Source organism: Trinickia mobilis (assembly GCF_017315705.1).
In the GTDB taxonomy this organism is placed as follows: Bacteria; Pseudomonadota; Gammaproteobacteria; order Burkholderiales; family Burkholderiaceae; genus Trinickia_A; species Trinickia_A mobilis.
In genome coordinates, this window is the sequence record NZ_JAFLRF010000001.1 from 328,394 (window position 1) to 386,064 (window position 57,671).

Annotated in this window: 40 protein-coding genes and 1 pseudogene (1 of these 41 cut by a window edge); 22 read left to right on the top strand and 19 right to left on the bottom strand. The window is 64.0% G+C overall.

Annotation, left to right across the window (positions count from 1 at the left end; translation table 11 throughout):
- Window positions 1–149 precede the first annotated feature (149 nt).
- Complete coding sequence (locus J3489_RS01550; protein ID WP_206995474.1) at window positions 150–1,400, bottom strand: iron-containing alcohol dehydrogenase; 1,251 nt, start codon at window positions 1,398–1,400, stop codon at window positions 150–152.
- Between the two features lie 12 nt (window positions 1,401–1,412).
- Window positions 1,413–2,114, bottom strand: coding sequence for an alpha/beta fold hydrolase (locus J3489_RS01555; RefSeq protein WP_206995476.1), 702 nt, complete (start codon window positions 2,112–2,114; stop codon window positions 1,413–1,415).
- Between the two features lie 252 nt (window positions 2,115–2,366).
- Between J3489_RS01555 and J3489_RS38705 the strand changes: the two genes are divergently transcribed.
- Window positions 2,367–2,675 (top strand): FUSC family protein, encoded by a 309-nt coding sequence (locus tag J3489_RS38705; protein ID WP_374193415.1) that lies wholly within the window; start codon window positions 2,367–2,369, stop codon window positions 2,673–2,675.
- A 513-nt stretch (window positions 2,676–3,188) separates the two neighbouring features.
- On the opposite strand, the gene J3489_RS01565 is transcribed toward J3489_RS38705, so the two are convergent.
- From J3489_RS01565 to J3489_RS01575, 3 genes are all read right to left on the bottom strand, one after another.
- The gene (locus J3489_RS01565) at window positions 3,189–4,388 is read right to left on the bottom strand and encodes a porin (protein WP_206995478.1); all 1,200 of its coding nucleotides are present in this window, start codon (window positions 4,386–4,388) and stop codon (window positions 3,189–3,191) included.
- A 314-nt stretch (window positions 4,389–4,702) separates the two neighbouring features.
- Entirely contained in the window at window positions 4,703–6,094 is a 1,392-nt protein-coding gene (locus J3489_RS01570) for an ATP-binding protein (RefSeq protein WP_206995480.1), read from the bottom strand.
- Complete coding sequence (locus J3489_RS01575) at window positions 6,091–7,752, bottom strand: FAD-dependent oxidoreductase (protein WP_206995481.1); 1,662 nt, start codon at window positions 7,750–7,752, stop codon at window positions 6,091–6,093. Before J3489_RS01575 ends, J3489_RS01570 begins: the two co-directional genes overlap by 4 nt.
- Before the next feature lie 371 nt (window positions 7,753–8,123).
- Between J3489_RS01575 and J3489_RS01580 the strand changes: the two genes are divergently transcribed.
- Window positions 8,124–8,432, top strand: coding sequence for a DUF4148 domain-containing protein (locus J3489_RS01580; RefSeq protein WP_206995482.1), 309 nt, complete (start codon window positions 8,124–8,126; stop codon window positions 8,430–8,432).
- Window positions 8,433–8,728: 296 nt separating this feature from the next.
- Window positions 8,729–9,457: a response regulator transcription factor gene (locus J3489_RS01585; RefSeq protein ID WP_206995483.1), complete on the top strand. Its 729-nt coding sequence runs from the start codon at window positions 8,729–8,731 to the stop codon at window positions 9,455–9,457.
- Here J3489_RS01585 and J3489_RS01590 read toward each other — a convergent pair.
- The gene (locus J3489_RS01590; protein ID WP_206995484.1) at window positions 9,423–11,312 is read right to left on the bottom strand and encodes an ATP-binding response regulator; all 1,890 of its coding nucleotides are present in this window, start codon (window positions 11,310–11,312) and stop codon (window positions 9,423–9,425) included. The genes J3489_RS01585 and J3489_RS01590 overlap by 35 nt on opposite strands.
- Window positions 11,313–11,583: 271 nt before the next feature.
- Between J3489_RS01590 and J3489_RS01595 the strand changes: the two genes are divergently transcribed.
- The 4 genes from J3489_RS01595 (at window position 11,584) to flhC (ending at window position 17,283) form a co-directional block, all read left to right on the top strand.
- Entirely contained in the window at window positions 11,584–12,372 is a 789-nt protein-coding gene (locus J3489_RS01595) for a hypothetical protein (RefSeq protein WP_206995486.1), read from the top strand.
- A gap of 86 nt (window positions 12,373–12,458) precedes the next feature.
- Entirely contained in the window at window positions 12,459–15,869 is a 3,411-nt protein-coding gene (locus J3489_RS01600) for an alpha/beta fold hydrolase (protein ID WP_206995488.1), read from the top strand.
- A gap of 420 nt (window positions 15,870–16,289) precedes the next feature.
- Entirely contained in the window at window positions 16,290–16,610 is a 321-nt protein-coding gene (flhD, locus tag J3489_RS01605; RefSeq protein WP_206995490.1) for a flagellar transcriptional regulator FlhD, read from the top strand.
- 10 nt (window positions 16,611–16,620) lie between these two features.
- Window positions 16,621–17,283, top strand: coding sequence for a flagellar transcriptional regulator FlhC (gene flhC / locus J3489_RS01610; protein WP_309491312.1), 663 nt, complete (start codon window positions 16,621–16,623; stop codon window positions 17,281–17,283).
- An 85-nt stretch (window positions 17,284–17,368) separates the two neighbouring features.
- On the opposite strand, the gene J3489_RS01615 is transcribed toward flhC, so the two are convergent.
- The 4 genes from J3489_RS01615 to J3489_RS01630 all read right to left on the bottom strand — a co-directional run bounded on the left by J3489_RS01615 (window position 17,369) and on the right by J3489_RS01630 (window position 24,410).
- Window positions 17,369–18,904 carry an efflux transporter outer membrane subunit gene (locus J3489_RS01615; RefSeq protein WP_206995492.1) on the bottom strand — a complete coding sequence of 512 codons (1,536 nt, stop codon included), beginning with the start codon at window positions 18,902–18,904 and terminating at the stop codon, window positions 17,369–17,371.
- Window positions 18,905–18,913: 9 nt separating this feature from the next.
- Window positions 18,914–22,096: an efflux RND transporter permease subunit gene (locus J3489_RS01620; protein WP_206995494.1), complete on the bottom strand. Its 3,183-nt coding sequence runs from the start codon at window positions 22,094–22,096 to the stop codon at window positions 18,914–18,916.
- Window positions 22,097–22,274: 178 nt separating this feature from the next.
- The gene (locus J3489_RS01625; RefSeq protein ID WP_242539692.1) at window positions 22,275–23,528 is read right to left on the bottom strand and encodes an efflux RND transporter periplasmic adaptor subunit; all 1,254 of its coding nucleotides are present in this window, start codon (window positions 23,526–23,528) and stop codon (window positions 22,275–22,277) included.
- A 39-nt stretch (window positions 23,529–23,567) separates the two neighbouring features.
- Window positions 23,568–24,410, bottom strand: coding sequence for an alpha/beta hydrolase (locus tag J3489_RS01630; protein ID WP_206995496.1), 843 nt, complete (start codon window positions 24,408–24,410; stop codon window positions 23,568–23,570).
- 170 nt (window positions 24,411–24,580) lie between these two features.
- On the opposite strand from J3489_RS01630, the gene J3489_RS01635 reads away from it, so the two are divergent.
- A complete protein-coding gene (locus J3489_RS01635; RefSeq protein ID WP_206995497.1) occupies window positions 24,581–25,585 on the top strand; it encodes a LysR family transcriptional regulator in 1,005 nt (334 codons plus the stop codon).
- A 247-nt stretch (window positions 25,586–25,832) separates the two neighbouring features.
- Window positions 25,833–26,132, top strand: a complete 300-nt coding sequence (locus J3489_RS01640; protein WP_206995499.1) for a DUF4148 domain-containing protein — start codon at window positions 25,833–25,835, stop codon at window positions 26,130–26,132.
- A 131-nt stretch (window positions 26,133–26,263) separates the two neighbouring features.
- On the opposite strand, the gene J3489_RS01645 is transcribed toward J3489_RS01640, so the two are convergent.
- From J3489_RS01645 to J3489_RS01655, 3 genes are all read right to left on the bottom strand, one after another.
- Window positions 26,264–27,322, bottom strand: coding sequence for a purine-nucleoside phosphorylase (locus J3489_RS01645; protein ID WP_206995500.1), 1,059 nt, complete (start codon window positions 27,320–27,322; stop codon window positions 26,264–26,266).
- Between the two features lie 123 nt (window positions 27,323–27,445).
- Complete coding sequence (locus tag J3489_RS01650; protein WP_206995502.1) at window positions 27,446–29,938, bottom strand: mechanosensitive ion channel family protein; 2,493 nt, start codon at window positions 29,936–29,938, stop codon at window positions 27,446–27,448.
- 249 nt (window positions 29,939–30,187) lie between these two features.
- A complete protein-coding gene (locus J3489_RS01655) occupies window positions 30,188–35,047 on the bottom strand; it encodes an NAD-glutamate dehydrogenase (RefSeq protein ID WP_206995504.1) in 4,860 nt (1,619 codons plus the stop codon).
- Between the two features lie 502 nt (window positions 35,048–35,549).
- Here J3489_RS01655 and pqqA point away from each other — a divergent pair.
- From pqqA to J3489_RS01690, 7 genes and pseudogenes are all read left to right on the top strand, one after another.
- Window positions 35,550–35,624, top strand: coding sequence for a pyrroloquinoline quinone precursor peptide PqqA (gene pqqA / locus J3489_RS38455; protein ID WP_091012800.1), 75 nt, complete (start codon window positions 35,550–35,552; stop codon window positions 35,622–35,624).
- Window positions 35,625–35,871: 247 nt separating this feature from the next.
- Window positions 35,872–36,792: a pyrroloquinoline quinone biosynthesis protein PqqB gene (gene pqqB / locus J3489_RS01665; RefSeq protein ID WP_206995506.1), complete on the top strand. Its 921-nt coding sequence runs from the start codon at window positions 35,872–35,874 to the stop codon at window positions 36,790–36,792.
- Window positions 36,789–37,496 carry a pyrroloquinoline-quinone synthase PqqC gene (gene pqqC, locus J3489_RS01670; protein WP_206995508.1) on the top strand — a complete coding sequence of 236 codons (708 nt, stop codon included), beginning with the start codon at window positions 36,789–36,791 and terminating at the stop codon, window positions 37,494–37,496. Before pqqB ends, pqqC begins: the two co-directional genes overlap by 4 nt.
- Window positions 37,493–37,789, top strand: a complete 297-nt coding sequence (gene pqqD, locus J3489_RS01675; protein WP_206995510.1) for a pyrroloquinoline quinone biosynthesis peptide chaperone PqqD — start codon at window positions 37,493–37,495, stop codon at window positions 37,787–37,789. Before pqqC ends, pqqD begins: the two co-directional genes overlap by 4 nt.
- Window positions 37,786–38,979: a pyrroloquinoline quinone biosynthesis protein PqqE gene (pqqE, locus tag J3489_RS01680; protein ID WP_206995513.1), complete on the top strand. Its 1,194-nt coding sequence runs from the start codon at window positions 37,786–37,788 to the stop codon at window positions 38,977–38,979. Before pqqD ends, pqqE begins: the two co-directional genes overlap by 4 nt.
- Window positions 38,980–39,019: 40 nt before the next feature.
- A complete protein-coding gene (locus J3489_RS01685; RefSeq protein ID WP_206995515.1) occupies window positions 39,020–41,371 on the top strand; it encodes a TonB-dependent receptor in 2,352 nt (783 codons plus the stop codon).
- A gap of 473 nt (window positions 41,372–41,844) precedes the next feature.
- A pseudogene (locus tag J3489_RS01690) lies at window positions 41,845–42,111 on the top strand (DUF6402 family protein); the annotation flags it as partial.
- Between the two features lie 530 nt (window positions 42,112–42,641).
- On the opposite strand, the gene J3489_RS01695 reads toward J3489_RS01690, so the two are convergent.
- The 4 genes from J3489_RS01695 to pdxR all read right to left on the bottom strand — a co-directional run bounded on the left by J3489_RS01695 (window position 42,642) and on the right by pdxR (window position 47,533).
- A complete protein-coding gene (locus J3489_RS01695; protein ID WP_242539694.1) occupies window positions 42,642–43,736 on the bottom strand; it encodes a YVTN family beta-propeller repeat protein in 1,095 nt (364 codons plus the stop codon).
- A gap of 78 nt (window positions 43,737–43,814) precedes the next feature.
- Window positions 43,815–44,594, bottom strand: coding sequence for an alpha/beta fold hydrolase (locus tag J3489_RS01700; protein ID WP_206995519.1), 780 nt, complete (start codon window positions 44,592–44,594; stop codon window positions 43,815–43,817).
- Window positions 44,591–45,631, bottom strand: a complete 1,041-nt coding sequence (locus J3489_RS01705; protein WP_206995521.1) for a M14 family zinc carboxypeptidase — start codon at window positions 45,629–45,631, stop codon at window positions 44,591–44,593. The genes J3489_RS01700 and J3489_RS01705 overlap by 4 nt, the downstream gene beginning before the upstream one ends.
- A 363-nt stretch (window positions 45,632–45,994) precedes the next feature.
- Window positions 45,995–47,533, bottom strand: coding sequence for a MocR-like pyridoxine biosynthesis transcription factor PdxR (gene pdxR / locus J3489_RS01710; protein WP_206995523.1), 1,539 nt, complete (start codon window positions 47,531–47,533; stop codon window positions 45,995–45,997).
- Between the two features lie 128 nt (window positions 47,534–47,661).
- On the opposite strand from pdxR, the gene J3489_RS01715 reads away from it, so the two are divergent.
- On the top strand, window positions 47,662–48,948 hold the full coding sequence (locus J3489_RS01715; protein WP_206995525.1) for a 4-aminobutyrate--2-oxoglutarate transaminase: 1,287 nt from the start codon (window positions 47,662–47,664) through the stop codon (window positions 48,946–48,948).
- Window positions 48,949–48,965: 17 nt separating this feature from the next.
- Window positions 48,966–50,432 (top strand): NADP-dependent succinate-semialdehyde dehydrogenase, encoded by a 1,467-nt coding sequence (gabD, locus tag J3489_RS01720; protein WP_206995527.1) that lies wholly within the window; start codon window positions 48,966–48,968, stop codon window positions 50,430–50,432.
- Between the two features lie 64 nt (window positions 50,433–50,496).
- On the opposite strand, the gene J3489_RS01725 is transcribed toward gabD, so the two are convergent.
- On the bottom strand, window positions 50,497–51,576 hold the full coding sequence (locus J3489_RS01725; RefSeq protein ID WP_206995529.1) for a Rieske 2Fe-2S domain-containing protein: 1,080 nt from the start codon (window positions 51,574–51,576) through the stop codon (window positions 50,497–50,499).
- 344 nt (window positions 51,577–51,920) lie between these two features.
- Between J3489_RS01725 and J3489_RS01730 the strand changes: the two genes are divergently transcribed.
- Entirely contained in the window at window positions 51,921–52,568 is a 648-nt protein-coding gene (locus tag J3489_RS01730) for an outer membrane lipoprotein (protein WP_206995531.1), read from the top strand.
- A gap of 79 nt (window positions 52,569–52,647) precedes the next feature.
- On the opposite strand, the gene pcaF is transcribed toward J3489_RS01730, so the two are convergent.
- On the bottom strand, window positions 52,648–53,850 hold the full coding sequence (gene pcaF, locus J3489_RS01735; RefSeq protein WP_206995533.1) for a 3-oxoadipyl-CoA thiolase: 1,203 nt from the start codon (window positions 53,848–53,850) through the stop codon (window positions 52,648–52,650).
- 392 nt (window positions 53,851–54,242) lie between these two features.
- Between pcaF and J3489_RS01740 the strand changes: the two genes are divergently transcribed.
- The 3 genes from J3489_RS01740 to J3489_RS01750 form a co-directional block, all read left to right on the top strand.
- Window positions 54,243–55,067: an IclR family transcriptional regulator gene (locus J3489_RS01740; protein ID WP_206995535.1), complete on the top strand. Its 825-nt coding sequence runs from the start codon at window positions 54,243–54,245 to the stop codon at window positions 55,065–55,067.
- Between the two features lie 253 nt (window positions 55,068–55,320).
- Entirely contained in the window at window positions 55,321–57,036 is a 1,716-nt protein-coding gene (locus tag J3489_RS01745) for an ATP-binding cassette domain-containing protein (protein ID WP_206995537.1), read from the top strand.
- A gap of 51 nt (window positions 57,037–57,087) precedes the next feature.
- A protein-coding gene (locus J3489_RS01750) for a DUF3658 domain-containing protein (protein ID WP_206995539.1) crosses the window boundary here: on the top strand, window positions 57,088–57,671 show its 5' portion. The gene runs 232 nt beyond the window's last position; only the first 584 of its 816 coding nucleotides appear in the window; it begins with the start codon at window positions 57,088–57,090; its stop codon lies off the right edge, out of view.

Here is a 57,671-nt window from a genome sequence, read left to right on the forward strand (position 1 = left end):
ATTCTTTGCCGCTCGGTCATTCGCCCGTCGTAGAGCGGACTCTCGCGGAACCTGCTTTGCGTTTCTGCCGTCATGATACGTCTCCTTCATTCACAATATATATCTGATATATTAGTTGATCACCAAGAATATGCAATACCTTGACGCACTTACACCGCTAGGGATTTCCCCAACTCGCCTTCGAACGCGTTATGCAGGATCCGCGCGTACGCTGCCTTCACGTCCGGCACGGGAAATGCTCTGGCAAGCCTCGTGACGCCCAGTGCGTCCTCGAGGAGAGACGGAAGAGAGGCCTTCTCGATGCCGATCTTCTTCAACGTCGTCGGAATACCGACGGCCCCGATCAAGGAGCGGATCTGCCCGCAGAGCTCACCAATGGCATGGCCAGGATCGGAGGAGTCGATGCCGAAAATCCGGGCGACATCCAGGAGTTCCTCTGCTCGCGTTCCAGCCAGCTCCGCCAGCACATAAGGCAACATCACGGCATTCGTTGTCCCATGAGAGCGATGCGTCGCGCCGGCAACGGCGTAGGCAATGCCATGGACGGCATTCAGGCCCGCGCTGCCGTATGAAAGCGCCGCGTAGAGGCTCGCGTAGCACATGCCGGTACGCGCCTCGATGTCGGCACCATCGTCATAGGCTCTCTTCAGGTATCTGGCACACAGGGAAATCGCTTCGCGCGCGAATATCATGGTGAGCGATGAGCGCCCGCTGTAGCCGGGGTCCGCACTCCCGGCACGGTCAAATTTCGAAGAATCGAGCGTCAGGTAAGACTCGATCGCATGGGTAAAGGCGTCAATCCCTGCATCGGCTGTTACCTTGGGCGGGCAGCAATACGTAAATTCCGGATCGATAAGCGCGACCTGCGGACGCAACGAATTGTCCATTACCGCGACCTTCGTAGCGTTCTCCGGATCGACCAGAATGGCGCCAGGTGTTGCCTCGGAGCCCGTTCCGGCAGTCGTTGGCAATGCAACGAAAGGTATCGGGCGATCCGACGGACTGAGTCCTTTCACAAAATCATGAGTCGGGCGACCCGTTGGCAGTGTTATGCAAAGAACCTTGGCCAGATCGATGTTGCTCCCCCCTCCGAGCGCAATGACATGGTCAGGCACATGGCCGTCGAGCGCTGCGCGTATCGCTGCCGTGGCCTGGTCGCAGAGCGTGGTGGTAGGGTCCGGCGCCCCGCCATCGAATACCAGCGTCTCGATTCCGAGCGCACGCGCCGCCGACACATACTCTTCCACCCAGGGGGTGTGTCCGGAAAAGAATGTATCCGTCACGAGTACCCCTTGCCGATACCCCAACCGCGCAACGAGAGCCGGAAGCTGCGCCCGACTCCCCGCACCGATGATCAACCGTCCCGGGGGACAGAAATGAACCCTATCGTCTACTCTCATGTTGTCTCCGCATCAAACTTGCCGGGACAGAACGTCTCGAAGCAACGTCGATATCGCGCTAGCGTGCGTCACCGGCAGGCTATGACCGCCCCCCAGAATTTTCACCGTTGACCCACGGATGGCGCTCGCAAGCATGTGGGCGCACTCGAGCGGACATTGATCGTCCGCAGCGCCATGCACGACATGGGTGGGAATCGCGATCGATGGAAGGATCGCCGTTTGGTCCGTGTCCCGGATCGCCTCCCACGTCCACGCGACCGCATCGTGATCTGCCGCTTCGCCGAGCTTCAGCTTGCGTTCACGCGCGCCGATCTCGTCCATCAGCGCGGCCCTCCCGGTTGCCTGGAACCAGGCCACATTGCGCACGGCGGGTGTACCCGAGGCCAGAATCACTCCACTCGGCTGATGCGCGCCCGCACGCGACAGGTACTCCAGCGACACCGACACGCCCATGCTCCACCCTGCCAGCCAGTACTCCCGCCCAGCGACGCACGAATCGATGACTTCGCCTAGATCGTCCGCAAAACACCTCAGTTGGTAATCGGCTACGCAGGCACCACGGGGCGCGCCGCCCCGTCCTCGTAGATTCGGGAGGACGAACGTCGCTTCGCCGTCCAGCCGCCCGGCGACGGGCTCCCATACCTTTCGCGTACCCTGGATTCCATGCACGGCAACAACGAGCGCCGGCCCTCTCCCGCATATCTTTACGTCCACACCTTCCTCCGCATATACGTATTGCATATGTGTAATATGTTAGTCGAACATTACGGATATGTGAAGATGGGATTGCCACAAAGATGACTTGCGGAATGCGATAGAACCGGTGGCGGATGATTCCCTCGAAAACGAGACTGTTGCGCAACTTGTGAGGCTGGTTCTTCGAAAAGGGAGCTTATTCCGCTCTGCGTTCCTCAATAGAATCCGCGACTGACCAAGTAGCAGCACTCATTCATAGCAAGGCAACGCGTGCACGCAGTCGCGAATGCGCTGCTGCTCCAGGCGCGAATCGTCATGAAACACATCAGACAATACTTCGTCCTGCCGGCGCTCAACCGCCGGCTATCGTCCATTCTCGACTTCGTGTATTTGGACAGGCGGATGCTCGTTCACGTCGTGAAAACGGTGATCGCGGCCTGTATGGCGGCGGGACTCGCGATGCTGCTCGAACTCCCGCAGCCGCGAACCGCGATGACGACATCCGACCAGACTAAGGCGAATTCTTTGCTGTCTGCATTTTCTACGATTCGTTTTGCAGGACAGCGACTCTCCGCTTAACACCTGACGTTTCCAAATATTCGTCCAATAACCGTGACGGTCCCTTGAGACGGACGTTGTTAATTCCGCGTATTGGGTGGGATAGGCTTAACGCCTTCCTTCCATTCAATAAGGTCAACCGATGAACATTTCAAAGATCACGGTGCTTTGCGCTTTTACGATCCTGTTATTCGGCGGATGCGCGTCAGAAGTCGGCACAGCTGGCATAGCCCGGCCGGATACCGATCAACATGTCAGCGCCGAGGACCCTGCGCATTCGACAGCCGCTACGCAGCCTGCGAGTCCCAGTAGCGAAGAATGTGTGGGTCCAGTGAGCTTCTGCAACATCTTCTTCGGCAGCTAACTTGCTTGACCATCCGGACCGCTATCCGCAGCGGCAACGGTCGTATAAGACCGCAGTTGCGATCGGGTGGCGCAGACACCGCGCCACCCGATTTCTTACGATACTCGAAAATCAGCTTCGTGACGCCTCGAAAGCGAGGGCGTCCTGACCTGACGCCGGCAACGCGTCGGCTAGAACCGGTGCTTGAGACCGACAGCCACGACCACCTGCTGGTTGCTCGTAGCCGGGGTCAGCGTATAGACACCCGCGTCGAACGCCGAGATGCCGTTGCCCCCGCCAACACGCTGGTAGACACCTTCGAGGTACACATCAGTGCGCGACGAGAACAGATAGTCGGCCTGCGCCATCACCTGATTCCAGTGCGGATGGGCATTGCCGGTCGACGACTCGAACGAGGCCATCGTGTACGTGTAAGACGCACCGAGGCTTAAGTTGGGACGTACGAAGTAGCGGCCGTTGACCTCGAAGTTGTCGAATTTGAGGTAGTTGCCGGCGCCGTTCGACGGACCGGGCAGCGCGCCGTTGCTCGTGCTGCCGCCGAACCAGAGGTTCGAAATGCTCTCGGTCGACGTATGCGTCCAGAGCAGGCCGACGGACGACTTGCCGAACATGTACTGCGCGCCCAAGCCGAACATCCGCTGCAAACCGCCCGTCGTCAAAGCATCGCCGTCGCCCGTGCTGACCGCGCCGCTCGCATTCTGTGCATTCGGGTTGCGGTTGATCTGCAGATAAGCAGCCGCCAAGTTGATCGGGCCGACCCCGTAGCTGATGCCCGCGCTGTATGCATTGTTGTTGGAGACTTGGCCGGCCTCGTTCGAGAACGCGTACATCGCGCCGACCTTCAGCCCATCGAACGAGGCGCTGCTGAACTTCACCGAATTGTTCAGGCGCAGGTCGTTGTTCAGGTTGTCGTTGTCGTACGGGTGCTCGGCAAGGTTGCCGCCAAAACCCGAACCCGTCGCGCTCAACGGCGCGAGATAGCTGACCATGAAGTCATATTGACGGCCCAGTGTCAGCGTGCCGTACTGGCTCGAGCTCAGACCCACCCACGCTTGGCGACCAAAGAGGTCGCCGCCATTCTTCAACGTGCCATTAGTCGAATTGAAACCGTTTTCCAACCAGAATACGGCGCTCAGTCCACCGCCGAGATCCTCAGTGCCACGCAGGCCCCAGCGCGGCGTATAAACGTTTCCTGCAAACTCCTGCCACTGAGTGCCGCCACCTGCCGCCGGATTCGCTGCGTTGACGCGCGCGTTGCTGCTATAGACGATGCCCGTGTCGATCAAGCCGAATAGCGTCACACTGCTCTGAGCATGCGCGGCGCTGGCGACCAGCATCGATGTTGCGACGGCGATATGCCGGTATTTCATGAAATCTCTCCTTGGTCCAATTAGATTCCGCTGCACTCAACGATTACTGCGATTGGTGAAGGGGCTGAGTATAGGAAGGAGCGGCGAGACGAAATACTTCGGAGATTGAAAGAGTGTGGTCAGCGTTGCGGGCAGAATAGGTCACAAAAGATTCACGTCCTGGGAAGCACGCGCATTGGGGCTCCGAGTCTTGCAACGTGGTGCGGGCAGCTACAAACGTTGCACAAGCGGCACGTTTTCATCTTCACTTGCGTTGTCCTGATACAACAACACATGCTCGATAGAGTGGCGTGTTCTGCCGTGCCGCTGCAATGTCATGCGGGGGCAGCGAGAGGCAGACGCACCTGGAATTTCGTCTCGCCGCCATGCGAAACAACGCTGATGGTGCCGTTGTGGCGCTGTACGACGGTCCGGTACGCGAGGTGAAGACCCAGACCGCTGCCCTTGCCTAGCGGCTTGGTGGTGAAGAAAGGCTCGAAGAGTCGAGGGACGATGTCGGCCGGGATGCCCGGTCCCGTATCCGCAATTTCGATCACCGCGAAGCCGCCGTCCCGACGCGAGTGAATGGTGAGCTGGCCATTGCCCTCCATCGCGTCGACCGCATTGTCGATCAGGTTGGTCCAAACCTGATTGAGTTCGCTGCCATAAGCCGGCACGAGCGGCAAGGTGCGGTCGTAGTCGCGCTTGACGATGACGCCCTGCTTCAGTTTGTGTCGCATGATCGTCAGCGTATCCTCGATGCCGTCGTGTATATCGACCTCCTGCAACGGGGCCTGGTCCATGTACGAATAGTCCTTCATGGCCTTCACGATCTCGGAGATACGGCCCGCGCCGATCCACGCCTGATTTGCCAGCGCGCGCAAATCCAGTGTCGCCGCCAGCCAGCGGATGCCCGCGCCAAACTGCTCGTGCGTCACGCTTTCAGCAACGGGCGCGAGATCGGCCGGAGCGAACCCGGCCGCCACCAGTTGCGGCGCGATAAGCCAAGGCTTCGCGATACCGGTTGCGGCGAGCCAATCGGCGAGCAGGTTCTCCGCCTCGCTTTGCCGCAACGCACCTTGAGGCGCCGCATCCACCGCAGGTGCGGCTCGGCTTGCCCAGCCATCCAGCCTGTCTACAACTTCCGCAGGCATCGCGCTCCGGCACAGTACGCGGGTCGTCTGGCGCAGACTGTCGAGCGCTTCGCGCATCCCGTCCGCGGCACGCGCGACGCCGGCGGCGGGATTGTTCAGTTCATGCGCAAGCCCGGCAGATAAGCGTCCGAGCGCTGCCAGCTTCTCCCCGTTGAGGACGAACATATCGTAGGCGCTGATGCGCGCGTACATCGAACGGAAAACATTCCTCCTGTAGGACTCGCACTCGTGTAGGAGGGTGCGCACCACTGCCGCGGAAAGCGCGACCAGATAGCAATCTGTCGCGGCGGAGAAGGTCAAGGGCACCGGCATTTCTGCAAGTAGCGACGTCTCGGCAACCAACGTCGGCGGGATGCGCCGGTCGTCGAACATTTGCCGTCCGCCGACCTGCTTTTCGGTCATGAGTTCACCCTCGAGCAGAATGAATTGATGCGTGACGAGCTGCCCTTCCCGCATCAGGATTTCCCCCCTTGCGAGGCGGCGTTCGCTCACCTTTGTGCTCAGCCATTGTCTTCGCTCCTCGGACAAGCCCGCGAAGTGCGGCATCGTGAACAGCGTGGACAGGTCGCTCATAGATTCGCCAGGTACTGGTGGATGAAATGCACCGCAATCGAACCCTCCCCAACGGCAGCGGCAACACGCTTGACGGAGTCCGCACGCACGTCGCCCGCCGCGAAGACGCCGGGAACACTCGCTTCGAGAAGGAACGGGTCACGTTCCAGTTGCCACCCCGATGGCTTTGTGCCCGTCTTGAGCCCGCTGCGCCCAGTCAACAGGAAGCCGTGCTCGTCCCGCTCGACGACCCCGCGCAGCCACTCCGTGCAGGGCGCAGCGCCGATGAAAACGAACAGACCGCCTGCAGTCACGGTATCCGAGCGCCCGGTCTGCAGGTCACGCAATGTGATCTCCGAGAGATGTCCCTGGCCGCCTACGCTCTCGACCTCGGTATTGGGCCGCACATGAATGTTCTCCGTTTTGTGTATCTGCTCGACCAGATAGTGCGACATGCCGGCGTTCAACGAGGGGCCGCGGCACAGGAGCGTCACCGACCTCGCGTACTTGGACAGGAACATGGCGCCTTGTCCTGCGGAATTGGCGCCGCCCACGATGTACACATCCTGGTTGGCACAGGCGAGCGCCTCCACCGTCGCCGCACCGTAGTAGACCCCAACTCCGGTAAGCTTCTGGACTCCGCGCGCTTCCAGCTTGCGATAGGACACGCCGCTCGCGACCATCAGAGCGAGACAGCTGACCTCCGATCCGTCGGATAGCTTGACGAACTTATAAGGCGCCTCGACACGCAAACCGACGGCGTGTTGAGTCAGGATCATTTCCGCGCCGAAACGCCTTGCCTGCATCAACGCGCGCCTCGACAATTCCGCGCCGCTTACACCCGCCGGGAAGCCGAGATAGTTGTCGATATGCGAACTGGTGCCGGCCTGCCCGCCGGGCGCGTCGCATTCGATGATCGCGACATGCAGTCCTTCCGATGCGCCATACACTGCCGCAGCCAGGCCGGCCGGTCCGCCGCCGACGATCACCAGGTCGTAGAACGGCGTAGTCGAGCGCGTGCGCAGCCCCACCTTCTCTGCGATCTGTCCGGTTGTCGGTTGTGCCATTGCCGTTCCGTCCTCGAACACGACGACGGGCAGTTGACGGAGCGCCGGACTCAGCGAGTTCAATAGCGGATCGGTCTCTTCGTGCCGTTCTACATCGAGCCAGCGATACGGGATGTGATTGCGCGCCAAGAAGTCGCGCAGCTGATGCCCTTGTGGCGACCAGCGGTGATCGAGCAGCCGGATGCCTTGAAATGCAGGCCGGAACGAGGCCTGCCAGTCCGCAAGCAGATCATCGAGCGCCGGATAGAAGTTCTGCTCGGGCGGATGCCAGGGCTTGAGCAGATACTGATCGAGATGCACCTTATTGATCGCCCGGATCGCGGCGTCCGTATCTGCGTAAGCGGTGAGCAGCACGCGCTTGGCTTCGGGAAATAGATCGATTGCCTGTTCGAGGAACTCGACACCGCTCATTTGCGGCATGCGCTGATCCGCAATGAAGAGCGCGACCGAGCGATTTTGCCGGCGCAGTTGCCGCGCCCCTTCGAGCGCGGCCTGACCCGACTCCATGCGCACGATCTGAAAATGCTCGCCATAGGCAGTCTGCAGGTCACGCGCGACTGCGCCGGCCACGATCGGGTCGTCGTCGACGGCGAGGATAACGGGCTTTTCCATGACTTGTCGGCCGCACAGATCGCCTGTTCGCGCGAGCGAAAGGTCAAGCGACGCGCGGTTCATACTCCGATTACATTGATGGACCCGGCGGATGTTGCAAACATTTTAGGCGCTGCTGCGCTCAAGTTATCCAGGCATTCCCCATCACCCAATGCCGCCCGTTCGACGCAAGGTTGCGTCCGCTCGGTTTTCGTTCATTCGCTACTTCACCTTTGAACGGCCGCCGGGCTTGAGGGTTTACCCCATATCCAACAACAATGCTTTCCTGGGCGCCGTCTTAATCTTCAGCGGCTACTTACCTAGACTGATGCCATCGATTACGAACAGGGCTGTTCGTAGCAGGACCCAAACACAGTCTGGAGGTAGTTACCATGAAGTCTCTGATTCAAGCCGTTGTTGTTGCCGCTGCTCTCGCCGCTCCTGTCGCCGTGTTCGCCCAGGCGAACCAGCCCGTCACCCGCGCGCAGGTGCGTGCCGAGTTGATCCAGCTCGAAAAGGCCGGCTATAACCCGGCCCGTGGCGAAGACCCCTATTACCCCGCCGACATTCAGGCTGCCGAAGCAAAGGTCGCTGCACAGAATGCCGCGACAGGCGTCGGCGGCGTCGCGAGCGGCTCGTCGGACGCGGGCCGCCCGGCCGGCTCGAAGGCTGACTGGGACTCGATGTACAACCATCCCTGACAGGGAACTGTCTGAGCGACAACAGAATGCTGATCGCGTGTCGAATATTGCTCTTCGAGATGCTCAAGGACTGCTATCGATTGTCCGATCAGCAAGCCGCGCCCGTTGTCGAGCACCGGCAATGAGCGTGCTGGGTTGAGCAAGCGCCGTTAAAAAACGCTCCAGGCGGTTCGTCTATCGGGTAAGCCCCAACGCGGCGGCGCCCAGGTGCGCCACGCTGCAACGCAGCGCGAGCGCATTGGCATTCGCCGCACGCAGGCCATATAACAAGAAGCAAGGTCCCTCACGGAGACAACATGAAGTTTCTTGTTGCCGACGACCATGAACTGATCCGCCAAGGCGTCAAGGGCCTCTTGCGCGGCCTCGATGCGGACGCCCAATTCGACGAAGCCGACAGTTGGGAGACCCTCGCCGCCGCCGCGCGCCCCGACGCCAACCACGACCTCGCGATCGTCGACCTGCACATGCCCGGCATGGCGGGCGCGGCCTCGCTCGAAGCGCTCCTGAAGGGAAATCCGGCGCTGCCGGTGGTCGTGCTGTCGGCCGAGGAGTCGCCCGATGAAATGCGCGCCGTGCTCGCCGCCGGCGCGCTCGGCTTCGTGCCGAAGCGGCAGCCCGCGAGCGTGATGCTCAAGGCGATCGAACTCGTGCTGTCGGGCGGCGCCTATGTGCCGATGGAGGCGCTGAGCCTGCTCGGCACGCATGGGGCGCCGTCCTCCGCCTCGTTGCAGCAAACGTCACCCGAAGCCTCGGGCGCCGGGCCCGCGGCAGCCGCTTCGTCCGGCATTCAAGCGCTGCAGCCGCACCAGCGGCATCTGATGGAAAACCTCTCGCCGCGTCAGCAGGACATCATGCGGCTCGTGCACCGGGGCTGGACCAACAAGATGATCGCCCGCGAACTCGGCATGGCCGAAGGCACCGTGAAGGTGCATCTCTCGGTGATCTTCAGGGCGCTGGCGGTCCGCAATCGCGCGACCGCGATCGCCGTCATCAACGGCTGGCTCGAGGCCGGGAAGACACTGTAAGCGGCGGCGGCAGCGCCTGCGGGAACGTTTCCGGCGGCGCAATGCCGGGCGCCGGCGCCGCCGCTTTGGACGCCGCGCCGCCCTTGGTGTCCGCATCGCGCCACGCCGTCTGCAGCGTGCGCAGCAGGCGCGCCGGATTCACGGGCTTGTGCAGGATCGGCACGCCTTCTTCGGCGAGCGCTTTCAGCTCAGGCGACGCCATATCGCCCGTAATCAGCAGCAGCACCGCGCGCTCCGCGCCGTGACGCGCAAGCGCGCCGCGCACGCGCTCGAGCGCGACGTTGCCCGCGCGGCCGTTGCCGAGCTGGTAATCGCACAGCACCGCATCGGGAGCGAAGCCCTCGGCGATCGCGCCGCAGGCCGCGTCTTCGTCCGCGACGCTCTTCACGACGCAGCCCCAGCGGCCGAGCAAACTGGCGACGCCTTCGCGAATCGCGGGTTCGTCGTCGATACACAATACGCGCCGCCCCGCGGCCGTCGCCGCGGACACGCCCGCGGGCGTGAACTCCGCCAAGCCCGTGACGACGCGGCCCGGATCCCCCGCGCGCACCGGAAAGCGAAACGTCGAGCCGCGCCCGGGCGCCGAGCGCATCTGCAGCTCGCCGCCGAGCAAGCCGATCAAGCGGCGCACCGTCGGCAGCCCGAGCCCGTGGCCGGGACGCGCGTCGCGCTCGGCGCTGGCGCCGCGGTAGAACTCCTCGAAGATGCGCTCCTGCTCGCCGGGCGGAATGCCCATGCCCGAATCGCGCACTTCGATAAAGCCGCCGTCGGCGCGACCCGCGCGCCGCAGTCCGACCCAGATCGAGCCCTCGTCGGTATAGCGCACCGCGTTCGCCACGAGATTGCCGAGCACGCGCTCGAGCAGCACCGGGTCGTCGTGAAGGACGATCGAAGTCGGCGCGATCCGCAATGCGAGCCCCTTGGCCGCGGCCTGCGGCCGGTACAGGCTGCCGACGCGCTCGAACAGCTCGGCGAGCCGGAAGTCCACGCGCATCACCTGCGTGACGCCGCTTTCGATGCGCGACAAATCCAGCACCTGATTGAAGAGCTGATTGAGCGCCTCGACATTGCGCACGACGTTCTCCGCGGCGCGCGCACGTTCGGCGCTCGGCGCGGCGGTATCGCCGAGCGACGCCGCGAGCAGTCCGATCGCATGAAGCGGCTGGCGCAAATCGTGGCTCGCGGCCGCAAAAAAGCGCGTCTTCGCCAAACCGGCCTCGACGGCCACGTGCTTTTGCAGCGCGAGCGATTCGGCGAGGCGCTGCTGATCGACACGCGCCTGCACCACGCTGCGAAAGAGCTTGCGATAGCTGATCGCATACAGGTTGATCGCGGAAAAGAAGAACAGCAGCACGATCCCGACGACGATCCGCTCGAACGAATGCGCGCTGAAATGCAGCGCGATCGCGGGCATCAGCAGCAGCGGAATGGCGATCGAGAAATTGAGCGTGTCGAAGCCGTTCGACATGAAGACGCCGGCGGCCAGCGTCACGAGCATCACCGTATGAAGGAGCGGCAACTCCGCTTGCGTGCTGTGAAACGCGAACCAGATCGAAAGCCCCGGCGCGCTATAGAGCAGCGCGCCGCGCAGCGCATGCAGGCTGATCCAGACGCGCGGCGGCAGCGCGGCGGGCCACCGCCGATGCCAGAGCCAGAGCGCTAGGCCAAGGCAATTCGCCGCCGCGTAGAACACGAACCACGCGTTGAAAAAGCGCAGCGCCGACATCTCCGCCCAATAAATCGACGTCAGCACCGCAATCGAAAACCAATGCGTGAAAAACGCGAGCAGGTCCTGCGCGTACAGGACCCGCACGAGGTCTTCGTCGATGGCGCGCTGGATCGGATCGGCCTGCATCGTGCGGCTTCCTTGTGAAGTCCGGCATGTTCGATGAGCTAGTGCCTGAGCCCTTGAAGAAAACCGCGGACGCGGCGGCGTTTTCGCGGTTTACCCGGAGTTTACCCATCGGCTACCACTTAATCCATATAGGCGGCGCCGGGTCCGAAAACCATACTGGCGGCACTTCTCTCGCGCGGCCGACGACCTTCGAGGTTTTCAGCGTTTCCTTCAACGCTGGTTCCGACACCGCGTCCTCCCCCCCCCAGATCTTCGACAAGACGGAGGCATCATGGGCACACTGATCGGCCACGACTTTGCCCGCAACGACAACGCGATCCTCCCCGACCTCTGGCGCCGCCGCAGCCAGCTGTCCGACGACGAGATGGTGTCGATGTGCGAGCTCGTGCAAAGTGCCCTGCGCGGCTACCATCCGCTCGAACTGCATGCGCTCGCCGAGGACAAGGAGGAGCTCGTCGCGCAGTTCATCTACGCCAAGGTGCTCCGGCTCGAACCCGGCCACGGCGAATCGCACGCGTGCCCGGATAGCGCGCCGTCCACGCGCTACGCGATCTGCGCGTACTTCCGCCGCTATCTGATCGACTGCCTGCGCAGCGCGAGCCATCAGCGCAACGTGTCGATGGAAATCGAGGGCATCGAGCAGGAAATCGACTCGCACGCGCGGGCGCTCGAAGATCCGGTCGACGGCGTGCTGATGCAATACGGCCTCGATGAAGCCCGCGTGCGCGACGCCGCGCACCGCTTCATCGCCGGCCTCGAAGCGCCCGAGCAGATCGTGCTCGCGGGCAGCCTCGGCTGGGGCTCCGAAGCGAAAGGCGGACTGTCGCGTATCGCGGCGCAGCATCGCGTGCCGTCGTATCACTATCGCGCAGTGAAGCTCGGCGTCACGATGAAAAAGACGGCCCAGGCCGACGATTTTTCCAATACGAAGATCGGCCGCTGGCTCGTCGACGACCTCGGCATCGATATCCACGTCGAGAATCGCGAGGTCATTCTGGTCGCGCTGAGCTTGCTCGCGGTCGAGGCGAGCGAGTGCCTCGTGAACGAGGCGGCTGCCTGATCCGCTGGATAAGCGCGATTCACGGCCTAAGATAGAGAAGCCGCGCCGCACGTCCCCTCTCTTTCTATAACCTTCGAGGTGGCCGCATGAACCGCCTGTCGAGTCCTTTGGAGGCGTTGGAGCCGCATTACGACGTGATCGTCGTCGGCTCCGGCTATGGCGGCGCCATCGCTGCAAGCCGCATGGCTCGCGCGCGGCGCCGCGTCTGCGTGCTCGAACGCGGGCGCGAATTCATGGCGGGCGACTACCCGGTGCATCCGGGGCAGGGCGCCGGCGCGGTCCAGTACAACCTCGACGACCGGCGGCTCGGCTCGGCGCTCGCGCTGATCGAGGTGCACGTGAACCAGGAAGTCAACGCGGTGGTCGGCTGCGGGCTCGGCGGCACGTCGCTGATCAACGCGAACGTCGCGCTGCACCCCGACGCGCGGCTCTGGGACGACCCGCGCTGGCCGGCAGCGCTGCGCGCCGACCAAGGGGGCATCGAAGCCGGTTATGCCCGCGCGCTGGCGATGCTTCAGCCGCAGCCGTGGCCCGCCGATTTCCCGCGCTTGCCGAAGCTAGACGCACTCGGACGGTCGGCCGAAGCGCTCGATATGAGCGCATCGTTCTACCGGCCGCCGATCACCGTCACGTTCAAGGACGGCACCAATGCGGCGGGCGTCGAGCAAAGCGCCTGCATCGGCTGCGGCAACTGCAATTCCGGCTGCAACTACGGCGCGAAGAACTCGACGCACATGAACTACCTGCCGGACGCCGTCGCGCACGGCGCCCAGATCTTCACGCAGGCGGCAGTGGATTCGGTCGAATGGGACGAAGCCGCGCGGCAATGGCGCGTCTACTACCAGTGGATCGATATCGGCCGGGAGGTATTCGACGGTGCCGAGCTGTTCACGACGGCGGACCACGTGATCCTGTCGGCGGGCACGCTCGGTTCCACCGCGATCCTGTTGCGGTCGCGAGAAAAACGCGGCCTCGCGTTGTCGGACCAGCTAGGCGCGCATTTCACCGGCAACGGCGACGTGCTCGCGTTCGCGTTCAACACGAATCACGAGATCAACGGCGTGGGCTGGGAGACGGCCGAGGAGGCAAAACGCGCACCGGCCGGCCCCGTGATCACCGGCATCGTCGACCATCGCGACACCAAAGACGTCATGGACGGCTTCGTCATCGAAGAAGGCTCGCTCGCCGCGCCGATCGGCACGGCGATGCTGGGCGTGCTCGGCATTGCCGCTCCCGCCGCGGGCGTGCCCGAGCCTGAAGACGATGCCGCCGGCGGCGCAGCGGAGCACGACGCGCTCGACGCCGCCGCACGCGAAGCGCTCTCGGCATTGCGCGGCCCGCACCACGGCGCGATGCGCAACACGCAAACGTTCCTGGTGATGGCCCACGACGACGCCGCGGGGCAGATCGTGCTGCAAGACGATCGCCCGCGCATCGCGTGGCCCGGCGCGAGCGAGCAGCCGATCTACCGCACGATCAACGAGACGCTCGAAGACGCGACTCGCGCGCTCGGCGGCACCTTCGTCGACGATCCGCTCGATACGCCGCTTTTCAAGAACCGCCTCGTCACGGTGCATCCGCTCGGCGGCTGCGCGATGGCGGACGACGCCGAACATGGCGTGGTCGATCATGCCGGCCGCGCGTTCAGCGGCGCCAAGGGCACCGGCGTGCATCGCGGTCTCTACGTGATGGACGGCGCCGTCATACCCTTATCGCTCGGCGTGAATCCGCTCTTGACGATTTCGGCGCTGGCCGAGCGCAACTGCGTGCAACTGGCCGCGGCCAACGGCTGGGCGATCGATTTCACGCGGGGCGGCCCGCGCGCCGCTGTTGCGCCGGCTCCCGAGCGCATCGGCCTGCGCTTCACGGAAACGATGGTCGGCACGTATACGCCCGCCGCCCCTGACGACGCCGAGCCGAGCCCGATGAGCTTCACGCTCACCGTCGACTCCGGCGACCTCCCCGCGATGCTCGCGAACCCACAGCACGAAGCGCCGATGGTCGGCACGCTGACGTGCGCGGCGCTGTCGAGCGAACCCATGACCATCGCCGAGGGGCGCTTCAATCTGTTCGTCACCGACCCGGCGCACGTCGACCAGCGCAACATGGTCTACCGGATGACGCTCGTCGCGGCCGAAGGCAAGCGCTACGGCTTCGTCGGCCGCAAGATCATCACGTTCAGCTCGCCGCTCGAGCTGTGGAAGCAGACGAACACGCTCTACGCCGAAGTGCGCGAAACCGCGGACGACGGCGCGCGCCTCGAGGGCCGCGCCACGCTCATCGTCACGGCCGGCAACTCGCTCAAGCAGCAAACGACGCTCGGCGTCACGAATGCGCCGACACTCGAAATGCGCCTGGCGTGGACCCTGCGTTTCGGCAAGTTCTTCGCGGACGTGCTGTTCGCCGAGTACGGCGGCATCGCCGCGCCGCTGCAATTCGCGGACCCCGATGTGCGTGCGCGCGAGCGTCGCCGGCTCAATGCCCCTGCGCCGGATACCCATTACTTCCGTACGCAGGACGGCAAGACGCTGCGCCTCACGCGCTATCGCGCGGGAAACAAAGGACCGTTGCTGCTGATCCACGGGTCGGGCGTATCGAGCGCCATCTTCACGACCGACATGATCGACACCAATCTGCTCGAGCACCTGTGCGCCGGCGGCTACGACGTCTGGCTCGTCGATCTGCGCGTCAGCATCGCGCTGCCGAGCGCGGCCGAGCCAACGACCGCCGACGCGATCGCCGCCTACGACATCCCCGCCGCCGTCGCGAAGGTCTGCGAGCTTTCCGGCGCCGCTTCGATCCACGTCATTGCCCATTGCCTCGGCGCGGTGACGCTGACGATGGCGCTCTTGAGCGGCCTCACGCGCGTGCGTTCGGCCGTGCTGTCGCAAGTGTCCGCGCATTTGATTCCCGAGCCGCTGGCGCGCGTGAAAGCCGGCTTGCACTTGCCGGAAATGCTCGATCATCTGGGCATAACCGGCCTGAGCGCCCTCGCCGAGCACGCGCGCTGGCCGGCGAACCTGCTTGACGAGGCGCTGCGGCTTTATCCGGTGGAACACGGCGAAGGCTGCCGCAGCGCGGTCTGCCATCGCGCGACCTTCATGTATGGGCAGGTCTACGAGCACGCGCAGCTCAATGACGTGCTGCACGAAAACTTGCAGGAGCTGTTCGGCGTGCACGACATGCGCCTTTTCGAACATCTGGCAGCAATGGTGCGCGCGGGGCACATCGTCAGAGCGGACGGCGAGGATGTTTATCTCGACGATTTGAGCGGCTTGGATCTGCCGATCACGTTCATTCATGGCGCGCTCAATCGCTGCTATCTGCCGGAGAGCACGCTGAAGACCTACGATTTGCTCAGGAGCGCCTACCCCGATCAGCGCTATGAGCACGTGCTGATCGACGGGTACGGCCATATCGATTGCATCTTCGGGCGCGATGCGGCCAGGCACGTGTATCCGTCGATCGCGCGGCATCTGGCCGCTCACGCCGCGTAGCGGCTCAGTAGGGCTTCGCAGGAATAAGTAAGGATAAAAAAGGATTGACGAAAGCCCGTCCGGTAAAACCCGCCAAACCAATGTTTTATTCTTTCAAATTAATTTCAATTAACAGAATAAGCCATTACGAATCCCATGCTGCAACGCGAAAATCCGACGAAACACGGTCAATTTTTCCTGTTACAGAAATGTGAAAAAGTTACCGAAATACGCGGTTAACTTTTTTGCGACATTTTATTGGGAACGGATTGATTTCCCGGAACCCCCTGCATACAATGCGTCTCACAGGTTGTTACAAGTTGTAACACCATGTATCAAAGATACACAAAGGAAGAGCAAACGTTAGCGCTCAACCGGGGGCATAAATACACGGTATAAATTACCGGACAAATAAATTCGGGGCTTCGGGAAGACAGAGAAATGGACCGCAGCAGCGAGACGCTGGATTCTATCCGCGAAATTAATTTGTCGTACATCATGCTCGCGCAGCGCATGCTGCGCGAGGATAAGCCGGTCGGAATGTTCCGCCTGGGCCTATCGTCGGAATTGGCCGATTTGCTTGCCAGTCTGTCGCTCGCGCAGATCGTCAAGTTGGCCTCTTCCGACCAGCTTCTCTGCTTCTTCCGTTTTAACGACCACTCGATGCTGTCGGCGCTCACGCAATCCGCGAAGAATGCGGATGTCGCTCCGACGCACGCTGCCATCCTGCTTGCCGGCCAACGGGCCGAACAGTTCGCATAAGGAGCGGGTCGTGACGCAAAGGAAGAGTCTTTCGGAAGACGCGCAAGAAGTCTTCCGCGCCATTGCTCTGATCGAGCTCGGCGCACGCATGCAGGTGCTCGAGAGCGAACTGACGCTGTCGCGCGACCGCATGATCCGGCTATACCGCGAGGTCAAGGGCGTGTCGCCGCCGAAAGGCATGCTGCCGTTCTCGGCCGACTGGTACATGACGTGGCTCGCGAACATACACGCGTCGCTCTTCTATAACACCTACCTGTTCTTGAAGAACGAAGCGCGCTGCTCGCATCTCGACGCGCTCACGAAGGGCTATCGCCTCTATCTCGAACACTGCAAGCACAGCGGCGCGGAAGCCGTGCTCGACCTGACGCGCGCCTGGACGCTCGTGCGCTTCTTCGACGCCGACATGCTCCAGCTCACGCGCTGCTGCCGTTGCAGCGGCAAGTTCGTCGCGCACAAGCACGATTTGCAGCACAACGTCGTATGCGGCGCATGCCAGCCGCCCTCGCGCGCCGGCAAGACGAAGAAAGCCGCCGCGGCCAAGGAAGCGGCCGAGCTGATCGAAATCCCAGCCATGGGCGAGACCGTGGCGGCCGGCGACACGGCGACCGTCGTGCCGTTGCCGATCACCGCACCGATGCCTCCTGGTCGGCCGGCGGTGGCGTGCGCCGCGTGACGCCAGGGTCTGTTCACGCGGCATGAGTTGACGCTCGCCTGGACCGGATCGAGGAGCCGCACGACCCCTCGATTCCGCGCTTGACTTACTGCTTCGCCACCTGTTGCGCAGCCGTATCGGCGGCCCCGACTGCCTCGGCCTGCGCACTCCCCCAACCACCGCCAAGCGCACGAATCAAATTGACCGTCGCCACCGCCTGCGCGCCGTTGAGCTGGCTTGCCTGAGTTTGCGCGAGCAGCACCGTGCGCTCGCCGTCGAGCACGTTGAGATAGTTCACCTCGCCTTCCTTGTACTGCGTGTCCGACAGATGCGACGCCCGCTCGGACGCCGCGACCGCGTCGTTCTGCTCGCGAATCTGATCGTCGAGCAAACGCAGATCCGAGAGGTTGTCCTCGACTTCGCGGAAGGCGACAAGCACTTGCTGACGATACTGCGCGACGTTCTCGTCATACTGCGCATTGGCCTGCTCGACGCCGGCCTTGCGGCGGCCGCCGTCGAACAACGGCAAGGTCAACGCGGTTCCGGCAAACGGCCCGAGCAGGAACGCGCGGCTCGACCACTTGAACAAATCGCCCAAGCTCGCCGACTCGTAGCCGAACGCGCCCGTGATATCGAGCTGCGGGAAATACGCGGACTTCGCGAGACCGATGCGCGCATTCGCCGCCTGCATCGCGCGCTCCGCCGCCGCGATATCGGGGCGGCGCTCGAGCAGCGCGGACGGCAAGCCGGGCGGCACGCGCACCGTCACCGGATCGAGCGGCGTCTCCGCGAACGAGAAGTCGGCGGGCGCTTTGCCGAGCAGAATCGCGAGGCTATGTTCCGAAGCCGCGCGCTGCCGCGCGATGCCGACCGCGTCCGCGCGCGCGGTCGCGAGCGAGTTCCGCGCCTGCGCGACATCGAGCTCGCTGATGTCGCCTTCCTTGAAGCGCTGCTCGACGAGCTTCAAGCCGTCTTCACGCAGCGCGACCGTGCGGCGATACAGGTCCTGCTCCGTATCCAGCTCGCGAAGCGCGAAGTAGTTCGCCGCGACATCCGCTTGCAGCGAAAGCTGCACCGAACGGAACAGCGCTTCGCTTTGCTGCGCATCGGCACGCGATGCCGCGACGTTCGAGCTGACGCGGCCGAACAAGTCCGCCTCGTACGAGACGGTCGTCTGCGCGCGCCATAGCGTCGTCTGCGGGCCTGGCGCGTTTTCCGGCAGGAATTGCGAAGCCGGAGACGCATGTTCGCGCGTCGGGCCGAAGCCCGCATCGACCTGCGGGAACCATGCGGAGCGCGCCGAAGCGAGCAGCGCGCGCGATTGCTGCACGCGTGCGGCCGCCGCCTTCAAATCCTGGTTGGCGGCCAGCGCCTGCTCTTCGAGATCGTCGAGCTTCGCATCGCCGAAGATCGTCCACCACTGACCGCGATGCGCGGCATCGGCCGGCTCGGCGACTTTCCAGGTCCCCGCGTTTTGCGCGTTGACGACCGGCGCTTCCTTGAATGCGGCCGGCGGCTCGACGTCAGGCCTCTGATACTTCGGTCCGACCGCGCAGGCGGCGAGCAAGCCGAGCATCAATCCGCTCAGGAGCGCCCCGCGCGCCATGCGCGTCCAGCCGGCAACCGAATCCAATCGTTTCATTGTTTTTCCTCAATCCGTAGCCGGCATGCCGATATGCGGCGAATCCTTTTGTGCGACGTGGATCTTGCCGCCGGCGAGCGTGCGCAGCACCACGTAGAACACCGGTGTCAGCATCAAGCCGAACAGCGTCACGCCGAGCATCCCGAAGAACACGGCCACGCCCATCGCGTGCCGCATCTCCGAACCCGCGCCCGACGACAGCACGAGCGGCACCACGCCCATGATGAAAGCGATCGACGTCATCAGGATCGGGCGCAGCCGCAGGCGGCTCGCTTCGATTGCCGCGGCAAGCGGCGTGCGTCCGTCGTGTTCGAGTTCGCGTGCAAACTCGACGATCAGGATCGCGTTCTTCGACGCGAGCCCCACCAGCACCATCAGGCCGATCTGCGTGAAGATGTTGTTGTCGCCGTGCGTGAGCCACACGCCTGCCAATGCGGACAGCACGCTCATCGGCACGATCAGAATCACCGCGAGCGGCAGCGTCAGGCTTTCATACAACGCCGCGAGCACGAGGAACACGAGCAGCACGCTGATCGGGAACACCCAGATCGCCGAATTGCCGGCCAGCACCTGCTGATACGTCAGGTCGGTCCATTCGAACTTCACGCCGCGCGGCAGCGTTTCGTGCGCGATCCGCTCGATGGCGGCCTGCGCCTGTCCCGACGAATAGCCGGGTGCCGGACCGCCGTTCACGTCCGCCGCCGTATAGCCGTTGTAGCGCACCACCATCTCCGGGCCGAACGTCGGCGACACCTTCACGAGCGACGAGAGCGGCACCATGTCCCCGGATGCGTTGCGCGTCTTCAGGTTCAAGATGTCGTCGGGGTGGGCGCGGAACGGCGCATCCGCTTGCACGCGCACCTGGTACACGCGGCCGAACCGGTTGAAGTCGTTCACGTACAGCGAGCCGAGATAGATCTGCATCGTGTCGAACACGTCCGTCACCGGCACGCCGAGCTGCTTCGCTTTCACGCGGTCCAGATCGACGTTCAATTGCGGCACGTTGATCTGATAGCTCGTGAAGAGCGGACCGAGCTCCGGCGCCGATTGCGCGCGCTTGATGAACACCTGCGTCGCGTCGTCGAGCTGCGCATAGCCGAGTGCGCCGCGATCTTCGATCTGCAGCTTGAAGCCGCCTAGCGTGCCGAGGCCGAGCACCGGCGGCGGCGGGAACACGGCGATGAACGCGTCCTTCATGCCCGAATACTGCTGATTGAGCGCACCCGCAATCGCCCCTGCCGACAACGCCTTCCCCTTGCGCTCGTCGAACGGCTTGAGCGTGACGAACACGATGCCCGCGCTCGAGCTGTTCGTGAAGCCGTTCACCGACAAGCCCGGGAACGCCACCGCGCTTTCGACGCCCGGCTGCTTGAGCGCCACGTCGCCCATGTCGCGAATCACTTTCTCCGTGCGGTCGAGCGATGCGCCGTTAGGCAGTTGCGCGAACGCGATCAGATACTCCTTGTCCTGCGCGGGCACGAAGCCGCCGGGCACGATGTGCGTGACGAACACCGCCGCGCCGAGCAGCACCGCGTAGACGCCGAGCATCGCCGCCTTGCGGCCCAGCACGTTGCGCACGCCCTTGCCGTAAGCGGCCGAACCGCGCTGGAACACCTTGTTGAACCCGGCGAAGAAACGGCCGAGCACACGGTTCATCCCACGCGTGAGCCAATCTTCGGGCGCATCGTGTCCGCGCAGCAGCAAGGCGGAAAGCGCCGGCGACAGCGTCAGCGAGTTGAACGCGGAGATCACCGTCGAGATCGCGATGGTCATCGCGAACTGCTTGTAGAACTGACCCGTCAAGCCGCTCATGAACGCAAGCGGAACGAACACGGCGACGAGCGTGAGCGCAATCGCGATGATCGGCCCGCTCACTTCGCGCATCGCCTTATAGGTCGCTTCCCGCGCGCTCAAGCCCTCTGCGATGTTGCGCTCGACGTTCTCGACCACCACGATCGCGTCGTCGACCACGATCCCGATCGCGAGCACCATCCCGAACAGCGATAGCGCGTTGATCGAAAACCCGAACGCGAGCAAGAGCGAGAACGTGCCGATGATCGATACCGGCACCGCGACGAGCGGAATGATCGACGCGCGCCACGTTTGCAGAAACACGATCACGACGATCACGACGAGCGCAATCGCTTCGAGCAGCGTGTGCACGACGGCGTGGATGCTCGAGCGCACGAACTGCGTCGGGTCGTAGACGATCTTGTAGTCGACGCCCGCCGGGAAGTCCTGCTTCAAGTCCTTCATCGCCTCGCGAACCTGATCGGAGATCTGCAGCGAGTTCGCGCCCGGCTGTTGGTTAATGGCAAGCGCCACGGCAGGCTTGTTGTCGAGCAGCGAGCGCAGGCCGTATTCCGACGCGGCCAGCTCCACGCGCGCCACATCGCGCAGACGTGTCACGCCGCCGTCCGGCGAGGTCTTCAGGATGATGTCGCGAAACTGCTCTTCCGTTTGCAGACGCCCGCGCGCATTCACCGACAGTTGCAGCGGCACGTCCGGCCCCGAAGGCGAACCGCCGATCACGCCCGCCGCCACCTGCACGTTCTGCTCGCGGATCGCGTTGACCACGTCCGTGGCGCTCATGTTGTGCTCCGCCACCTTCTGCGGATCGAGCCACACGCGCATCGCGTAGTCGCCCGAGCCCCAAAGCTGCACTTCGCCCACGCCGGCAATCCGCTCGAGACGATCCTTCACGTTGATCAGCGCGTAGTTGCGCAGATAGGTCATGTCGTAGCGGTTGTCCGGCGAGATCAAGTGCACGACCATCGTGAGCGTCGGCGAGCTCTTGATCGTCGTGACGCCGAGGCGCTGCACGTCGTCGGGCAGACGCGGCAGCGCTTGCGACACGCGGTTCTGCACGAGCTGCTGCGCCTTGTCCGGATCGGTGCCGAGCTTGAACGTGACCGTCAGCGTGAGGTTGCCGTCGCTGTTCGCCTGCGACTGCATGTACAGCATGTTCTCGACGCCGTTGATCTGCTCTTCGAGCGGCGAAGCCACCGTCTCGGCGATCACCTTCGGGTTCGCGCCCGGATACTGCGCGTGCACGACCACCGAAGGCGGCACGACCTCGGGATACTCGGAGATCGGCAGCTGGAACAGCGCGATCACGCCGGCCAGCAGGATCAGGACCGATAGCACCCCTGCAAAGATCGGCCGATCGATAAAGAATTTGGATATGTTCATGTTGCCTCCCGTCCCCCAAGGGGACTTCCTTCGGGGCGCCGAGCTGCCTCAAGGGAGGCAACAGCCCCCTCGGGGGGCAGCGAACGAATGTGAGCGTGGGGGTAGTTCACGAGTGCCTCTGAGTGTTTGAGCGCTGGCTAAATGCATGGCCTGCAGCCAAATGCACGCACCGCGACGCTCAAGAGTTCGTCTCTTTCGATGCCGTGCGCTGCGCAAGCGGCGCGGCCTTCGCGCCGTTCGACGCATTCGCATTCGCGCCGGCCGCATTCGGATCGCTGTCGTCCGTCATCGGCACCATATGCACGCGCACCTCGGCGCCAGGACGCACGCGCTGCATGCCGTTGACGACGATCCGGTCGCCCGGCTTCAGCCCCGCGGTAATGACGCGCAAGTTGCCCTGCTGCTGGCCGAGCGTGACCTCGCGATACGACACGCGGCCGCTTGCGTCGACGGTCAGAACGTACTTCTTGTCCTGATCGGTGCCGATCGCCACGTCGTCGACGAGCAGCGCCGGATGCGGCGCACCGCCGCCGACCTTGATCCGCGCGTAGAGGCCGGGCAAGAGCGCGCCGTCCGCGTTGTCGAAACGCGCGCGCACGCGGATCGTGCCCGACGACGTATCGAGCCGGTTGTCGACCGACGCGATCGTGCCGCTGCGCGAATAGCCCGCTTCGTTCGCGAGACCGAGCTCGACCGGCACGCTGCCGCCGCTTCTCGCGTTGCCGATATATTGCAGATAGGTCTGCTCGTCGACGTCGAACGATGCGTAGATCGGCGAGACGGAAACGAGCGTCGTCAACGCCGGCGAGCTCGCGCCCGCGGACACGATGTTGCCGAGCGTGATCTCGGCGCGCGACACGCGGCCCGACACGGGCGCGACGATCTTGGTGTAGCCGAGATTGATCTGCGCGGTTTCGAGCGCGGCTTGCGCGGCCTTCAGGTTCGCGGCCGCTTCGCGCGCGTCGTTCTGCTTCTGGTCGTAGTCGCGCTTGGCGATCGCGTTATCGGCGATCAGGCGCTGCGCGCGCTCCCAATCGCTTTGCGTGTAGCCGACGCGCGCCTGCGCGGCAGCGAGCTGCGCCGCCGCGCGGTCGACTTCGGCCTGATAGGGACGCGGGTCGATCACGAACAGCACGTCGCCTTTTTTCACGAGCGCGCCGTCCTTGAAGTTCACCGACACGATCGTGCCCGACACGAGCGGCCGGATCTCGACTCGATCGACCGCTTCCATCCGGCCCGAATACGATTGCCAATCGGTGACGGTTCTGTTCAGAACATTGGCGACGTCGACTTCCGGTGCCATGGACGGCGCCGCCGCGTGAGCGGGTGAGCTGGCATTCACGCGCATCGCCCCGAACGTGCCGAGCGCGGCAATGATGAGCGTTGCAGTCACGGCTAGCGCGATGCGCGAGCGAGTAAAACGCTGAGACATGATGACCTCCGGTTCTTGGATTTTTAGTGAAAGGGATTTTTAGCGAAGTGCGCGCGGATCCAGGCGGCACTGAAAAAATCGAACGACTTCCTGCAAGGCAGGCGCGTGCTGCGCCAGCGCGCCATGCGAGACGCTAGGAAAGCGAACGACCTGCGTCAGCACGCCCGCGCCGATCAGGTTGCCCGCGTATTTCTCGGCCTCGACATGCAGCACGTCGTTTTGCGCCGTCACGATGAGCGTTCCCGGCAGGCCCGCCAGCCGTGACGCTTCGAGCGGCGCCGCATACGGGTGAATGCGCTGCGCCGCCTGCGGCAAGTACGCGCGATAGCACGCCGCGCATTCGCTGGCGGTGATGTCGGACGACAAACGGGCGGCGTCGCCCAGGCGCGTCAGGCTCGGGTCGAGCATGGGCCCGAGCAGCGCTTGCGCACGCACGGTCACGTCGCCGCGATCGCGCGCCATGAACGCCAGGCAATTCGCGATCTGCCCGCCCGCGTCATGGCCGGCCACGCCGATACGCTTCGGATTGCCGCCATAGGCTCGCGCCTTGCTTTCGATCCAGCGCACCGCGCGATAGGCGTCTTCCGGCGCGGCCGGAAACGGATGCTTCGGCGCAAGCGAATAATCGACCGATACGACCAGGGCCGGTAACTGCTCTGATAAATAGCGCGATTCAAAATCCGCTTCGTCCAGCGAGCCGCGTACAAAACCACCGCCGTGAAAATAAAGCACTATCGGCAGCGCGGTTTTATTTGCCGGGCGATAAAGGCGTAGCGTAATGTGTTTCTCGTATCCCGCTATCTGCACATCGGTCACCGTCAGCGTGCGCCCGGCGGTCGCGAACGGCGGAATGAACGGATTACGGGTTTCGAGAGCTTCCATAGCCAAAAGCGCAAAGCGCGACAGTTCACAATGGTCCGAATTGTGGGTTCGGCAAGCTCGCGAATAAATGCCTATAATCCGGCAACACAATTCGGTGCGCCCAAACAATCGATCGCATCTGTGTGCCGTCAGGCACCCGGATGGGGTGTGCCAATCCGCTGGAGGTTGCGATGGACCGGCTTCAGGCCATGCAAGTGTTCACCCGTGTCGTCGACACGAATAGCTTTACCAAAGCCGCGGAAACGCTGGACCTGCCGCGCGCATCGGTCACGACGATCATTCAGAATCTCGAGGCGTTTCTCGGCGTGCGCCTGATGCACCGGACGACGCGCCGCTTAAGCCTCACGCCCGACGGCGCAGCCTATTACGAGCGTTGCGTGCGCATTCTCGCGGATGTCGAAGAGACCGAAACGTCGCTCCAAAACGGCAATAAGAAACCGCACGGCAAACTGCGCATCGACATGCCGGGTTCGATCGGCCGCACCCTGGTCATTCCGGCGCTGTGCGAATTTCATACGAAATACCCGGATATCGATTTGCAGCTCGGCTTGTCGGACCGGCCTGTCGACTTGCTGCAAGAAGGCGTCGACTGCGTGATTCGCGTCGGCGCTTTGCAGGATTCGTCGCTCGTCGCGCGCCGCATCGGCTTGTTCGAAGGCGTGACGTGCGCGGCGCCGAGCTATCTCGGGCGCATGGGTGAGCCGAAGACGCTCGAGGATTTGAGCCAGCACCGCGCGGTCAATTATTTTTCGAGCCGCACGGGGCGCGTGATGGATTGGGCGTTCCTCGTCGACGGCAAGGAAGTCGAAGTCAAGATGAACGGATTGGTGTCCGTCAACGATGCCGATGCGTACGTGACCTGCGCGGTCGAAGGCTTCGGGCTGATTCAGCCCCCGCTTTTCATGGTGCAGCCGCATCTGCGTTCCGGCGAATTGAAGGAAGTGCTGCCCGACTGGAAACCGCTGCCGATGCCGATCTCGGCGGTGTATCCGCACAGCCGGCACTTGTCGCCGAAAGTGCGGGTATTCGTCGACTGGATCGCCGATGTGTTCGACCGCTGCCCGTTGCTGAGCGGCCGGCAGAGCCTTGAAAAGACCTGCAGCAAGCGCACGTTCGAAGAACTGGAAAAAACTCCGGCGCTCGATACGCCCGTGATTTCCGAATGGTTGGCATGAACGGTTCGGCGGGCATCGCCGCTCGCCGTATCGATTGTCCGGCGTTGCGGCGCTTGAACGCCTTACTTAAATGCATCGGCTTAATCCCGCGCTTCAAATAAGGTCTTCCTCCCGCGAACGCATTGTTCGCCCTCGACAAAAAATCATTTCGCCGTTTTCCCATTTATCGGAACACCGGCTCCCCTTACATTTCACCCTGTCGCGGCGCTGATCGTCAGCGCCCCATCGTATCGACAGGAGTTTGATCATGAAGCGGCAACTCATCGCAGGTCTTGCGCTTTCGCTGCTGGCCAGCGCACCGGCATTCGCGCAAGGCGGAGGTATCGGGCACGCCGGCTCGTACAACGACTATTCGTGGGTCGGCACCAGCACGAAAACGCGTGCCGAAGTGCGGGGCGATGTCGTGCAAGCCGAACGCGACGGCACGCTGCCGTCGATGAACAAGCAAAGCTATCCGAACCTGAGCCTGCAAGGGCAAACGCAAGCGCGTCGCGTCGCGCTGCAGGAAAACAACGACCCGCTGCGTCTGGCGCGCGCCGGCCACTAAGCGAACAGATCAAGGAGCCCATCATGAACGACACACTGCCTTCCGAACTCGATCATTGGAATACCGACACCCCCGTGTGGACGCCGTACCGGCCGACGCAACACTGAGGCAGGCCGCAAGCGAACGAACACTCAGCGCTGAGGCACGCCGTCGCGCCAATCGCCCCAGTGCGCCGCAATGTCCTGCACGAGCGGATTGCCCGCGCGATACAGGTTCTCGACGGCCGGTGTAAAGCCGCCTTGCGCTGCGTAATCGAGCAGATTGTCCGCGCTCGTTTGACCGGCATAGGGGCGGTCGAAATCCGAGCCCGCGCGCAACACCGCAACGCGATTCAAATCGACGCGGCTCGCGTTCGCTGCGCGCGTGAGTGCTTCATACGTGGCGTTGTCTTCTTGCTGCGTCGTGCAATACACGCCTTTGCCGTCCGTGAGGATCCGGGTCCAGTCGCGCGCGCGCTGACCGAGCAACGTGCCGGACCACCAGTTGTCGCTCGCGAGCGTATCGCACTGAATCACCGACGGCGGCTGATTCGCGGGCGCATAGCGATACTTTGCGCGCGCCGCCTGGGCTTCCTTGCTGTCCGAGAGCGCGACGCCGCGCGATAGCGCAAAAGCCGCATCGGCGAGCTGCGGGTTGAGCTGGAACATCTCGCTGCGATAGTCGAGCGGCGGCTTCTCGTTGGGGTTCTTGGTGTTGATGCCGAGGTAGCCCGTCTTCCAGCCGCGAGGAATTTCGCGGCCGTCGAGTTCCCATTGAATGCCGAAGTCCACGAGATACTTCGCCCACGCCGCCGAGCCGAGCGTGCCCTGCGAAGGATCGATGCCGGCGATGCCCGCGATCAGGAAATACGTCTTGCGCAAGTCGAAGCGCGGCGAAAATGCCAAGGCCATCGTCGACGCCGCCGCATTCGCGTGGCCCATGCCGGTCGTCATCACGCAGATGCCGTTCTGGTTGCAGTGGACGTTGGGATAGTCAGGAGCGAGGCCCGCCACCGGAATCGATTCCCAAGGACCCAGATGATTCAGCCACACTTGCCCTTCCGGCGCGAACATCGAGACGATCATGACTTTGACAGGGCGGCCGGAAGACGCCGTATCGGCAAAGCTGCCGGTGTCCTGCCGGGCGGATGGGGTTGCCGCACAGGCAGCGAGAGTCAGCGCGGCGAGCGAGACGAGGAAGCGGATCGGCATCGACGGTTCCTTTTGTTATTGATAACGGCACGAACATATCGGTTTAGACGGGGCATGACAAACCCTTTTCTTATCGCGCAAGACATCGATCGTTGTGCCTTGCGACCACGCTATCCGATCCAATTACAAATCCCGTAACCGATCCAGAACGTGCTTGCCAGATGCGCTCCCTGCTCCCTGAGCCTGCATCGCCTGTTGATCGATCGTCTGCGGTTGCTTGGGCTCTCCCTCCGGCACCAGCACACTCCGCTGCGGATTCGCAATTTCGATACCGCGTTCCTTGAAGCGCTGCGCGATCTGCAGATTGAATTCGCGCTGCACTGCCCAGCGTTTCGAATCGCGGCATTGAACCTGACCGCTCATCGTCACCAACGCGCCGTCGACCTTGTCGACGCCCCAATAAGCGAAATCCGACAAGATACCGTCCTTGAACCGCTCGTCCTCACGCAGCGCGGCGCCGATCTCCTTGAGCGTCGCAACGGCAAGGTCGATGTCCTGCCCATAAACGATGCTCACCGAGACCGCTGCATTGCCGATGCCGCGATTCGTATTGTTGACGGTCGACACCGAACTGAACGGCACCGTATAGAGCGAACCGTCGCTGCCGCGCAAGCGCACCGTGCGGATCGACAGATACTCGACCGTGCCCGACACCCCCGCGAGCGTCACCCAATCGCCCACCTGCATCGCGTTCTCCATCAGCAGGAAGATCCCCGTGATGAAGTCCTGCACGAGCTTTTGCGAACCGAAACCGAGTGCCACGCCGAAGATGCTTGCGCCCGCAAGCAACGGCGCCGTGTTCACGCCGAGCTCGCTCAAGCCCGTGAGCACGACCACCAGCGCGATCATGATGAAGACGATCGCGCGCAGCATCGGCACCAGCGTGCGCAGCCGCGCGGCGCGCATGAGATCGCCATCCGCGGTCCAGACGTCGAGCCGGCGTTCGAGTGCGACGTTGATCGACTCCCACACGAAGAGCGCGATGATCGCCGCGGCCGCGATCGTCGTGATCGCCGACGCGAGCCGCGAGCCGACGCTGCCGCTCGCCACGGCATGCCACACGTGGACGCCCCACACCGAAAGGATGAGATTCAACGTGACGAGCACGATGATCGCCCACGCGACACGCCGCAACAGCGGGTAGTAGCGATACGCGTGCTGAAACGCGACCGAGCCCGTCTCGCCTTCCTTGACCTTGAAGAGACGCCCGAGCGCGCCGAACGTGACCATCGCGACCAAGCGCGCACTGATCAGCACGAGCACCGAAAGCCCGCCGCGATGCAGCAGCACGCGATAGCCGTTGTGCACGTCGAGCGCCCAGACGAACCAGAGCGCCATCACGAAGAACACCGCAAGGCCCGCCCATACGTCGGCCAGCCAGTTGCCGACGACGAGGAGCGAACGGTCGCTCCTGGTGGCCTTGCGAATCCAGCGCGCAACCGGACGGCGGCATTGCAGGATCAGGACCGAGACCATCACGTGGCCGATCAGCGTGACGATCTTGACGATCGCCAAATGCGCATCGGGCGCGAGGCCGAGCGGCAGCGGCGCCGCGGCGATCGCCGCGCCCGCGCCGAGCACGGCGGCGAGCCGCACGACCCAGCGCTGCGCGAATTGCGCCCAGGTGTCCGGCAGCCTCAACAGCCGCAGCTTCGGCGTGTGCGGCGCGAAGAAGAAATCGCCCGCGAGCGCGAGCGCGCGGCAGATCGCGTAGATCTGAATCAGCGAATCGAGCACGCGCTCGCCGGGGCTGCCTTCGTCGGTCAGCGCGGACATCAGCGCAATCGCGGCCGCGACGAACACAAGCAGCGGCACGGCCTTGAGCACGATGCGCAGCAGCGCGATCGGCAACCGTTGCAGCACGGTCCAATGGTGTCCGGCCTTCTCCGCATTGCGCGCGCTGCGCGCGGCGGCGCTGCCGGGCGCAGGCGCGGCAGTCGAATCGTCCGCCGGCCGGGGCGCAATGGCTTCCGTTGTGCCTCTATTGCGCCGCGCCGCACGCATCGCTTCTTCTTCGATTTCCATCCTGCGTCCCACCAGCGCCCTCACCCGCTTCTTGAACGTATAGTGCGTCAACGCCGCGAGCAAGCCCGCCGGTATCAGCGTGGCAAGCACGACCCACGCGAGATGGCGCAGCAACTCGACCTCTTGCGGGCTCGCCATTTCATCGCGCCACCACGCACGCACCGATTGCGTATCGAGCAAGGCCATCGTCGAGCGCCCGAGCGCGCCGCTGACGATATGCACGCCGCTGGCCACCTGACGGGATAGCTGCGACGCGAGGCCGTTCGCCTGAAATGCGGACGGCAATGCGCTCGACGCCGCGCTCGCGGCGTGCGGCGCCGGGGCTGCGGGCGCGGAAGCGGCAACCGCCGCCGGAGCAGGCGGTGCGCTGAGCGCGCCCGCCGCGGCGACGGCGCGCAGCGTGACCTCGATCTGCGCGCGGCGCGTGGGGTCGTTGAGCACTTCGAGCGCCCGGCGCGCCTCATCGGGCGTCAGTGCAACGGGAGAGGGATTCGAGGCGGGAGCCGCCGCACGCGTTGCGGCACCGGATGGGGAGGCGACGCCAAACGTCGCGATCGACAAGAACAGGCAAACGAGAACGGTTTTGCGCATAGAAGGAAAGAGAAGCACGCCAATGATTCACTGAGATGCGGCGGAAGCCGCGGCCCGCATGCCCCTGCGCTGAGCAATGCGCGTGCCACGGCTAAAAACGATCGCGGCGAGGCAAGGCCTCGACCGTCGGCGGCAGCCTGCGTGCCCGGCCAAGCCGGGCACGCCGGTCCCCGAAGAGCGCTTTCGCGAGAGCCGCCATTATCGGCAATTCGCCGCAATCATGTCGAGCCGCGGTGCACGCATCCGCCCTCAAACTCGTTCCAGCACGGCCAGTTCCCGCACGAGCACCAGCAGCATCGACAGACTCGCGCCGCCCGTGGCCCGCTGCTCCGCAATCAAGCGCGCGTAGCGATCGAGCGCTTCCACCCGCTTGGCGCGCCACACGTTCGCGATCGCTTCCGCGGTGTTCAACTCGCGTGCTTCGCCGAGCGCGCTCGTTGTCACCACGCGCCTCAAGCGCGCAAATTCCGCAAGCGCTGCGGCGCGTGCGAGCAGGTCCCAATGCGTGTGGGTAGGCAGCGCACTCGCCCGCTCGGTAATGAACCCGTAGTTGAGCTCCGTCGCCAGCGAGAAATACACGCCGGCGACCAGCTCGAGCGGACGCCCGCTCGCTGCCGCCACATCGGCAATGTCGAGCACCGCCGCCGAAATCTCGCGGCTCACCACGCGCATCGCGAGCTCGCCGTCGACGCCCGCCTCCACGAGCGCACGCTGCCGTTCTTGAAGCGCTTCGAGGTCGGCCGCGGGCAGCAAATCCGGCAATTGCGGCGCGAGCCGCTGGGCCGCATCGCGGCAGCGGGCGATGAGCGCGGCGACGCCGTCGCTGTCGACGCGCTCGACGCTCGTCTGCAAGTGCCGCAGGAACCACAGCGCGGCGCGCTCGACGAGCCGCGCGACTTCGACGAACATGCGCGCCTGCACATCGTCGGCGACGCGGTTGTCGAGCGCGTCGATGCGGCGCCAGACGTCGTCGAGATCGAACACGTCGCGCGCGACGATGCACGCGCGCACGATGTCGCCCGGCTTGGCGTCCGTCTCCTCCTGCAAGCGATGCACGAACTCGCAGCCGACGCGGTTCACGAGCGCATTGGTCAAATGCGTCGCGAGGATTTCACGCTTGAGCGGATGCCGCTGCATCGGTTCGGCAAAGCGCGCTTGCAGCGGCTTCGGGAAATAGTCGACCAGCATGCCGGCGACGAGCGGGTCTTCCGGCACGTCGGATTCGAGCAATTCGTCGTAGAGCCACATCTTGCTGTATGCGAGCAGCACCGCGCGCTCCGGCGAAGCGAGCCCCTGTTTCGCCGCGATCCGCTCGGCGATCTCGTCGTCGGTCGGCAGGAATTCGATCACGCGGTTCAGACGCCCGAGGCGTTCGAGGTAGCGCATCAGCCGCGCCTCGGGCTCGAGCAATTCGGCGCCATAGCGCCCCGCGATCGACAGCGCCTGCGTTTGATAGTAGTTGTCGCGCAGCACGAGCAGGCCCACTTCGTCGGTCATGTCGGCAAGCTGCTTGTTGCGCTGCTTCTCGGTCATCTCGCCGTCGGCCATCACGAGGCCGAGCAGAATCTTGATGTTGACCTCGTGATCCGAGCAATCGACGCCCGCGGAATTGTCGATCGCATCGGTATTGATGCGGCCGCCCTTCTGCGCGAATTCGATGCGCCCAAGTTGCGTGAGCCCCAGATTGCCGCCCTCGGCCACCACCTTCACGCGCAGCTCCGCGCCGTTCACGCGCACGGCGTCGTTCGCGCGGTCGCCGACTTGCAGGTGCGTCTCGCGGCTCGACTTCACGTAGGTGCCGATGCCGCCGTTGTAGAGCAGATCGACCGGCGCGAGCAGGATCGCGCGAATCAGGTCGACCGGCGCGAGCGACGCCGCGTGGATGCCGAGCACCGCCTGCATCGCGGGCGAAACGGGAATGGTCTTCGCCGTGCGCGGATACACGCCGCCGCCGGCCGAGATCAGCGACGTATCGTAGTCGGCCCAGCTCGAGCGTTCGAGCGCAAAGATACGCTCACGTTCCCCGAGGCTCACCGCCGGGTCCGGGTTCGGATCGAGGAACACATGCCGATGGTCGAACGCGGCGACGAGCCGGATATGCGGCGAGAGCAGCATGCCGTTGCCGAACACGTCGCCCGACATGTCGCCGACGCCGACCACCGTGAAATCGGTCGCCTGCGTATCGACGCCCATCTCGCGGAAATGGCGCTTCACCGATTCCCACGCGCCGCGCGCGGTGATCGCCATCTTCTTGTGGTCGTAGCCGACCGAGCCGCCCGACGCGAACGCGTCGTCGAGCCAGAAGCCGTAGTCGTGCGCAATCGCGTTCGCGTAGTCGGAGAACGTGGCCGTGCCCTTGTCCGCGGCGACGACGAGGTACGGGTCGTCGGGATCGGCGCGCACGACGTTCGGCGGCGGCACGATCGCACCGGCGACGCGATTGTCCGTGACATCGAGCAGGCCGCGCAGGAAGGTCTGATAGCAGGTCACGCCTTCGCGCATGAACGCTTCGCGATCGCCCGCCGCCGGCGGGTTCTTCACGACGAAGCCGCCCTTCGAGCCGACCGGCACGATCACGGTGTTCTTCACCATCTGCGCCTTCATCAAGCCGAGCACTTCGGTGCGGAAGTCCTCGCGACGGTCGGACCAGCGCAGGCCGCCGCGCGCGACACGTCCGCCGCGCAAGTGCACGCCCTCGACCCGCGGCGAGTACACCCAGATCTCGAACATCGGCTTGGGCTCGGGCAGCCCCGGCACCTTCGCCGGATTGAGCTTGAACGACAGATACGGCAGCGGCTTGCCGTCGCTCGCGCGGCGGAAGTAGTTGGTGCGCACCGTGGCGTTGATGACGCCGAGGAACTGCCGCAGGATGCGGTCTTCGTCGAGATTCGGCACCTGGTCGAGCGCCGCTTCGAGGTCCTTGGTCAACTGTTCGGTGTACGCGGCGCGCGTGTCGCCGAGCGTCGGGTCGAAGCGCGCGATGAACAGCTCGACGAGCCGGCGCGCGAGCGCGGGGTTGCCCGTCACCGCGCGTTCGATATAGGCGTCGCTGAAAGTCGAGCCGACTTGCCGCAAATACTTCGCGTACGCGCGCAAGATCGTCACCTCGCGCGAGCCGAGCTGCGCGCGCAGCACGAGCCGGTTGAAATCGTCGCTTTCGATCTCGCCGGTCCACACGCGATCGAACGCTTCTTCGAACAGCGCCTTCACGCGTTCGATGTCGAACTCGACGTCGTCGACGAGCTCCAGCCCGAAGTCGTGCACCCACGCCGGCTTCGAGCCCACCGGCTCGATCAGGTACGGCCGCTCTTCATCGACGCGCACGCCGAGATGCTCGAGCATCGGCAAGCTGCGCGACAGCGCGATCGCCTGCTCGGTGCGGAAGACCTTGAAGCGAAATGCGCGCGGCGCCGCCTCGATCGGCCGATACAGATTCATCGCTAGGTGCTTGCCGTCCTGCACCTGCTCGATCAGCTCGATATCGCGCACCGCGGTGCGCGCCGCGTAATCCTCGCGATAGCCCGCCGGGAACGAGTCGCCATAGCGCTGCAGCAGCCGGTTGCCCGCTTCTTCGCCGAAGCTGTCGAGCAGCGCATCGGCAAGGTCGTCCTGCCAGCGGCGTGTCGCCTGCACGAGGCGCACTTCGAGTTCGCGCGTATCGACATCGGGAAGCGCGCCCGGTTGCGTGCGAACGACGATATGAATGCGCGCCAGCGGCGACTCCGACAGCAAAGGCGTGAATTCGACGGCGGTGCCGTTGAACGCGCCCGTGAGCAGCTTCGCGATGCGGCGGCGCAAATCGGTGTTGTACTTCTCGCGCGGCACGAACACGAGGCACGACACGAAGCGGTCGAAGCGGTCGCGCCGCACGAAGAGCCGCGTGCGCTGATGCTCCTGCAAGCGCAGCACGCCGAGCGCGATGTCGTAAAGCTCGTCTTCGCTCGTCTGGAACATCTCGTCGCGCGGAAACTGCTCGAGCACCGTCACGAGCGACTTGTACAAGTGCCCCTTCGCGAGAAACCCGGCGCGCCTCACGATGTTCGCGCATTTGCGGCGCACGATCGGGATCTCGTAAGCGGAACCGGTATACGCGGTCGACGTATAGAGTCCGATGAAGCGCCGCTCGCCGCGCAGCTTGCCGTCTTCCCCGACGAGCTTCACGCCGGCATAGTCGAGGTATCCCGGCCTGTGCACGGTGGCGCGCGAATTGGCTTTCGTCAGGAAAATCGGCGTCGGCCCGCTGATGATGTCGGCTGCCGCGGCCGGCAACGGCGTGAGGTCCGGCGCGTCCGCCAAGCGCAAGGCCTCGCGCAAAATGCCGGATCCGGTACCGGGTACGCCGCGCAGCGCAAAGCCGCCGTCATGTGTCACGAGCTCGTAATCGCGCTGCCCGAGAAACGTGAAATGGTCGGCGGCCATCCATTCGAGGAACGCGCGCGCCTCGACGCCTTCCGGAGACGTCTCGCGCGCGAGCATCTCTTTGATCGTGCGCTTCGCGACCTCGGTGATCTTCGGCCAATCCTCGACCGCGGCGCGCACGTCGCCCAGCACGCGCGCAAGCGTCGTGCGCAGCTCGGCGAGTCTCGCCGCATCGCCGCAGCGGTCGATCTCGAAGTGGATGAACGATTCGAGCCGCGACGGCGCGGCATCGGCAGCGCCCGCTACCGCGGCGCCGCCGAGCGCGACGCGTTCGATGGCGCCGTTCGCGCCGCGCCAGACGCGGAACACCGGGTGCAACCCGGAATGCAGCGCGAGCCCGCAGCGGTTCACCTCCATCGTCACCGAGTCGACGAGGAACGGCATGTCGTCGTTGACGATTTCGATGACCGTGTGGTCGGAGTGCCAGCCGTGCTGGTCGAGCACGGGGTTGTAGACGCGCAACTGCTCGCTGCCGGAGACGAACTTCTGCGCGGTCTGCCAATGCGCCATGGCGGCGCCGTAGAGATCGGCGATGCTGCGGCTTTGCACATCGTCCGCATCGGCCTGCTCGTAGTAGTGCAGCAGGAAGGGTTCTGCCGCGGCGAAGACGGGTTCCGGCAATCGTCCCCGCGCGTAATCCGCGACATCGTTGATCAGGTGCGCAACGGCATCTTCGTTCTTCGCTTCCATGACGTCCTCCGCTTAGGGTTTACGGTGACCATCTGGCTTGCTTGCTTCGAACGGCATTATGCGCCTGTCGCGAGGCACTTTGATGAGGCAGATCGATGTGCGGACGCACAAACTTCGGGCTTTACTCGTGCGCCGACAGCAGCTCGGTTTGGGGCGCGTTCCGCCTTCAAACATTCGAACTCCACGGTCAGGGGCTCACGTTTCAGTCTTCGGCGTTCGAGTTCGGCGGCTGCGGTTCGTTTTCCAGCCCATTCGGCGATTGCAAAATAAAGCTCGAAAATGGCGGCTTCGATCGCTAAGCAATCCTTTGCTGGTCGAGCTGGTTGAGCGCATTATCGGACCTGCTGACTCCAGTTGAATGACGAAACCAGCCGCCACGCTCGCGGGAATCAGACTGGCTACAGGTATGAAGATTGCTGTCGCGCCGGGCGCAAAAGGAGTCCTGCACCAAGCCGCGGGGCTGCGGCGAACCCGTGTCTATGCCGAAGAGGGAGGAACGAATATGCAATGGACGACGCCTAGCTACACCGATATCCGTCTTGGTTTCGAAATCACGATGTATATCGCCACGCGTTAGCACCGCGTGAGCTGTTACGGGCGGCCCATCCGCCGCACCGTTCTCGACCGCCTGCCGGCGTTGCGGCGATAGCCGCTCCTCAAGCGACGAGCCCGTCACCTCGGCGCCGGGTGGCACTGTGCCCGGCACGGACACGACCGGCGCGCCCGGCGCACGCTAATGGTTGCACTCGATTGCGCAGGGCGCGGGCAATCGAGAAGATGGTCACGAAACCGGCTTCTGAGGGGTGCGCGCTGCGCGGTACTGCATGAAGATCAAGGTCCTCGGCTCATCTGCGGGCGGCGGCTTTCCGCAATGGAACTGCAACTGCCGCAACTGCGACGGCATCCGGCGCGGCACGCTCAGCGCTGCGCGCCGCACGCAATCGTCGATCGCCGTCAGCGCGAACGGCGTCGACTGGCTTCTCGTCAACGCGTCGCCCGACGTCCTCGCGCAAATCGCCGCCAATCCCGAACTGCAACCGGCTCGCCGCATACGCGACACCGGCATCGCCGCGATCCTGACAGTCGATGCGCAGATCGATCACGTCACCGGTCTTCTGATGCTGCGCGAGCATGCCACGCCGCTTTCGCTCTATACGACAGACGCCGTTTGGGAAGACCTCTGCACGGGCTTTCCGATCGGCCCCCTGCTCTTCGATTACTGCGGCTTCGAGCGCCACGCGATCATCTTCGACGGCGGCCCGCTCTTGCTCGACGCGCTGCCCGGCGTGCAAATCGACGCCGTGCCGCTGACCAGCAAGGCCCCGCCCTATTCTCCGCATCGCGCCACGCCGCGGCTCGGCGACAACATCGGGCTCGTCTTCACGAATCGCGCATCGGGCAGGCGTGCGTTTTACGCGCCGGGAATCGGCGTCGTCGAGCCGCACGTGATGAACGCGATGCGAAACGCGGACCTCTTGCTGATCGACGGCACGCTGTGGACCGACGACGAGATGATCCGGCTCGGCATTTCGCAAAAGCGCGCGACGGACATGGGCCATCTTCCGCAAAGCGGCGCGGGCGGCATGATCGAGGTGCTCGATTCGATCGATCGCGCCGGCGTGCGCAAGGTGCTGGTCCACATCAACAATACGAACCCGATCCTCGTCGATGACGGTCCCGAGCGCCGCACGCTGACGGAGCATGGAATCGAAGTCGCGTACGACGGGATGGCGTTCGATCTATGAGCGCCGGATCCGATGCGGCGGCGCCGTGGACGCGCGGCGAATTCGAAGCGCAACTGCGCGCCAAGGGCGCGGGCTATCACATCCACCATCCGTTCAACGTGAAGATGACGACGGGCGGCTGCTCGCGCGAGCAGATCCGCGGCTGGGTCGCGAACCGCTTTTATTATCAGATCAATATCCCGCTGAAAGACGCGGCGATTCTGTCGAACTGCCCTGAGCGCGACACGCGCCGCCGCTGGGTGCTGCGCATCCTCGATCACGACGGGCACGGCGGCAGCGAAGGCGGCATCGATGCGTGGGAGCGCCTGGGCGACGCGGTCGGCCTGCCGCGCGACGCATTGCGGTCGTTGAAGCTCGTCACGCCCGGCGTGCGCTTTGCCGTCGATGCCTACGTGAACTTCGCGCGCCGTGCGCCTTGGCAGGAGGCGGTGTGCTCGTCGCTCACGGAGATGTTCGCGCCGCAGATCCATCGCGACCGGCTCGCGACGTGGCCCGAGCACTATCCGTGGATCGACCCGGACGGCTTCGCCTATTTCCGCTCGCGAGCGGCGCTCGCCGAGCGCGACGTCGAACACGGGCTCGAAATGACGCTCGATCATTTCACGCGGCGCGATCAGCAGGAACGCGCGCTGGAAATCCTGCAGTTCAAGCTCGACATCCTGTGGACGATGCTCGACTCGATCGAAAAGGCGTTTCCGTTATGAACGATTCCGCTTGCCCGCCGCCAGAAGCCGGGACCGCGCGTCTCGCGATCAAGTCGCTGTTCCGCTTGCAATGGGAACCGGCCCAGGACGCGTACGTGCTGCTCTATCCGGAAGGGATGGTGAAGCTGAACCAAAGCGCGGCGGAGATCCTGAAACGCTGCGACGGCACGCGCGATCTCGATACGCTGATCGCCGATCTCGAACACGCGTTCAATACGACGGGCATCGGCGCGGAGGTCCGCGCGTTCGTCGCCGATGCGCTGACGCACGGCTGGCTGGAGCGGCACGCATGACTGGCCGCTGCGCTCCAGCGCACGCGCCGGACGCGCCGGACGCGACGCCCGCCATCCCGCCGCCGCTGTGGCTGCTCGCGGAGCTGACCTACCGTTGTCCGCTGCATTGCGTGTTCTGCTACAACCCCGTGGACTACGCGGACCGCCGCCGCGAACTCGGCACCGATGAGTGGATCGGCGTGCTCAGGCAAGCGCGCGCGCTCGGCGCCGCGCAACTCGGTTTTTCGGGCGGCGAACCGCTCGTGCGCGACGACCTCGAAGTGCTGGTGGGCGTAGCGCGCACGCTCGGCTTCTACACGAACCTGATCACGTCCGGCGTCGGCCTCACCGACGCGCGCCTCGGCCATTTGAAAGCCGCCGGGCTCGATCACATCCAATTGTCGTTTCAAGATTCGACGCAGGCACTGAACGATTTCCTGAGCAGCACGCGCACCTTCGACCTCAAGCAACGCACCGCGGCGTCGATCAAGCAGCACGGCTTTCCGATGGTGATGAACTGCGTGCTGCACCGCTACAACCTCCCGCATGTCGCGAAGATCATCGACATGGCGCTCGCGATGGGCGCCGAGTATCTGGAACTGGCGAACACGCAGTACTACGGCTGGGCGCACGCGAACCGCGCGCACCTGCTGCCGACGCGCGAGCAAGTCGCCGAAGCGGAGGCTGTCGTCGAGCGCTATCGCAGCACGATCGGCGACGCGTGCAAGATCTTCTTCGTCGTGCCCGACTACTTCGAGCGCCGCCCGAAACGCTGCATGAACGGCTGGGGCGCCGTATTCCTCGGCATCGCGCCGGACGGCGTCGCGCTCCCCTGCCACGCGGCGCGCGGGCTGCCGGGGCTCGCGTTTCCAAACGTGCAAGCGTCGTCGCTGCGCGAGATCTGGTACGAAAGCGAGGCGTTCAACCGCTATCGCGGTTTCGAATGGATGAAGGAACCGTGCCGCAGTTGCGACGAGAAAGCGCGCGACCTCGGCGGATGCCGCTGCCAGGCGTACCTGCTGACCGGCGACCCGGCCAACGCGGACCCCGTCTGCGACAAGTCGCCGATGCATGGCGAAGTCGTCGAGGCGGTGCGTTTCGCGGCCGCAGCGGCCCCCGCGGACGCGTTTCGCGAGCAGCCGATCCTGTTTCGCAACGACGCCAACTCGCGCACGCTCGCGGCGTCTCCCGCCAAGGCAGCACAACGATAACCGGCGCAAGCCCGGCGGCCATCCGGGCGAGGGAGGACCGATGACGCACCGCCGCCGCAGGCACCGGATCGGGCGCCGTGCCCGCCTGTCCGCTTTGCTCGGCAGCGTGCTCGTCAACTTGCCGGCTGCGTCGTGGGCGCAGGCCGAACCGGCGTCGAGTGCGACGCTTCCCGCACCTGCTGCAGAAGTGCCCGCCCCCGGCGCCGCGCTCCCCGGATCGCCGGCCGCCGAAATCACGCTCGCCCCCGTCATCGTGATCGGCACGACGCCGTTGCTCGGCATCGGCACGCCGCTTTCGCTCGTGCCCGCGAACGTGCAGACGGTACGCGGAAAGGACCTCGAACAGCAGCACCGCAGCACGCTCACCGACTTCTTCGAAAAGAACCTGCCGAGCGTCGACATCAACGAGGCGCAAGGCAACCCCTACCAGGTCGACATCAACTATCGCGGCTTCACGGCCTCGCCGCTCGTGGGCACGCCGCAGGGCCTATCGGTGTTCATGGACGGCGTGCGCATCAACGAGCCGTTCGGCGACGTCGTGAACTGGGACCTGATTCCGCAGCAAGCGATCGACACGATCCAGTTGATCCCCGGTTCGAACCCGGCCTTCGGCCTGAACACGCTCGGCGGCGCGATCGCGATCTCGACGAAGAACGGCAAGCAAGACCCCGGCGGCGACGCCGAAGTGACGGGCGGCTCATGGGGCCGCAAAACGGCGGAAATCGAGCAAGGCGGGACGATCGGCCAGAACCTCGACTACTACGTGACCGGCACCGCCGCGAACGACGACGGCTGGGCGGACCACAACTCGAGCCGCGTGCGCCAGGGCTTCGGCAAGCTGCGCTACACCGATGCGGACACCACGCTCTCGCTTTCGGCAGGCGGCGCCGACAACGATTTGCAAGGTTCGCAGACGATCCCGCGCTCGTTCCTCGACAACTTCAGGCAGGCCTACACGTTTCCCGACCAGAATCAAAACAGCGCCGGCTACGTGACGCTTTCGGGCGACCACGCTTTCAACGACCACGTCGAATTGAGCGGCGAGGTCTACTTCCGGCGCTTCGTCAATACGAACACGAGCAGCAACAGCAACCGCGATTTCGGGCAGGTCCTGCCCGACGGCTCGATCGACATGCTCGAAGGCAGCAACGTCAAATCCTCGGTCGACACCGACAGCTACGGCGCGAGCCTGCAGCTCACGCTGCTCGGCAAGCTCGGCGGGATGGAGAACCAGTTCGTCGCGGGCATGGCCGCCGACTTCGCGAATTCGCACTACACGCAATCGTCGCAGGACGCCTCCTTCACGGCGTCGCGCGCGACGGTCGGCATCGGCGATTTCGTCCAGCAAGTGGACGCGAAAACGCGCGACGGCAACCTCGGGTTCTATCTGCAAGACACGCTGTCGCTCACGAAGCAATGGACGCTGACGCTCGCCGGGCGCTACGACTGGGCCAAGGCCGACATCGGCGACGAAAGCGGCATGCAGCCGCTTCTGAACGGCAGCCACGTGTTCTCGCGCTTCAATCCGGCGCTCGGCCTGAACTGGAACCCCACGCCCGGCTTCACCGCCTATGCGACCTACAACGAAGGCATGCGCTCGCCGACCGCGATCGAATTGACCTGCGCCGACGCGGCCGCGCCGTGCTCGCTGCCGAACGATTTCCTGGCGGACCCGGCGCTCGAGCCGGTCGTCTCGAAGACGTTCGAAGTGGGCGCGCGCGGCAAGATCGGCGGCGCGACGACCTGGAGCGCCGCCGTCTACAGCACGACACTCGACGACGACATCGAATTCATCAGCACGGCGACGACCACGCAAGGTTTCTTTCAAAACGTCGGCAACACGCGGCGGCAAGGGGTCGAGCTTTCGGGACACACGCAATTCGGGCCGCTCGGCGTAACCGCGAACTATAGCTACGTCGACGCGACTTACCGCTCGACCTGGGTCGAAAGCAGCCCGAGCAATTCGAGCGCGGACGCCAACGGCAACATCACCGTCAAGCCGGGCGACCACATTCCCGGCATCCCGGCGAACACAGTCAAACTCAGGCTCGACTACGCGGCCACGCCGAAGTGGGATATCGGCACGAACCTGACCTACCGCGGGAGCATCTACGCGCGCGGCGACGAAGACAACGAGGACGTGAACGGCAAGATCGCGGGCTACTTCCTGATCGATCTCGATACGACTTATCAGGTCACGAAGCAGCTGCAGGTGTTTGCGACGGTGTCGAATCTGCTCGACAAGCGCTATGCGAGCTTCGGCGTGCTGGGGCAAAACGTCTTCAACGGGCCGAACCACACGTTTGATGGATTGGCGCCCGTCAACGAGCAGTTCGTCGGGCCGGGCGCGCCAAGAGGCATGTGGGTCGGGATGCGGTACGCGTGGAAGTAGTATCGGCAAGAATCAGGCTTTGACGCGTGGCAATCCATTTTCATTCAATTCTCATACTTTGCATACCTTAGTATAATTTCCCGTTCCGTACGGTTAGCACCGGCGCCACCCTCATTCGGCCTGATCCGTAAGTGTGAGTCGGCTGGCCCAGCCTTACGAGTGAAGTAGAGCGAGATTCAAGCTGCTATTTGAAGAGTTCGAGGAGAACGGGCTAAAGAGCGATACGAAGAGTTGGTCAGAACGGCAATCTACAACCAGGCTGCCTATGGAGAGGCTAAAAAGATTCTTGAACAATATCGAAAGAGTTTAGGTGTGTCGCCGTGGGTCGAGTGCGATGGCGATATTCGAAGACTTCACAAGAATTTTCAGTTTCAACGCATAGCTGTTGAGAGCACGTTTGAGCAGAAAGCCGAGCAGTATATTCGACGGATGACGCATGTAGGTGTTCCTGATGATCGGATACTCGGTCTCAGTATTTAGGTCACTGGAGTAAGGACGGAGTGATCATTGTGCCTGTAAACGTGGTAGCACATGCGGCGAATGTCCCTTGGCTGGATTTTCCAGTGGTAGTGGGGGCTGGCTACGAGAATCTCCGCATAAGAGGCAAGGTTTATTATCCGATAAGGAATGCTTCTTTTAGAGAGTGGCAGTTTAGGCATCATCGCGGCGGGGATTTTATTATTTGTTCTGACTGGAAATCGATTCAGCTTGAAACGCCGATAAAGGTAAATTTCGAGTGAGCGTAATGGAGGCGGCATGAAGGGAACAACAATCGGTACTTTTTTATGACGCTCATGGTGTTGTTGCCGGTTGGCGGACGGTATATTTTCATCGCCAAAGAAGGACGTGGAACTCGTCTAAAGCGGTTTGCCATAGGGCTTGGAGTTGCGTTCTTCGTGAGCGTTACCTGGAGCTACTACCTAAATGTGTCTCTCAGATCCCAAGCCCATTCTTGTGAGCGAGCGACTTCAGGTGATGGGTTGTACGTCGCGGAACTATGCCTATTACGGTGGGAGCCAAGTGCCAACTCTGATTATGTCGGTCGAGTATATAACGCTCACGATGGCATTTTATTGGTGGAGCGTACGTTTAGTACGCCTGTACCGGAGTTGTCTTGGTACCAGGGACAAGTGTCATTTGAGCGAGGCGGCGACGCCACCTCCTTTGTCAACCTCCCGCCCTCGCTCTACGACAGCATCACAGCGTGGCTACCGTAGCTCGCGCAAAACTGCCATGACGTCGATGAGCGCCAACACGTCCGTGGCGATTGTCAAGGCGACTCGATCGACCCATCCCCCGGCGGATACGTCACGATGCCCCATGCGAGCGGCAAGCCGCCGATCTCCTTGATCGGCTGATAAGTCTGCGCATCGAGCGCATACACCGCATTCGAACGGCCGCAAGCGACAAGCAGCGTCGCCCCATCCGGCGTGAACGTGAAATGCCAGCAACGCAGACCCATCGGCACATCCGCGATCGGGGCGTAGGTCTGCGCGTCGAACACCTGAAGCGTCTTGTCGCGCGCGGCGGCAACCAGAAGGCGCTTGCCCGCCGGCCCGAACGCGACGCCATACGGCCCGAGCTTGGTATCGACCGTCTTCAAGACCCGGAAATCGCCCGCGTCCAGCACGACGAACTTGCTCGCCGATTCGAGCGTGACGATGTAGACCTTGCCGTCCGGCGACGCCTTGACCCCGCGCGGCCGCCCGCCCGCCGCGAGCTTCACGGTGTTTTCCAGCGCCCCGGTGCGCGCATCGTAGACGGACACCGTATCGTCGCCCTCGTTGGTCACGAGCATCGTGTGGCCGTCGCGCGAAAACTCGACGCCTTCCGTCTCGTGCCCGCTCTTCACCGACGTGATCACGCGCAGGCTCTTCAAGTCGACGATCGAGATTTCGGCGGGCGGCTTGTCGGCGTCGTCGTCATCGCCGCCTTTGCCGCCTTTGCCGCCTTTGGCGCCGCCGCTGCCCGCCGCAGCGGGCGCGCCCTCGTCCCCCGGCTCATGCGTCACGTACGCGAAATCGCCGCGCACGCGCACGTACTCCGGGTTCTTGCCGATCTTCACGCGCTGCAGAACCGCGCCGGTGCCGGTATCGATGACGGACAGGTCGCCCGTATTCTTGTTCGCCACCCAAAGCCGCGTGCCGTCCGCAGTGAGGCTCAGGCCGCGCGGACCATCCGCGCCGACCGGAAACGTCTTGACGAGGCTAAGGCGCTCGAGATCGATGACGCCGACGCCCGCCGTTTCGCTCGTCACGTAAGCGAGCGGAGGCGCGGCCCGCGCGGCGCTCGACGCCAGCATGACGCCCGCGCACAGCACGGCGACCCGGATGGCGGATACGGCAGGAGGATTCTTGTGCGGCATGTCGCTCTCCCCGAGGCTGCGCGCGTGACCGTTCCAAACTAGCCGATCAAACTCGCGTTTGCCAATCGGCTTGGCGACTCAACGTTGCGTGCTGAGCGGCCTTTCGAACGACGTCGCGCCCCACGCGGCGACGGTGTCGCTGACCCACGCCGGATCGTCGTGCGGCAGATCGTGCCCCGCCCACGGGTGCTCGACATGCGTCGCCTGCCAGGCGGCAGCGAGTTTTTTCGAGCAAGCGGGGTCGACCAGCTGGTCTTCGCGCGACGACAGCACCAGCGTCGGACAACGCGGCGCATGCGGCGCCGCCTGAAAGCGTGCGGCGGCCCAAAGCTGACGCAAGGCATTCGCACGGCTTACGGGCGCACTGCGATAGATCTCGGTCCACGCGGCCAGGTCCGCGTCGCGCGTGTCGTGCCGGTTGCACGTGAGGTTGTGGATCGCGGCTTCGGCGTCGCGCCGGTCGCGCCAGCGCCACGCCGCGCACAGCAACTCCATCCACGCACTCGGGCGCAGCCGCTCGGTCGGCCCGGAAAACGGCCGCATGCTCGTGTTGATGAGCGCGAGGCACTCGATATCCTTCGGCGCGCGCTGCGCCCAGGCCGCCGCGACCATCGCGCCGAGCGACATCGCGATGACGCGGTACGGCGGCGCATACCCGAGACGGGCGACGTCCGCGCTCACGAAATCGACCATCTCCGGGACGCTCGCCGGCGCACGCACGCGCGAATGAATGCCGTTGCCCGGCAAATCGGCGAGCACCACCTCGCCTTCGATGCCGCTCGCGCGCAGCTTGTCGGGGAGCGCCGCCCAGTGGCGCGCTTCGCGGGTGAGGCCGCGCAGGAGAATCCAGGTCGTCATGCGCGGCGCGCCCGGTACCAGTGATCGGTGGCGCGCTGCAGCATCTGATGGCGCGCCGCCCCTTGCGGCAGCCAGCGCGGCGCGGCGAAGGCGGCGCGGGCGAGGAAATCGAGCAGGTTCACGTGCCGCCGCAACACGCGCTCGGTGCGGTGCGCCTTGATCGGATTGAACATGCCTTCGCGCTTGAAGATCTGGATGGGGTTCTTCTTGATCCACAGCCACGATCCCAGTTCGAGCGTCATCGGCAGAAAGATGTTCGGCGGCCGCGTGCGGTCGTATGCGCAGTCCCACAGGTCGCCGTGCGCAAGATATTGGTGGCTTTGCGGCTCGAACGCGTAGCCGTGGTGCGGGTGGGCGCTTTCGAACATCGTCTTCAGCACGAACATTTCCGGCAGGTGCGGCATGTGTTTTTTCGACTTCGCGTAAGGGAACCAGATGCTGTCGCGAAAGCCGTAGCCCGAGTGGCAGTCGAGCGCGAAGCTGAGCGGCCGCGACATCAATTCGGCTTCGACCACGCGCAAGAGCGTCGCGGCCTCCAATTCCATCGGCGCGCCGTGCCTGCCGCGATACCACGGCAGCCACGGCCCGATGCGCTGGCCGCCGGCCAGAAACGGCACCCGCCCTTCGGCGTTCTGCGGCGCGTTGCGCATGAGATCGACGCCGTTCGGGTTGGCGCGGGTCATCGCCCACATCCCGCCGGGATTCACGATCGGCATGAAGACGAGACGGATCGACTGCAACTGGTTGTGCAGCAGCTCGTCCCATTCGAGCCGGTAAAGCAGCGAGCGCATGTAGTCGAGCAGCAATTGCGTGCCGATGCGCTCGAGGCCATGGATGCCGCCGAAAAAACCGATCGCGGGCGCCTGTGGATCGTTGGAGCCGATCGTCGCGACATACACCGGGAAAGTCCGCCCTTGCGCTTGCGTTTCGCAGGCGATGCGCATCGAAAAGCGCGTCGCCCCCGCGTCGAGAATCGCCTTCAGGTCTTCGTATTCGGCGAAGGTCGTCTCGGGCACCTGGGTCAGCACGGTAGTCATCGCGAACGCCCGAGTCGATGGGAAATGAGTGCCGCAGGCACCGCCTGGGATCTAAACAATATAGACAGTTTATTGTAGCAGCGGCCCTTCGCCGCACCCTCTTTTTTATGTCGATCCGACAATCCTCATAACATATAGTCGTATAGACGTTGAGATGCCTTCATCGGACCGTCAAAGTCACTTCTTAGAATGCCCATGATTTAACGCAGCGCACGCTGAGGCTGCAGGATCTGCCGCAGAAATTTCGCAGCGAAGTGCTGGCGAAGGCCGTGCCGGTATGAACGCGAAGCAACGCCAAGTGAGGCGGCTTAACGCGTCGGTTTTCCACCGTGCGACTTGCCAAAGGCGCGCCCGCGCAAACCCTCACCCCACCCGCCCCACCGTCTCGTCAATCGCCTCGGCCAACAGCTCGAACGACGGCACGATCTCCTCATCCGGCACGCACGCATAGCCGATCAGCAAGCCCGACGCCGATCGCGCGGGCTGCGCGTAATACCCCGACAACGGCCGCACGACGATATTGCGCTCGAGCGCGGCGGCGGCCACCTTGCGGTCGTCCGCGCCCCCCGGCAACTGCGGCAGCTGCAACACGAGATGCAGCCCCGCATCGCCTCCGACCGTCGGCAACGCGTCGCCGTAGCGCCGCGCGACGGCATCCAGCAGGTTTTGCCGCCGCTGCCCGTAGAGCGTGCGCATCTTTCGGATGTGCGACGTGAAATGCCCTTCGGCGATGAATTCGGCCAGCACGGCCTGCTGCAATAGCTGCCCTTCCCGATACAGCTCGGCGCTCGCGGTCGCGAAACTCTCCGCCAGCGCCTCGGGCACGACGAGATACCCCACGCGCAAGCCGGGAAAGAGCGTCTTGCCGAAGCTGCCGACGTAAATCACCTGCCCCGCCGTATCGAGCCCCTGCAACGAAGCGAGCGGACGGCTGCCGTAGCGGAACTCGCTGTCGTAGTCGTCTTCGATGATCCAGCATTGATGCTGGCGCGCGTATTCGAGCAGCATGCGGCGGCGCGCGAGCGTCATCACCATGCCGAGCGGATATTGATGCGACGGCGTGACGAGCATCAGCTTCGGCGGATTCGCGAGATCGTCGGGCGACGGCGCGATGCCTTCGGCGTCGACGCCGATCGGACGCGAGCGCAACCCCGACACGTGCAGCACGCTGCGCACGCCCCAATAGCACGGGTCTTCGGTCCAGATGGCGTCGCCGGGGTCGGACAAGAGACGCACCGCCAGATCGACCGATTGATGAATGCCCGTCGTGACGATGATCTGCTCCGGCGTACAGCGGACCGAGCGCGACGTGCGCAGGTAGTCGGCAAGGACGTGGCGCAGGAGCGCCAGGCCGCCGCCCGGCGCGTAGGTCAGGAGTTCCGGGCGCAGGCGGCGCCAGTATTTGCTGCTGATGCGGTTCCACACCTGCGCGGGAAAACGCGACACGTCCGGCACGCCCGGCATGAACGCACCCCATTGGCGCTTCGACACGCCGGCTCCCGCGACGAGGCGCGCGCCGCGCGCCGACAGCGCGCGCGCCGCAGGCTGAAACGGCTGCACCCGTTGCGCACCGGGAGGTTCCGGCAATGCCCGCGGCCCACCGGCCGTCTCCGGCGCCCCGACGATCTCATCCGGCGCGCTGTCGGCGACGAACGTGCCGCGCCCGGTCCCCGATGTCACATAGCCTTCGAGCACCAGTTGTTCATAGACCTGCGTCACCGTGTTACGCGCAATCCCCAGCTCGTTCGCGAGCAGCCGCGACGACGGCACCTTCGTGCCGGCCGGCAGCTCGCGCGACAGGATCGCCTGCTGCAGCAGCCGATGCAGCTGCCGGTAGACCGGTTGCCCGTTGCCGCGCTCGAGCCGCTGCGCGAGCCAGTCCGACAATACGCTCGCGCGCATAAATTGGCTCCTACATTTTCATTGAAATGGCTCTAATAATTGGAGCCAAACCTGATTATAGTCGTTGCATCGGGCGGTTTTCCCCCATCCGCCGTGCCCGAACTCAATCGAACGCGAGGAAATGAGCCATGACCACCAATTCCGAACTCCAGGCCCGCAAGGACGCCGCCACCCCGCGCGGCGTCGGTGTGATGTGCGACTTCTACGCGGCGCGCGCGGAGAATGCGGAACTGTGGGACATCGAAGGCCGCCGCTTCATCGATTTCGCCGCGGGCATCGCCGTGACCAACACCGGTCACCGTCACCCGAAGATCGTCGCGGCGATCCGCGAGCAGCTCGATCACTTCACGCACACCGCCTATCAGATCGTGCCGTACGCGTCGTACGTCGAGCTGGCCGAGAAGATCAACGCTCGTGCCCCCGGCGGCCATCCGAAGAAGACCGCGTTCTTCACCACGGGCGCCGAGGCCGTCGAAAACGCCGTCAAGATCGCCCGCGCGGCGACCGGCCGCCCCGGCGTGATCGCGTTCTCGGGCGGCTTTCACGGCCGCACGCTGATGGGCATGGCGCTCACCGGCAAGGTCGCGCCGTACAAGCTCGGCTTCGGCCCGTTCCCGTCGGACGTGTTCCACGCGCCGTTCCCGAACCCGCTGCACGGCGTGTCGACGGCCGACTCGCTGCGCGCAGTCGAGACGCTCTTCAAGGCCGATATCGATCCGAAGCGCGTCGCCGCGATCATCTTCGAACCGGTGCAGGGCGAAGGCGGCTTCTATCCGGCGCCCGCGGAGTTCGTGCGCGGCCTGCGCAAGATCTGCAACGAGCACGGCATCCTCCTGATCGCCGATGAAGTGCAGACCGGCTTCGCGCGCACCGGCAAGCTCTTCGCGATGCATCACTACGACGTGGTGCCCGACCTGATGACGATCGCCAAGAGCCTCGCGGGCGGCATGCCGCTATCCGGCGTGGTCGGCCGCGCGGACATCATGGACGCCGCCGCGCCCGGCGGCCTCGGCGGCACCTATGCGGGCAACCCGCTCGCCGTCGCGGCAGCGCACGCGGTGCTCGACGTGATCGACGCAGAACACCTGTGCGAGCGCGCGACGACGCTCGGCGACAAGCTGAAAGCGAAGCTCGCGGCGCTGCAAAGCGACGTGCCGCAAATCGCCGACGTGCGCGGCCCCGGCGCGATGGTCGCCGTCGAATTCTTCAAGGCCGGCACGCGCGAGCCGGATGCCGAGTTCACGAAGAAAGTGCAGGCGCGCGCGCTGGAACGCGGGCTGCTGCTGCTCGTGTGCGGCGTCTACGGCAACGTCGTGCGCTTCCTGTTTCCCCTCACCATTCAAGACGCCGTGTTCGACGAAGCGCTCGGCCTGCTCGAAGAGGTGTTGAAGGAAAGCGTGGGCGTCGCGGCTTAATCGAAATTGGAGTGAAAATGCAAAACCTGGAACCGATCAATTTGAAGGACGCGTCGCTGTTGCGCACGCAGGCGTTCATCGCCGGCGAATGGCAAGGCGCGGCGGACGGCTCGACGTTCGAAGTCCGCAACCCCGCCACCGGCAATGTGCTCGGCACCGTGCCGAGCATGGGCGCGACGGAAACCCGTCACGCGATCGAGGCGGCCAACCGCGCCTGGAGCGCGTGGCGCAAGCAGACCGCCAAGCAGCGTTCAGCAGTTTTGCGCCGCTGGCACGACCTGATGCTCGAAAACGCGGACGACCTCGCGCTGATCCTCACGACCGAGCAAGGCAAGCCGCTCGCCGAAGCGAAGGGCGAGATCCAGTACGCGGCGTCGTTCCTCGAATGGTTCGCGGAAGAAGCGAAGCGCGTCTACGGCGACACGATTCCGAGCCCCGCGCCGGACAAGCGCATCGTCGTCGTGAAGGAACCGGTGGGCGTTTGCGCGGCGATCACGCCGTGGAACTTCCCCGCCGCGATGATCACGCGCAAGGTCGGCCCCGCGCTCGCGGCGGGCTGCCCGATCATCGTGAAGCCCGCCGAGGCGACGCCGTTCTCCGCACTCGCGCTCGCGGTGCTGGCCGAGCGCGCGGGCGTGCCGGCCGGCGTCTTCAGCGTCGTCACGGGCGAGCCGAAAGCGATCGGCGCGGAGCTGACCGGCAATGCGGCCGTGCGCAAGCTGTCGTTCACCGGCTCGACGCCGATCGGGCGTCTGTTGATGGCGCAGTGCGCGCCGACCGTCAAGAAGGTCTCGCTCGAACTGGGCGGCAACGCGCCCTTCATCGTGTTCGACGATGCCGACCTCGACGCGGCCGTGGCCGGCGCGATCGCATCGAAGTACCGCAACAGCGGGCAGACCTGCGTCTGCACGAACCGGTTCTATGTGCACGAGAAGGTCTACGACGCGTTTGCGGAGAAGCTGCGCGCGGCGGTCGGCGGGCTGAAGGTCGGCCGCGGCACCGAGGCGGGCGTCACGCAAGGCCCGCTCATCAACGAAGCGGCGGTGCTGAAGGTCGAGGCGCACATCGAAGATGCGCTCGCGAAAGGCGCGCAGGTCGTCGCAGGCGGCAAGCGCCACGCGCTCGGCCACGGCTTTTTCGAGCCCACCGTGCTGACCGGCGTCACGCCCGCGATGAAAGTCGCGAAGGAAGAAACGTTCGGCCCGCTCGCGCCGCTCTTCAAGTTCGCATCGGACGACGAAGTCGTGCACCTCGCCAACGACACCGAATTCGGCCTCGCCGCCTATTTCTACAGCCGCGACATCGGCCGCGTGTGGCGCGTGGCCGAAGCGCTCGAGTACGGCATGGTCGGCATCAACACGGGGCTCATCTCGAACGAGGTGGCGCCGTTCGGCGGCGTCAAGCAGTCGGGGCTCGGCCGCGAAGGCTCGCACTATGGGATCGACGACTATGTCGTCATCAAGTACCTGTGCATGGAGGCATGACGCGCGAGGCCTGAAATCAGCAAGCCGCGCAGTAGCGGATCGCGACAGGCTTGCCGCGATCCGCTCAGCCCGCCGGCGGCGCCCCGCACTCGCGCAACAACGCGCGCAACTCGTTGATGACGGGAAACACCTCCTGGTTCCAGTCGGCGCCTTGCTGGTCGTGCGCCTTCTGCTCGCGCTCGACGATCTCGCGATCCTCCTTGAAGATGCGGTCGGTAAACCATACGAGCATCGGCCACGCCACATCGAGCAGCACGCCGATTTTCGGCCGGCGGATCGACAACAGCCCGAACGTGCGGTTGGTGCGCTGCGCCTTGTCGAGCGGCACGTAGGCGATCCATAGATCCATCACGAGGGTCTCGTCGCCCGAGCGGATCTTCAGCATCTGATAGGGGTACGCGGTGCGGATCGTCATCACGTCCTTCTTTTCGTGTTTCGTGCTGTTCGGGCGCTCGCCGAACACGATCGCTTCGCCGAACGGCTGTTTGCCTTCCGTCCGCGAAAACGTGTAATCGACCTCGACCCAGCCCTCGCCGCGGCGGCGCCCAAGCGGCCGGGCGCGCATCTGCCCCATCTGCCGGCGATGCAAGAACTGATGGTTCATGTCCATCAGGTTCTCGTGCATGAACGAGTAGTGGCACGCGACTTCGCGGCCGAAACGCCGCGTCTTGTAAGCCTTCTCGCCGAGCGACGCGAGCCGCGGCAGCGGCTTCGTCTCCGCGAGCGCAGCCTCGCCGGGAAACACGAAGATCAGCCCCCCCTCCTCGCGGCACGGATACGAGCGCACGCCATTGGGCAAACGCTCGGGGCCCAGATACGGAATGTCGACGCAACGGCCCGTGCCGTCGTAGGTCCAGCCGTGATAACAGCAGCGAATCCGCTCGCCGCAGACCACGCCCGCATGCAGCGGCACCTGGCGGTGCGCGCAGCGGTCCTCGAGTGCGAACACGGCGTCCGACTCCGTGCGCACGAGCACGATCGGATCGCCGGCGAAGCGCACGCCATGCGCCTTGCCGCGCTTCACTTCGTGGGACCAGGCGAGGGGATACCAGTGATCGGGGTGGATATCGACGCGGCGCAGGTCCCGTAGCGGAACGGGGACTGCGTCTTCGGTCGCGCTATCCAGCGACGGAACTGCGTGCATGGGTGACGCCTCCTTAATCGACTGACAGCTAGGTGACAGCCGCGCTCGCGGCCAAGACGAATGTCGTCACCGAGTCTAACCGAGGTCGGTCCCGCACAGGCAAACGGATGTGATCCTAATTGAGAGGCGCCGAAGCGGCGGCGGCCGCCGACGTGCGCGTGAGCGCGCAGCCACCGGCAAAGAAGACACCCCGCGCAAGCGGCCTGCCGCACCGCTACACACTTTACAGACTGTTACCGCGGCGCCACGCCATTGCGGACGCGGCTTTCCCTATACTTCACGCGCCGATCCGCAACCGGATCAATCCGCCGCAAGCAAGCGGCGCTTCGAAGTCGAGACACCCGATGACGCGCGCATTTTTCGCTAAAGCCAGTTCCTTGATTCCCATTGCCGCCGTCGGCGCAGCGCTTACCTTGAGCGGCTGCGTGGCGCCCAACCCGTACGCGTCCTATTCGTCCCAGCCGCAGTACGCGCAGCCGCAGTACGCTCAACCCGCGTACACGCAACAACCCGCGTACACGCAAGCGCCCGACATACAGCCAGCCTACGCGCCGCCGCCCACACCGATGCCACCTGCCGGATACCAGCCGCCGCCTCCCCCGCCGCCTTCCGACTATCAACCGGCGCCGGCGCCCGCCCCGGCCTATGGCTATGCGGAGCAATACGGCACGGTGACGGCCATCCAGCCGCTCAGCAACCCGGCGAGCCCGTCGAGCGTGGCGGGCACCGTCGTCGGCGCGGTGGTCGGCGGCGTGCTCGGCAACCAGATCGGGCGCGGTCATGGACGCGATGTCGCGACCGTCGTCGGCGCGCTCGGCGGTGCAGTGGCCGGCAATCAGATCGGCCAGCAGGTCGGCGCACGATCGGCGGGCTTTCGCGTCGCGGTGCAGTTGAGCGACGGCTCGATGCGCTCGTTCGACATGCCGAACCCGGGCGATCTGCACCCGGGCGACCGAGTGCGTATCGACGGCGACCAGATCGCACGCTATTGAAGCGCCGGCTTCGCGCGGCCGTTTTCACAACGGCCCGCGTTCAGCGAGCCGAGCAGCGCCGCTTCGGCTTATCTCGCCATCACACCCGCTCGATCGCGATCGCAATCCCCTGCCCGACGCCGATACACATCGTGCACAGCGCGTAGCGCCCCTTCGTGCGGTGCAGTTGATACGTCGCGGTCGTGACGAGGCGCGCGCCGCTCATGCCGAGCGGGTGCCCTAGCGCAATCGCGCCGCCGTTCGGATTGACGCGCGGATCGTCTTCGGCCACGCCGAGCATGCGCAGCACCGCAATGCCCTGCGACGCGAACGCTTCGTTCAGTTCGATCACGTCGAACTGGTCGATCGTCATGCCGAGACGCGCCAGCAGCTTCTGCGTGGCGGGAGCGGGGCCGATACCCATCACGCGCGGCGCGACGCCCGCCGTCGCGATGCCGAGCACGCGTGCGCGCGGCGTCAAGCCGAAGCGCTTCGCACTGTCCTCATTGGCGAGCAAGAGCGCGACGGCGCCATCGTTGACGCCCGACGCGTTGCCCGCCGTCACCGTGCCGTCGGGGCGCACGACACCCTTCAGCTTCGCCAGCGCTTCGAGACTCGTCTCGCGCGGGTGCTCGTCTTGCGAGACCACGATCGGATCGCCCTTCTTCTGCGCGATCGTCACCGGCACGATTTCCTGCGCGAGCGTGCCGTCGCGCTGCGCACGGGCGGCTTTCTGCTGGCTGCGCAACGCAAACGCATCCTGCGCTTCGCGGCTCACCTTGTAGTCCTGCGCGACGTTCTCGCCCGTTTCCGGCATCGAATCGACGCCATATTGCTGCTTCATCAGCGGATTGACGAAGCGCCAGCCGATGGTCGTATCGTAGATATCGGCCTGGCGCGAGAACGCGGCGGGCGCCTTGCCCATCACGAACGGCGCGCGGCTCATGCTTTCGACGCCGCCCGCCAGCATCAGCGCCGCTTCGCCCGATTTGATCGCGCGCGCGGCGATGCCGACCGCATCCATGCCCGAGCCGCACAGGCGGTTCACGGTCGAGCCCGGCACGGTTTGCGGCAAACCGGCAAGCAGCAGCGACATGCGCGCGACGTTGCGGTTGTCTTCGCCGGCCTGGTTGGCGCAGCCGTAGATCACGTCGTCGATGGCCGACCAGTCGACGTCCTTGTTGCGCTCCATCAGCGCTTTCAGCGGCACGGCGCCGAGGTCGTCGGCGCGCACCGACGACAAAGAACCCGCATAGCGGCCGATGGGCGTGCGGATGGCGTCGCACAGGAAGGCTTCGGTCATGTGATGTCTCCAGAGAGTGAGTGCTGGCGCACGCGCTTGGGCGCGGCGCAATCGAGCGGGTGGCGGTCCGCCGATTGTCGCTGCGAATGGGAAAGCCCGTGCGACCGGACCGCATATGTTCTATATGCGAACTAAAGATCGTGTATCGAACATTTACGACGATCATAGAGGCTCGTGGAAACCCTTGTCAAGCGTGACCCTTTTCTGATAAACCGGCCGCGCACCTGCCTTTTTACGTTTCAAATGGCCGGCATTTGCGCGGATCTCGCCGGCGGCGCTCGCGTTCCAAGCGCTTTCGCCCTGTTCCGCCTGGCCGAAGGTTGGCGAACTACGAGCCTTGAGCTATCTTCACGGCTGCCACTTTCCGCACGGCGGGTTTCCGCCACGAGGCCATGAGCAAAGCCCCCCAAACGTCGCCCCCGTTCCCTGACGAAGCCGCGGAAGCGCCGGACAAGCCCGGCGACTCCTACGTCCAGTCGTTCGCGCGCGGACTCGCGGTGATCCGCACGTTCAACGCCGAGCGCCCCGAGCAAACGCTGACCGACGTCGCCGCCGCCGCCGGCCTCACGCGCGCGGGCGCGCGGCGCATCCTGCTCACGCTGCAAACGCTCGGCTACGTCGAAGCCGAGGGGCGCCTCTTTCGCCTCACGCCGAAGATCCTCGATCTCGGCTTCGCCTACCTGACGTCGATGCCGTTCTGGAACCTGGCCGAGCCGGTGATGGAAGAGTTGTCCGCGCAGGTTCACGAAAGCTGCTCGGCCGCCGTGCTCGATCGCACGGAGATCGTCTACGTGCTGCGCGTGCCGACGCACAAGATCATGACGATCAACCTCTCGATCGGCAGCCGCTTGCCGGCCTATTGCACGTCGATGGGCCGCGTGCTGCTTTCCGCGCTGAGCGACGAAGAACTCGACGCGGCGCTCGACGCCACGCAGATCGTCGCCTACACGCCGCGCACGATCGTCGACAAGGACGAACTGAAGACGACGATCGCGCAAGTCCGCGCGCAAGGCTGGGCGGTCGTCGATCAGGAACTGGAGGCCGGCTTGATTTCGCTTTCGGCGCCGATTCGCAACCGCCAGGGGCGCGTGATCGCCGCGCTGAACATCAGCGGCAACGTGCAGCGCAATTCCGCGAAGCAGATGGTCAAGGCGTTTCTGGAACCGTTGCAGCAGGCTTCGCGGACCGTCTCCGATCTGGTGGCGCGGCGCGGTTAGCCCTCGTTGGCGTTTCGGGGCGGTTGGGGTGTGTTGCATCCACCGGTTGAATCCGCGCAGATTGGTCAGCGAATCGATCTGCCGCCGTCCACCGAAACTTGAACACAACAATTACATTTAAATTACAATCACCGATCATCAGGCGCCAATGCGCTTCGCAGTCCAAATTTAAATCACCTCTGCTGGATCGACGCAGCGTTACGCATCGTCGCGCCGATCCCGCTCGTCCGGCCTAAAAAGAAGAGGACAAAGCATGCAGTTCATTAGGGAATTGCTGACTGACTACATCACTGCATATCGAACGGCAGTGAAAAACTATAAGGCACTGCCCGTCCATTTCGTTGCGTCGACGCTCTTCATGCTCGCGGTGACCGGACTCGACGCCCTCGTCCCCTATCTCCTGCGGGAAGCCACCAACGCGTTGTCGGCCGGTGAACACCGGCACGCGATCACGGCGATCTTGCTTGCCGGGGCCTATGGACTGTGTTGGACCGCCGCGCGCGTGTCGGAATGGATCAAAACGATGGTTTCGGCAATCCCGCTGACGCGCTGCGACGCCTCTTTTCAACGTGCGCTCTATTCACATCTCATCCGAGTCGAGTATGGCCGACTAGCGGCCATTGACCCCGGTTCCATAGCATCGATCGTCGCTCGCAGCAGAACGGCCTTCAGCACGATCACCTTCACGCTGCTCTGGGTGGTCGTTCCCACGCTGTTTCAACTGGGCCTTGCCAGCGCCGTCGTGTGGCGCTTCACCGAAGGGTACTTCGCGGTCGCTTTCGCAATCTCGATGCTGGTGCTGTTTGTGTCGACCTGGTGGCTGGCCTCAAGAAGCAAAAATGCTCATCAGGATGTATTCAGCGCCGAGAACGCCTTGTCGAGCCATCTCGTCGAAAAACTTTCCTTCCTGCTCGACATCAAGTTGAACAACGCTTACGACCGGGAAGATTCCGCGCTGAGCGCCATCCTGCGCGAGTACGTCACCAAGGCATCGCGTGCCAACTCACGAATGGCGCTGTTATTGGCCGCGCAAGCACTGTGTACCGGCATCGTGCTAACGGCGTTCACTGTCATGACAGCCGCAAAAGTCACGGACGCCTCTTTCCAGGTCGGCGATTTCGTGATGATCGTCGGCTATATCGTGACGTTGACCGCCCCGTTCACGATGCTTTCTGCAACTTTGTCTGAACTGCGCGGAAATCACGTCGCCCTGCGCGACGGGTTCGAGATTCTTGGGTTGCCGCTGGAATCAGGCGACTCCACTGCGGTGTTCGTCCGATCGACCGGTCTCGTATGCGATATCGAAAACGCCGATCTCGTCGTAGGGTCGCGCGTGATCCTGAAAGATGTTTGCTTTCGCGCAGCAAGAAATAAGTTGACCGTCCTCATTGGACCATCAGGAAGCGGCAAGTCGAGCCTTATCAATCTGATACTCGGTTTGATTCGCCCAAGCCGCGGCAAGGTTTCCGTGCTAGGCGCGAATACCCGCAACGTTGCCTCCTCAGTCATCGCTAGAGAGCTGGCAGTGGCGCCGCAAAATCCGTTGATCGTCTCGGGGACACTGAGGGACAACCTCGCGTATGGCTGTGATGACACGCCCGATGATCGGCTGCTGCTGGAGATCGTCGACGAACTTGAACTCGCGGATCTTGGCAAAGAATGCACACCTAACGTCCTGGATCAGGATCTGGGGGTACAGGGGCGGGAGCTATCTGGCGGCGAGCGGCAGCGGATCGCGCTCGGTCGAGCGTTAGCCCGGCGGCCCTCAATTTTGATTCTCGACGAACCGACGTCGTCAATCGATCCAGCGCGCGAGGCTCGAATCATCGAACGTGTCAGGGTGCGCGTGCCGACGATCATCGCGGTGACCCATCGTGATGCCTTGCTGCGTGTAGCGGACCGGATCTATCAGGTGGGAGACAGTCGGGTAAGGCTCGTTGCACGTCCTCCAGCCGAAATCCCGAACTGAGTTGTTCGGTGAATAAAAAGCATCAGCGATGAGGAATCCAAGGAATATCGTATGACCACGAGTTCTGCCCACACCATCGATCGCAACTCGCGCAGCCCCAAGATTGTCAACGTTGCCTTTTCATACAATGTCTATTCCCTTGTCAAAGAATTTGTAGCCAACAAGAAAATAGACGAGGAAGTTGAATTTGCTTTAGAGGAGATGCACCTGGGGCCAATTGAATTCAGCAGCGTAGATTCCCGCCGGGAATGGTTAAATACTCACGTTGGCGTTGAAGTTAAAAAAGAACAGTTGCTCGCGGCTGAGCGAACGTACTTTGCGCTGAGAGAATGGATTCATCGCGGCGTGAGTATAGTGGCCTGGGTCGATGTGAACGATTCAGCTGAGTACGCGAATTTTTTGTACTGGATTGACCGCTGTGATCCGAAGACATTTTTAATGGCAAGGCCAGATTTTCCCGGTCATGGCAATTTTCTGAATTTCGAATCGGATCCAGAAAAGATAATGAATTCAATTCGCCATTCGGCGGAACTGATTCGACTGGAATGTGTAGAGGGATATCGAAGGCAGTGGGCCAGACTAAAGTCGGAAAACTCGGCATTCCGTCTTTTTGATGCAGAAAATGTTCTTAAATC

Coding starts and splice junctions, on each gene's coding strand:
- J3489_RS01590 (WP_206995484.1), bottom strand. CDS start 11,312: ATGCAGGCCGATCCGATCCAGCGCGCCATCGACGAAGACCTCGTGCGG.
- J3489_RS01685 (WP_206995515.1), top strand. CDS start 39,020: ATGACGCACCGCCGCCGCAGGCACCGGATCGGGCGCCGTGCCCGCCTG.
- J3489_RS01745 (WP_206995537.1), top strand. CDS start 55,321: ATGCAGTTCATTAGGGAATTGCTGACTGACTACATCACTGCATATCGA.
- J3489_RS01705 (WP_206995521.1), bottom strand. CDS start 45,631: ATGACTACCGTGCTGACCCAGGTGCCCGAGACGACCTTCGCCGAATAC.
- J3489_RS01570 (WP_206995480.1), bottom strand. CDS start 6,094: ATGAGCGACCTGTCCACGCTGTTCACGATGCCGCACTTCGCGGGCTTG.
- pqqB (WP_206995506.1), top strand. CDS start 35,872: ATGAAGATCAAGGTCCTCGGCTCATCTGCGGGCGGCGGCTTTCCGCAA.
- J3489_RS01600 (WP_206995488.1), top strand. CDS start 12,459: ATGAACCGCCTGTCGAGTCCTTTGGAGGCGTTGGAGCCGCATTACGAC.
- pqqD (WP_206995510.1), top strand. CDS start 37,493: ATGAACGATTCCGCTTGCCCGCCGCCAGAAGCCGGGACCGCGCGTCTC.
- J3489_RS01715 (WP_206995525.1), top strand. CDS start 47,662: ATGACCACCAATTCCGAACTCCAGGCCCGCAAGGACGCCGCCACCCCG.
- J3489_RS01655 (WP_206995504.1), bottom strand. CDS start 35,047: ATGGAAGCGAAGAACGAAGATGCCGTTGCGCACCTGATCAACGATGTC.
- pqqC (WP_206995508.1), top strand. CDS start 36,789: ATGAGCGCCGGATCCGATGCGGCGGCGCCGTGGACGCGCGGCGAATTC.
- J3489_RS01620 (WP_206995494.1), bottom strand. CDS start 22,096: ATGAACATATCCAAATTCTTTATCGATCGGCCGATCTTTGCAGGGGTG.
- pdxR (WP_206995523.1), bottom strand. CDS start 47,533: ATGCGCGCGAGCGTATTGTCGGACTGGCTCGCGCAGCGGCTCGAGCGC.
- J3489_RS01585 (WP_206995483.1), top strand. CDS start 8,729: ATGAAGTTTCTTGTTGCCGACGACCATGAACTGATCCGCCAAGGCGTC.
- flhD (WP_206995490.1), top strand. CDS start 16,290: ATGGACCGCAGCAGCGAGACGCTGGATTCTATCCGCGAAATTAATTTG.
- gabD (WP_206995527.1), top strand. CDS start 48,966: ATGCAAAACCTGGAACCGATCAATTTGAAGGACGCGTCGCTGTTGCGC.
- J3489_RS01565 (WP_206995478.1), bottom strand. CDS start 4,388: ATGAAATACCGGCATATCGCCGTCGCAACATCGATGCTGGTCGCCAGC.
- pcaF (WP_206995533.1), bottom strand. CDS start 53,850: ATGACCGAAGCCTTCCTGTGCGACGCCATCCGCACGCCCATCGGCCGC.
- J3489_RS01625 (WP_242539692.1), bottom strand. CDS start 23,528: ATGTCTCAGCGTTTTACTCGCTCGCGCATCGCGCTAGCCGTGACTGCA.
- J3489_RS01640 (WP_206995499.1), top strand. CDS start 25,833: ATGAAGCGGCAACTCATCGCAGGTCTTGCGCTTTCGCTGCTGGCCAGC.
- J3489_RS01695 (WP_242539694.1), bottom strand. CDS start 43,736: ATGCCGCACAAGAATCCTCCTGCCGTATCCGCCATCCGGGTCGCCGTG.
- pqqE (WP_206995513.1), top strand. CDS start 37,786: ATGACTGGCCGCTGCGCTCCAGCGCACGCGCCGGACGCGCCGGACGCG.
- J3489_RS01580 (WP_206995482.1), top strand. CDS start 8,124: ATGAAGTCTCTGATTCAAGCCGTTGTTGTTGCCGCTGCTCTCGCCGCT.
- J3489_RS01740 (WP_206995535.1), top strand. CDS start 54,243: ATGAGCAAAGCCCCCCAAACGTCGCCCCCGTTCCCTGACGAAGCCGCG.
- J3489_RS01650 (WP_206995502.1), bottom strand. CDS start 29,938: ATGCGCAAAACCGTTCTCGTTTGCCTGTTCTTGTCGATCGCGACGTTT.
- J3489_RS01630 (WP_206995496.1), bottom strand. CDS start 24,410: ATGGAAGCTCTCGAAACCCGTAATCCGTTCATTCCGCCGTTCGCGACC.
- J3489_RS01645 (WP_206995500.1), bottom strand. CDS start 27,322: ATGCCGATCCGCTTCCTCGTCTCGCTCGCCGCGCTGACTCTCGCTGCC.
- J3489_RS01635 (WP_206995497.1), top strand. CDS start 24,581: ATGGACCGGCTTCAGGCCATGCAAGTGTTCACCCGTGTCGTCGACACG.
- J3489_RS01575 (WP_206995481.1), bottom strand. CDS start 7,752: ATGGAAAAGCCCGTTATCCTCGCCGTCGACGACGACCCGATCGTGGCC.
- J3489_RS01550 (WP_206995474.1), bottom strand. CDS start 1,400: ATGAGAGTAGACGATAGGGTTCATTTCTGTCCCCCGGGACGGTTGATC.
- J3489_RS01725 (WP_206995529.1), bottom strand. CDS start 51,576: ATGCACGCAGTTCCGTCGCTGGATAGCGCGACCGAAGACGCAGTCCCC.
- J3489_RS01700 (WP_206995519.1), bottom strand. CDS start 44,594: ATGACGACCTGGATTCTCCTGCGCGGCCTCACCCGCGAAGCGCGCCAC.
- J3489_RS01615 (WP_206995492.1), bottom strand. CDS start 18,904: ATGAAACGATTGGATTCGGTTGCCGGCTGGACGCGCATGGCGCGCGGG.
- J3489_RS01595 (WP_206995486.1), top strand. CDS start 11,584: ATGGGCACACTGATCGGCCACGACTTTGCCCGCAACGACAACGCGATC.
- J3489_RS01730 (WP_206995531.1), top strand. CDS start 51,921: ATGACGCGCGCATTTTTCGCTAAAGCCAGTTCCTTGATTCCCATTGCC.